59 protein-coding genes and 4 tRNA genes (1 of these 63 cut by a window edge) are annotated in these 56,209 nt (G+C 55.5%); 52 read left to right on the forward strand and 11 right to left on the reverse strand.

The window, feature by feature from the left end; genetic code table 11:
* Positions 1–215: 215 nt before the first annotated feature.
* The 49 genes from birA (at position 216) to bfr (ending at position 35,643) form a co-directional block, all read left to right on the forward strand.
* Positions 216–1,163, forward strand: coding sequence for a bifunctional biotin--[acetyl-CoA-carboxylase] ligase/biotin operon repressor BirA (gene birA / locus GHO03_RS06045; RefSeq protein WP_095019088.1), 948 nt, complete (start codon positions 216–218; stop codon positions 1,161–1,163).
* Positions 1,153–1,896, forward strand: a complete 744-nt coding sequence (locus tag GHO03_RS06050; protein ID WP_095019087.1) for a pantothenate kinase — start codon at positions 1,153–1,155, stop codon at positions 1,894–1,896. Before birA ends, GHO03_RS06050 begins: the two co-directional genes overlap by 11 nt.
* A gap of 7 nt (positions 1,897–1,903) precedes the next feature.
* Positions 1,904–2,380 carry a hypothetical protein gene (locus tag GHO03_RS06055; protein WP_095025008.1) on the forward strand — a complete coding sequence of 159 codons (477 nt, stop codon included), beginning with the start codon at positions 1,904–1,906 and terminating at the stop codon, positions 2,378–2,380.
* A 110-nt stretch (positions 2,381–2,490) separates the two neighbouring features.
* Positions 2,491–2,575 (forward strand) — tRNA-Tyr (locus GHO03_RS06060).
* A gap of 25 nt (positions 2,576–2,600) precedes the next feature.
* Positions 2,601–2,674 (forward strand) — tRNA-Gly (locus GHO03_RS06065).
* A gap of 26 nt (positions 2,675–2,700) precedes the next feature.
* Positions 2,701–2,776: transfer RNA gene (locus GHO03_RS06070), tRNA-Thr, on the forward strand.
* Positions 2,777–3,021: 245 nt separating this feature from the next.
* Positions 3,022–3,097: transfer RNA gene (locus GHO03_RS06075), tRNA-Trp, on the forward strand.
* Between the two features lie 45 nt (positions 3,098–3,142).
* On the forward strand, positions 3,143–3,511 hold the full coding sequence (gene secE / locus GHO03_RS06080; protein ID WP_016779165.1) for a preprotein translocase subunit SecE: 369 nt from the start codon (positions 3,143–3,145) through the stop codon (positions 3,509–3,511).
* 9 nt (positions 3,512–3,520) lie between these two features.
* Positions 3,521–4,054 (forward strand): transcription termination/antitermination protein NusG, encoded by a 534-nt coding sequence (gene nusG / locus GHO03_RS06085; protein ID WP_026014126.1) that lies wholly within the window; start codon positions 3,521–3,523, stop codon positions 4,052–4,054.
* 116 nt (positions 4,055–4,170) lie between these two features.
* Positions 4,171–4,602 carry a 50S ribosomal protein L11 gene (gene rplK, locus GHO03_RS06090; protein WP_008008888.1) on the forward strand — a complete coding sequence of 144 codons (432 nt, stop codon included), beginning with the start codon at positions 4,171–4,173 and terminating at the stop codon, positions 4,600–4,602.
* A complete protein-coding gene (gene rplA, locus GHO03_RS06095; RefSeq protein ID WP_016779167.1) occupies positions 4,602–5,297 on the forward strand; it encodes a 50S ribosomal protein L1 in 696 nt (231 codons plus the stop codon). The genes rplK and rplA overlap by 1 nt, the downstream gene beginning before the upstream one ends.
* Before the next feature lie 197 nt (positions 5,298–5,494).
* The gene (gene rplJ, locus GHO03_RS06100) at positions 5,495–5,995 is read left to right on the forward strand and encodes a 50S ribosomal protein L10 (RefSeq protein WP_016779168.1); all 501 of its coding nucleotides are present in this window, start codon (positions 5,495–5,497) and stop codon (positions 5,993–5,995) included.
* An 80-nt stretch (positions 5,996–6,075) separates the two neighbouring features.
* Entirely contained in the window at positions 6,076–6,441 is a 366-nt protein-coding gene (rplL, locus tag GHO03_RS06105) for a 50S ribosomal protein L7/L12 (RefSeq protein ID WP_016779169.1), read from the forward strand.
* 219 nt (positions 6,442–6,660) lie between these two features.
* Positions 6,661–10,734, forward strand: a complete 4,074-nt coding sequence (gene rpoB, locus GHO03_RS06110; RefSeq protein ID WP_016779170.1) for a DNA-directed RNA polymerase subunit beta — start codon at positions 6,661–6,663, stop codon at positions 10,732–10,734.
* Positions 10,735–10,798: 64 nt separating this feature from the next.
* Entirely contained in the window at positions 10,799–14,998 is a 4,200-nt protein-coding gene (gene rpoC / locus GHO03_RS06115) for a DNA-directed RNA polymerase subunit beta' (protein WP_094999501.1), read from the forward strand.
* Positions 14,999–15,214: 216 nt separating this feature from the next.
* Positions 15,215–15,586 carry a 30S ribosomal protein S12 gene (gene rpsL, locus GHO03_RS06120; RefSeq protein ID WP_002555494.1) on the forward strand — a complete coding sequence of 124 codons (372 nt, stop codon included), beginning with the start codon at positions 15,215–15,217 and terminating at the stop codon, positions 15,584–15,586.
* A 123-nt stretch (positions 15,587–15,709) separates the two neighbouring features.
* A complete protein-coding gene (gene rpsG / locus GHO03_RS06125) occupies positions 15,710–16,180 on the forward strand; it encodes a 30S ribosomal protein S7 (protein WP_016779172.1) in 471 nt (156 codons plus the stop codon).
* A gap of 30 nt (positions 16,181–16,210) precedes the next feature.
* Positions 16,211–18,316 carry an elongation factor G gene (gene fusA, locus GHO03_RS06130; protein WP_094999500.1) on the forward strand — a complete coding sequence of 702 codons (2,106 nt, stop codon included), beginning with the start codon at positions 16,211–16,213 and terminating at the stop codon, positions 18,314–18,316.
* A gap of 35 nt (positions 18,317–18,351) precedes the next feature.
* Positions 18,352–19,545 carry an elongation factor Tu gene (gene tuf, locus GHO03_RS06135; protein ID WP_016779174.1) on the forward strand — a complete coding sequence of 398 codons (1,194 nt, stop codon included), beginning with the start codon at positions 18,352–18,354 and terminating at the stop codon, positions 19,543–19,545.
* Positions 19,546–19,689: 144 nt separating this feature from the next.
* Positions 19,690–20,001 carry a 30S ribosomal protein S10 gene (gene rpsJ / locus GHO03_RS06140; RefSeq protein WP_003186070.1) on the forward strand — a complete coding sequence of 104 codons (312 nt, stop codon included), beginning with the start codon at positions 19,690–19,692 and terminating at the stop codon, positions 19,999–20,001.
* An 81-nt stretch (positions 20,002–20,082) separates the two neighbouring features.
* Positions 20,083–20,718 carry a 50S ribosomal protein L3 gene (gene rplC, locus GHO03_RS06145; protein WP_016779175.1) on the forward strand — a complete coding sequence of 212 codons (636 nt, stop codon included), beginning with the start codon at positions 20,083–20,085 and terminating at the stop codon, positions 20,716–20,718.
* A gap of 12 nt (positions 20,719–20,730) precedes the next feature.
* A complete protein-coding gene (gene rplD, locus GHO03_RS06150) occupies positions 20,731–21,333 on the forward strand; it encodes a 50S ribosomal protein L4 (protein ID WP_016779176.1) in 603 nt (200 codons plus the stop codon).
* Entirely contained in the window at positions 21,330–21,629 is a 300-nt protein-coding gene (gene rplW / locus GHO03_RS06155; RefSeq protein ID WP_003444375.1) for a 50S ribosomal protein L23, read from the forward strand. The genes rplD and rplW overlap by 4 nt, the downstream gene beginning before the upstream one ends.
* Before the next feature lie 14 nt (positions 21,630–21,643).
* Positions 21,644–22,468, forward strand: a complete 825-nt coding sequence (gene rplB, locus GHO03_RS06160; RefSeq protein WP_016779177.1) for a 50S ribosomal protein L2 — start codon at positions 21,644–21,646, stop codon at positions 22,466–22,468.
* Between the two features lie 16 nt (positions 22,469–22,484).
* Complete coding sequence (rpsS, locus tag GHO03_RS06165) at positions 22,485–22,760, forward strand: 30S ribosomal protein S19 (protein WP_003232420.1); 276 nt, start codon at positions 22,485–22,487, stop codon at positions 22,758–22,760.
* Positions 22,761–22,773: 13 nt separating this feature from the next.
* Complete coding sequence (gene rplV, locus GHO03_RS06170) at positions 22,774–23,106, forward strand: 50S ribosomal protein L22 (RefSeq protein WP_003444373.1); 333 nt, start codon at positions 22,774–22,776, stop codon at positions 23,104–23,106.
* A gap of 13 nt (positions 23,107–23,119) precedes the next feature.
* A complete protein-coding gene (rpsC, locus tag GHO03_RS06175) occupies positions 23,120–23,806 on the forward strand; it encodes a 30S ribosomal protein S3 (RefSeq protein WP_003176422.1) in 687 nt (228 codons plus the stop codon).
* Between the two features lie 12 nt (positions 23,807–23,818).
* Positions 23,819–24,232 (forward strand): 50S ribosomal protein L16, encoded by a 414-nt coding sequence (gene rplP / locus GHO03_RS06180; protein ID WP_016779178.1) that lies wholly within the window; start codon positions 23,819–23,821, stop codon positions 24,230–24,232.
* Complete coding sequence (gene rpmC / locus GHO03_RS06185) at positions 24,232–24,423, forward strand: 50S ribosomal protein L29 (RefSeq protein WP_003444371.1); 192 nt, start codon at positions 24,232–24,234, stop codon at positions 24,421–24,423. The genes rplP and rpmC overlap by 1 nt, the downstream gene beginning before the upstream one ends.
* A 2-nt stretch (positions 24,424–24,425) precedes the next feature.
* Positions 24,426–24,692, forward strand: coding sequence for a 30S ribosomal protein S17 (gene rpsQ, locus GHO03_RS06190; protein ID WP_003194644.1), 267 nt, complete (start codon positions 24,426–24,428; stop codon positions 24,690–24,692).
* Between the two features lie 23 nt (positions 24,693–24,715).
* Positions 24,716–25,084: a 50S ribosomal protein L14 gene (rplN, locus tag GHO03_RS06195; protein WP_002555479.1), complete on the forward strand. Its 369-nt coding sequence runs from the start codon at positions 24,716–24,718 to the stop codon at positions 25,082–25,084.
* Positions 25,085–25,095: 11 nt separating this feature from the next.
* Positions 25,096–25,410, forward strand: a complete 315-nt coding sequence (rplX, locus tag GHO03_RS06200) for a 50S ribosomal protein L24 (protein ID WP_016779179.1) — start codon at positions 25,096–25,098, stop codon at positions 25,408–25,410.
* A gap of 22 nt (positions 25,411–25,432) precedes the next feature.
* Positions 25,433–25,972, forward strand: coding sequence for a 50S ribosomal protein L5 (gene rplE, locus GHO03_RS06205; RefSeq protein WP_003444368.1), 540 nt, complete (start codon positions 25,433–25,435; stop codon positions 25,970–25,972).
* 13 nt (positions 25,973–25,985) lie between these two features.
* The gene (gene rpsN / locus GHO03_RS06210; protein ID WP_003444367.1) at positions 25,986–26,291 is read left to right on the forward strand and encodes a 30S ribosomal protein S14; all 306 of its coding nucleotides are present in this window, start codon (positions 25,986–25,988) and stop codon (positions 26,289–26,291) included.
* A 211-nt stretch (positions 26,292–26,502) separates the two neighbouring features.
* Positions 26,503–26,895, forward strand: coding sequence for a 30S ribosomal protein S8 (gene rpsH / locus GHO03_RS06215; RefSeq protein WP_003444366.1), 393 nt, complete (start codon positions 26,503–26,505; stop codon positions 26,893–26,895).
* Positions 26,896–26,907: 12 nt separating this feature from the next.
* Entirely contained in the window at positions 26,908–27,441 is a 534-nt protein-coding gene (gene rplF / locus GHO03_RS06220) for a 50S ribosomal protein L6 (RefSeq protein ID WP_016779180.1), read from the forward strand.
* A 10-nt stretch (positions 27,442–27,451) separates the two neighbouring features.
* The gene (gene rplR / locus GHO03_RS06225) at positions 27,452–27,802 is read left to right on the forward strand and encodes a 50S ribosomal protein L18 (RefSeq protein WP_016779181.1); all 351 of its coding nucleotides are present in this window, start codon (positions 27,452–27,454) and stop codon (positions 27,800–27,802) included.
* A 3-nt stretch (positions 27,803–27,805) separates the two neighbouring features.
* Positions 27,806–28,306 (forward strand): 30S ribosomal protein S5, encoded by a 501-nt coding sequence (gene rpsE, locus GHO03_RS06230; protein WP_003186035.1) that lies wholly within the window; start codon positions 27,806–27,808, stop codon positions 28,304–28,306.
* 2 nt (positions 28,307–28,308) lie between these two features.
* Positions 28,309–28,485, forward strand: a complete 177-nt coding sequence (gene rpmD / locus GHO03_RS06235) for a 50S ribosomal protein L30 (protein WP_003186033.1) — start codon at positions 28,309–28,311, stop codon at positions 28,483–28,485.
* Between the two features lie 3 nt (positions 28,486–28,488).
* Entirely contained in the window at positions 28,489–28,926 is a 438-nt protein-coding gene (rplO, locus tag GHO03_RS06240) for a 50S ribosomal protein L15 (RefSeq protein ID WP_016779182.1), read from the forward strand.
* Entirely contained in the window at positions 28,927–30,255 is a 1,329-nt protein-coding gene (gene secY, locus GHO03_RS06245; protein WP_003444361.1) for a preprotein translocase subunit SecY, read from the forward strand.
* A gap of 32 nt (positions 30,256–30,287) precedes the next feature.
* A complete protein-coding gene (gene rpmJ / locus GHO03_RS06250) occupies positions 30,288–30,404 on the forward strand; it encodes a 50S ribosomal protein L36 (RefSeq protein WP_002555468.1) in 117 nt (38 codons plus the stop codon).
* 129 nt (positions 30,405–30,533) lie between these two features.
* Entirely contained in the window at positions 30,534–30,890 is a 357-nt protein-coding gene (gene rpsM, locus GHO03_RS06255; protein WP_016779184.1) for a 30S ribosomal protein S13, read from the forward strand.
* Between the two features lie 30 nt (positions 30,891–30,920).
* Complete coding sequence (rpsK, locus tag GHO03_RS06260) at positions 30,921–31,310, forward strand: 30S ribosomal protein S11 (RefSeq protein WP_007924177.1); 390 nt, start codon at positions 30,921–30,923, stop codon at positions 31,308–31,310.
* A 17-nt stretch (positions 31,311–31,327) separates the two neighbouring features.
* Positions 31,328–31,948: a 30S ribosomal protein S4 gene (gene rpsD / locus GHO03_RS06265; protein WP_003444359.1), complete on the forward strand. Its 621-nt coding sequence runs from the start codon at positions 31,328–31,330 to the stop codon at positions 31,946–31,948.
* Positions 31,949–31,970: 22 nt separating this feature from the next.
* On the forward strand, positions 31,971–32,972 hold the full coding sequence (rpoA, locus tag GHO03_RS06270) for a DNA-directed RNA polymerase subunit alpha (protein WP_003176403.1): 1,002 nt from the start codon (positions 31,971–31,973) through the stop codon (positions 32,970–32,972).
* Between the two features lie 42 nt (positions 32,973–33,014).
* On the forward strand, positions 33,015–33,401 hold the full coding sequence (gene rplQ, locus GHO03_RS06275) for a 50S ribosomal protein L17 (protein WP_016779185.1): 387 nt from the start codon (positions 33,015–33,017) through the stop codon (positions 33,399–33,401).
* A 173-nt stretch (positions 33,402–33,574) separates the two neighbouring features.
* Positions 33,575–35,023: a catalase gene (locus GHO03_RS06280; RefSeq protein WP_095025007.1), complete on the forward strand. Its 1,449-nt coding sequence runs from the start codon at positions 33,575–33,577 to the stop codon at positions 35,021–35,023.
* Between the two features lie 155 nt (positions 35,024–35,178).
* Positions 35,179–35,643, forward strand: coding sequence for a bacterioferritin (bfr, locus tag GHO03_RS06285; protein ID WP_016779187.1), 465 nt, complete (start codon positions 35,179–35,181; stop codon positions 35,641–35,643).
* A 181-nt stretch (positions 35,644–35,824) separates the two neighbouring features.
* On the opposite strand, the gene uvrA is transcribed toward bfr, so the two are convergent.
* Positions 35,825–38,659 (reverse strand): excinuclease ABC subunit UvrA, encoded by a 2,835-nt coding sequence (gene uvrA / locus GHO03_RS06290; protein ID WP_094999498.1) that lies wholly within the window; start codon positions 38,657–38,659, stop codon positions 35,825–35,827.
* Between the two features lie 198 nt (positions 38,660–38,857).
* On the opposite strand from uvrA, the gene GHO03_RS06295 reads away from it, so the two are divergent.
* Positions 38,858–40,249, forward strand: coding sequence for an MFS transporter (locus GHO03_RS06295; RefSeq protein WP_153399390.1), 1,392 nt, complete (start codon positions 38,858–38,860; stop codon positions 40,247–40,249).
* 9 nt (positions 40,250–40,258) lie between these two features.
* Positions 40,259–40,783: a single-stranded DNA-binding protein gene (locus GHO03_RS06300; RefSeq protein ID WP_016779190.1), complete on the forward strand. Its 525-nt coding sequence runs from the start codon at positions 40,259–40,261 to the stop codon at positions 40,781–40,783.
* 132 nt (positions 40,784–40,915) lie between these two features.
* Here GHO03_RS06300 and GHO03_RS06305 read toward each other — a convergent pair whose 3' ends face one another.
* Positions 40,916–43,354, reverse strand: coding sequence for a membrane-bound PQQ-dependent dehydrogenase, glucose/quinate/shikimate family (locus tag GHO03_RS06305; RefSeq protein ID WP_095026860.1), 2,439 nt, complete (start codon positions 43,352–43,354; stop codon positions 40,916–40,918).
* Between the two features lie 684 nt (positions 43,355–44,038).
* Here GHO03_RS06305 and GHO03_RS06310 point away from each other — a divergent pair.
* Positions 44,039–45,331 (forward strand): carbohydrate porin, encoded by a 1,293-nt coding sequence (locus tag GHO03_RS06310; RefSeq protein WP_094999496.1) that lies wholly within the window; start codon positions 44,039–44,041, stop codon positions 45,329–45,331.
* A 65-nt stretch (positions 45,332–45,396) separates the two neighbouring features.
* Here GHO03_RS06310 and GHO03_RS06315 read toward each other — a convergent pair whose 3' ends face one another.
* The 9 genes from GHO03_RS06315 to GHO03_RS06360 form a co-directional block, all read right to left on the reverse strand.
* Positions 45,397–46,974, reverse strand: a complete 1,578-nt coding sequence (locus GHO03_RS06315) for an aldehyde dehydrogenase (NADP(+)) (protein WP_133143872.1) — start codon at positions 46,972–46,974, stop codon at positions 45,397–45,399.
* A 70-nt stretch (positions 46,975–47,044) separates the two neighbouring features.
* Positions 47,045–48,484, reverse strand: coding sequence for an FAD-binding oxidoreductase (locus GHO03_RS06320; RefSeq protein WP_153399392.1), 1,440 nt, complete (start codon positions 48,482–48,484; stop codon positions 47,045–47,047).
* Positions 48,481–49,023, reverse strand: coding sequence for a permease (locus GHO03_RS06325; protein ID WP_095019081.1), 543 nt, complete (start codon positions 49,021–49,023; stop codon positions 48,481–48,483). Before GHO03_RS06325 ends, GHO03_RS06320 begins: the two co-directional genes overlap by 4 nt.
* Before the next feature lie 47 nt (positions 49,024–49,070).
* Positions 49,071–50,162, reverse strand: a complete 1,092-nt coding sequence (locus GHO03_RS06330; protein WP_133143862.1) for an ABC transporter permease — start codon at positions 50,160–50,162, stop codon at positions 49,071–49,073.
* Positions 50,155–51,159: an ATP-binding cassette domain-containing protein gene (locus GHO03_RS06335; protein ID WP_095025002.1), complete on the reverse strand. Its 1,005-nt coding sequence runs from the start codon at positions 51,157–51,159 to the stop codon at positions 50,155–50,157. The genes GHO03_RS06330 and GHO03_RS06335 overlap by 8 nt, the downstream gene beginning before the upstream one ends.
* 2 nt (positions 51,160–51,161) lie before the next feature.
* On the reverse strand, positions 51,162–52,136 hold the full coding sequence (locus GHO03_RS06340) for a TauD/TfdA family dioxygenase (protein WP_165484548.1): 975 nt from the start codon (positions 52,134–52,136) through the stop codon (positions 51,162–51,164).
* A gap of 112 nt (positions 52,137–52,248) precedes the next feature.
* Positions 52,249–52,911, reverse strand: coding sequence for a class I SAM-dependent methyltransferase (locus tag GHO03_RS06345; protein WP_133143860.1), 663 nt, complete (start codon positions 52,909–52,911; stop codon positions 52,249–52,251).
* Positions 52,912–52,989: 78 nt separating this feature from the next.
* Positions 52,990–55,992 carry a citrate/2-methylcitrate synthase gene (locus GHO03_RS25340; RefSeq protein ID WP_205125761.1) on the reverse strand — a complete coding sequence of 1,001 codons (3,003 nt, stop codon included), beginning with the start codon at positions 55,990–55,992 and terminating at the stop codon, positions 52,990–52,992.
* Positions 55,993–56,028: 36 nt separating this feature from the next.
* Positions 56,029–56,209, reverse strand: partial view of a hypothetical protein gene (locus GHO03_RS06360; protein ID WP_095019078.1) — the end only. The gene runs 815 nt beyond the window's last position; only the last 181 of its 996 coding nucleotides appear in the window; the start codon falls outside the window, past its right edge; its stop codon occupies positions 56,029–56,031.

The raw sequence follows: 56,209 nt of genomic DNA on the forward strand, positions 1-56,209 counted from the left end.
ATGTGAGAGTAGGTCATCGTCAAGATTAAATTCCAAACCCCCTGTCTGCTCACGCAGACAGGGGGTTTGTTTTTGTGCGCGAAAAAGCGGTCGCAAGCTTCAAGCCGTGTGCTCTCGGCTTGCCCCAAGCAGTTAGCTTGCTGTGTGCGCGGGGTTTCTATGCAATGGCGCCGCTCATGGCTATCATGCGTGCCTCATTGTGAGGCGATACATGCATGCTGACGTTGTTGAAACTCCTCAAAGATGGTCGATTCCACTCAGGGCAAGCGCTTGGTGCTGCACTTGGCGTTAGCCGCAGTGCAGTCTGGAAGCAGCTCCAGCTTTTGGAATCAAACCTGAACCTGTCGATTCATAAAGTTCGTGGTCGTGGCTATCAGTTAGCTGCACCGCTTGAGCTCCTTGAGCAGGATCAGTTGACTGCCAGCCCATGGCCTGTCTCTATTCATGATTCATTAGACTCCACCAATGCCGAGGCCTTGCGCGCGATCGACAGTGGCACTGCGGCGCCGTTTGTTGTTACGGCTGAGCGGCAAACTGCTGGTCGTGGACGAAGAGGCCGCAAATGGGTCAGTCCTTTCGCAGAAAATATCTACTACAGCCTTGTTCTTCGCATGGATGGCGGGATGCGCCAGCTTGAAGGGCTTAGCCTTGTGGTTGGTCTGGCAGTACTGAGTGCGCTTCGCGGGGTGGGGATATCTGACGCCGGCCTCAAATGGCCAAATGATGTGCTCGTAGGCAACAAGAAAATTGCCGGCATTTTGCTTGAGTTGGTCGGCGATCCGGCTGATGTGTGTCATGTGGTTCTGGGGATCGGCATTAACGTCAATATGCGGGTGGCCAGCGAGGTAGATCAGGCCTGGACCTCGGTATTTCTCGAGTCAGGTCATTCGGTAAACCGCAATGCGCTGATTTCGAAACTCAACGATAGCCTGCTGGTGTATCTGAATCGCCATGCTACCGAGGGCTTTTCGGCATTGCAGGCGCAGTGGGAGCAAAACCACTTGTGGCAGGGTCGTGAAGTCTCTCTGATAGCTGGAGTGCATCAGGTGGATGGCACTGTCATGGGTATTGATCAGCAGGGCGCGCTGCGCATGAGTGTCAATGGCGAAGAGAAAGTGTACAGCGGCGGTGAGCTTAGCTTGAGGTTGCGCCATGATTCTTGAGATGGACTGTGGCAACAGTTTTATAAAGTGGCGTGCCCTTGACGCCGGGGTGGCGGTGGGTGGGGGCGTAGTTGACTCTGATGCTGCGCTGCTGGCCGCGGTGTTGGCCGTTCCGGGGTTGAACATCACCCACTGCCGGTTGGTCAGTGTGCGCAGTGATGATGAGACATCGAGCCTGGTGGCCTCCATCGTGACGACCTTTGGTGTGGCTGCACAGTGCGCGCAGCCTGCAAGGAGTGCCGCAGGTGTCAGTAACGGTTATGAGGAGTTTGCCCGTTTGGGGCTCGATCGCTGGCTTGCCGTGGTTGGTGCTTTTGAGTTGGCGAAGAGCGCGTGCCTGGTACTGGATTTCGGCACGGCGGTAACGGCGGACTTCGTGGCTGCTGACGGTCAGCACCTGGGCGGGTTTATTTGTCCCGGGATGCCCTTGATGCGCGATCAGTTGCGTACTCATACACGCCGTATCCGGTATGACGACCTCTCTGCGGAGCAGGCCTTGCTCCAGCGTACGCCCGGGCGTACGACGGTTGAGGCTGTTGAGCGTGGGTGTTTGTTGATGCTGCGGGGCTTTGTGATGACCCAGCTGGAATTGGCGCGCGAGTACTGGGGAGAAGACTTTGAAGTTTTTCTTACCGGCGGTGACGCAAGCCTGGTAAAGGATATGGTTCCAGAAGCGCGCTTGGTGCAAGACCTGGTATTTGTCGGTTTGGCGGTGGTTTGTCCCCTTCCTTGAGGTTTCTATGCGTTGGCTGTTTCTGCTGCTGGTTGTACTGAATGTCTTTTATTACATATGGCACCAGCAAGAGGCTCCGTTGAGGGCCAAAGAAGTTGTTTCCTTGTCTTTGTACAAGGGCAGTCATCAGGGCATACGCCTGCTTGGCGAGGTGCCGCCGGCAGGTGGGGGAGGTGCAGTCGCCATTGACCAGGCGCTGAGTGCGCAATGCATGTTTTTAGGCAATTTACCTGTGCAAGAACAGCTGCACGGCCTGCAGCGCAGGTTGTCTGAGATGGGGATAGCATCTACCCAAGTCGAAGGTGAGCAGGCTGAAATGCCTGGCTATGCCCTCAAGATCAGCCCGCAAGGCACTGCTGCGGCCAGTGAAATGGTTTTGCAGAACCTTGTTAATGAATTCAATGGGTTAAAATACAAAAAAATGCGCTGTGAGGGCTTGCAGGTACCCGATAGTTTGCATAGAATGGCGCCCGCTCCACAGTGAACGCCAAACAGGCTACTAGGTGTGAAGCGAGTCAAGTTGCTAACTTCCTGATTTAATTGAAGAAAGTGGTTGACATAAGGTTGGAATGATGTAGAATTCTAAACAGCTCAGGAGGGGTTCCCGAGCGGCCAAAGGGATCAGACTGTAAATCTGACGTCTACGACTTCGAAGGTTCGAATCCTTCCCCCTCCACCATATTTAAGCTAGAGCAGCAAGATTTGCGGGTGTAGTTTAGTGGTAGAACCTTAGCCTTCCAAGCTAATGATGCGGGTTCGATTCCCGCCACCCGCTCCAGTCTAGCTGTTTTCGCGACATGTTTTGCTCTTGTAGCTCAGTTGGTAGAGCACACCCTTGGTAAGGGTGAGGTCAGCGGTTCAAGTCCGCTCAAGAGCTCCATATAACAAGGCAGATATGAAAATATCTGCCTTTGTTTTAACAGGTGCATAGCCTGTCTGGGGTGTTTGCTGGTGGCGCTGTTTTTAGGTGTCACTGCCCTGGTTGGTTGTTACGGTTGTGAGTAGCTCGCATTCTGCTATTCGCTGGCAATTCTCTGCTTGGATAGGGTTGATTGCAAAAGTAATTGCGCTTGTTGTTGAAAAGTCTCTCTCGTGTCGGCATAATCCGCGGCTCGATAATGTTTTAGGTCAGTAGCTCAATTGGCAGAGCGACGGTCTCCAAAACCGTAGGTTGGGGGTTCGATTCCCTCCTGACCTGCCAGATTCGCTCATTGCGTCTGGCTTTCTTTTCACAGGATCCTCTTTGATGACTCCCAAGGCTGAAGTTCAAGGCTCTCGCTTCGATCTCCTCAAGTGGCTTGTAGTGGTAGCTCTTGTGGTGGTTGGCGTTGTTGGGAATCAGTATTATTCTGGTTCGCCGATCCTGTATCGCGTCATTGCACTTCTTGTGATTGCTGCTGTTGCTGCCTATGTGGGCTTGCAGACGGCAAAAGGCAAGTCGTTCGCTGTCCTGGTAAAGGAAGCTCGTACTGAGATTCGTAAAGTCGTATGGCCAACTCGCCAAGAAACTACGCAGACCACGTTGATCGTGGTGGCTGTTGTTCTTGTTATGGCGTTGCTGTTGTGGGGTTTGGATTCCCTGCTCGGCTGGCTCGTTTCCTTGATTGTTGGCTAAGGGTGTCCCGTGGCTAAGCGTTGGTACGTAGTGCATGCTTATTCGGGTTACGAAAAGCATGTTATGCGCTCTCTGATAGAGCGTATTAAGCTGGCAGGCATGGAAGATGGCTTCGGCGAAATTCTGGTTCCCACTGAAGAAGTGGTTGAAATGCGTAATGGCCAGAAGCGCAAAAGCGAACGCAAGTTCTTCCCTGGTTATGTGCTGGTTCAGATGGACATGAGCGAAGGGACTTGGCACTTGGTCAAGGACACTCCGCGTGTCATGGGCTTCATTGGTGGTACTGCTGATAAACCGGCACCTATCACTGATAAAGAAGCAGAAGCAATTCTGCGTCGCGTAGCTGATGGCAGCGACAAGCCCAAGCCGAAAACACTGTTCGAGCCGGGCGAAGTTGTCCGTGTTACCGACGGTCCGTTTGCCGATTTCAATGGCACGGTCGAAGAAGTTAACTACGAAAAGAGCCGCATTCAAGTGGCGGTGCTCATTTTCGGTCGCTCTACTCCGGTAGAGCTAGAGTTTAGCCAGGTCGAAAAGGTCTAGTTAAACACGAATCCCAACCCCATGGCCTAGGCTGTGGGGTTTTGTCGTCACTGGGATAAACGCGCAAGTAACCGGGGAGCCTCTTTAGGCGATTGAACCCGTAATTGGAGTGCCTCATGGCTAAGAAGATTACCGCTTACATCAAGCTGCAAGTGAAGGCCGCTCAGGCTAACCCAAGCCCACCTGTTGGTCCGGCTCTGGGGCAGCACGGCGTGAACATCATGGAATTCTGCAAGGCTTTCAACGCCCGTACTCAGGGTATTGAGCCAGGCCTGCCGACTCCAGTGATCATCACTGTATACAGCGACCGTAGCTTCACGTTCGAAACCAAGTCGACCCCTGCTTCGGTTCTGCTGAAGAAGGCTGCCGGTCTGACTAGCGGTTCCGCTCGTCCAAACACCGTTAAGGTTGGCACTGTAACTCGTGCTCAGCTGGAAGAAATCGCGAAAACCAAAAACGCGGATCTGACTGCAGCTGATATGGAAGCAGCCGTGCGTACTATCGCCGGTTCTGCTCGTAGCATGGGCCTTAACGTGGAGGGTGTGTAATGGCTAAGCTGACCAAGCGTCAAAAGGCAATCGCCGGTAAAATCGAAGCTGGCAAGTCTTACAATTTTGTAGACGCTGCTGCTTTGCTGGCTGAGCTGTCGACTGTAAAATTCAGCGAGTCTTTCGACATCGCCGTTAACCTGGGCGTAGACCCACGTAAATCTGACCAGGTTGTTCGTAGCGCTACTGTGCTGCCACACGGCACTGGCAAGACTGTACGTGTTGCTGTGTTCACTCAGGGTCCAGCTGCTGAAGCTGCTCTGGCTGCCGGCGCTGATCGCGTTGGTATGGACGACCTGGCTGCCGAAATGAAAGGCGGCGACCTGAACTACGACGTAGTTATTGCATCCCCGGACGCAATGCGTGTTGTTGGACAGTTGGGTCAGATCCTGGGCCCACGTGGTCTGATGCCTAACCCTAAGGTTGGTACTGTAACTCCAGACGTAGCCACCGCTGTTAAGAACGCGAAGGCTGGTCAGGTTCGTTATCGCACCGACAAAAACGGTATCATTCACACTTCCGTTGGCAAGATCGGCTTCGACGCCGTTCAGCTGAAGGAAAACGTTGAAGCCCTGATCGCTGATCTGAAGCGTATCAAACCAGCTTCCTCGAAAGGTATTTATGTTAAGCGCGTAACCCTGAGCACCACTATGGGCCCGGGCCTGGTCATCGACCAGGGTTCCCTGGACGCGTAAGACAAAATTGGCGCAGTCAAATGCGCCAATTGAAAGATTGGGGTCCCTGCCTGGCGGGGGCTATCCAAGACCGTAGGCGGCGAAAGCCTTAAACCTCAAGCCTACGCAGATGGTGCTCCCGGTTCCTTACCGAATCAGACACCAAAACGACATCAGGCCTCGGCCAGATGAAACGGTAACAAGCAGGAGTTAAACCCGTGGCAATTAAACTCGAAGACAAGAAGGCCATCGTCGCTGAAGTCAACGAGGCTGCCAAAGTTGCCCTGTCCGCTGTTGTGGCTGATGCCCGCGGTGTGACAGTAGGCGCTATGACCGGACTCCGTAAAGAGGCTCGTGAAGCTGGCGTTTACGTACGTGTTGTACGTAACACCCTGCTCAAGCGCGCTGTTGCTGACACTGAATACAGTGTTCTCAACGACGTGTTCACTGGCCCGACCTTGATTGCATTCTCGCAAGAACATCCGGGCGCTGCTGCTCGTATCTTCAAAGAGTTCGCAAAAGGTCAGGATAAGTTCGAGATCAAGGCAGCTGCGTTCGAGGGCAAGTTCCTCGCAGCTAATCAGATCGACGTACTGGCAAGTCTGCCGACCCGTGACGAAGCAATTTCTCAGCTGATGAGCGTGATTCAAGGCGCTACCAGCAAATTGGCTCGTACTCTGGCGGCCCTTCGCGACCAGAAAGAAGCTGCTGCAGCCTAAGGCTGAGCGACTCCTTTCAGCGTTTATTGTTTATTTCGATGGCCGCGTAGGCTGTCACCCCAATACAGGAATTTATAGTCATGTCTCTGACTAACGACCAAATCATCGAAGCAATCGGCGAAAAATCCGTTCTGGAAATCGTTGAACTGATCAAAGCAATGGAAGAGAAGTTCGGCGTTTCCGCTGCTGCTGCTTCTGCTGGTCCTGCTGCTGCCGCTGCTGTTGTTGAAGAGCAAACTGAATTCAACGTTATGCTGCTGGAAGCTGGCGAGAAGAAAGTTAACGTGATCAAGGCTGTTCGTGAGCTGACTGGTCTGGGCTTGAAAGAAGCCAAGGCAGTAGTTGACGGCGCTCCAGCTATGGTACTGGAAGCTGTTGCTAAAGAAGCAGCTGACAAAGCCAAGGCTACCTTGGAAGAAGCAGGCGCTAAAGTCGAGCTGAAGTAAGCATCGACCTTGCGTTTCCAGCCCAGGCGTTAAGCTGAGGCTGATGGCTGGTGGCTCTTGCCACCGGCCTTTTTCCGTTATTGGCAGCCGACTAGGTTGGTGCCTTTAACGTGCTGTAACCACCCTGTGCGGTGGAGCAAACCAAGGGGTTTGCACGATTTTCTGGCTGCTCCCGTCGGGAGAGGCCAAACAAGCAGGTGACCAAGCTGGGGAACGCTGATGGCTTACTCATATACTGAGAAAAAACGTATCCGCAAGGACTTTAGCAAGTTGCCGGACGTCATGGATGTGCCGTATCTCTTGGCAATCCAGCTGGATTCGTATCGTGAATTCTTGCAGGCGGGAGCGACTAAAGATCAGTTCCGCGACGTGGGCCTGCATGCGGCCTTCAAATCCGTTTTCCCGATCATCAGCTACTCCGGCAATGCTGCGCTGGAGTACGTCGGTTATCGCTTGGGCGAACCGGCATTTGATGTCAAAGAATGCGTGTTGCGTGGCGTAACGTACGCCGTACCTTTGCGGGTAAAAGTTCGTTTGATCATTTTCGACAAAGAATCGTCGAACAAAGCGATCAAGGACATCAAAGAGCAAGAAGTCTACATGGGTGAAATCCCCCTGATGACTGAAAACGGTACCTTCGTAATCAACGGTACCGAGCGTGTAATTGTTTCCCAGCTGCACCGTTCCCCGGGCGTGTTCTTTGACCACGACCGCGGCAAGACGCACAGCTCCGGTAAGCTGCTTTATTCCGCGCGTATCATTCCTTACCGTGGTTCGTGGCTCGACTTCGAGTTCGACCCGAAAGACTGCGTGTTCGTGCGTATTGACCGTCGTCGCAAGCTGCCTGCATCGGTATTGCTGCGCGCGCTGGGTTATACCACTGAGCAAGTGCTGGACGCGTTCTACACCACCAACGTGTTCCACGTTCAGGGTGAGAGCATCAGCCTGGAGCTGGTTCCACAGCGTCTGCGCGGTGAAATCGCGGCCATCGATATTACCGATGACAAAGGCAAGGTGATTGTTGAGCAGGGTCGTCGTATCACTGCCCGTCATATCAACCAGCTGGAAAAAGCCGGTGTCAAAGAGCTCGTTATGCCTCTGGACTATGTCCTGGGTCGCACAACGGCCAAGGCTATCGTGCATCCGGCTACTGGCGAAATCATTGCTGAGTGCAACACCGAGCTGACCACTGAAATCCTGGCAAAAGTTGCCAAGGGCCAGGTTGTTCGCATCGAAACGTTGTACACCAACGATATCGACTGCGGTCCGTTCGTCTCCGACACGCTGAAGATCGACTCCACCAGCAACCAACTGGAAGCGCTGGTCGAAATCTATCGTATGATGCGTCCAGGCGAGCCGCCAACCAAAGACGCTGCCGAGACTCTGTTCAACAACCTGTTCTTCAGCCCTGAGCGCTATGACCTGTCTGCGGTCGGCCGGATGAAGTTCAACCGTCGTATCGGTCGTACCGAGATCGAAGGTTCGGGCGTGTTGTGCAAAGAAGACATCGTTGCCGTGCTGAAGACCCTGGTCGACATCCGTAACGGTAAAGGCATCGTCGATGACATCGACCACCTGGGTAACCGTCGTGTTCGCTGTGTAGGCGAAATGGCCGAGAACCAGTTCCGCGTTGGCCTGGTACGTGTTGAGCGTGCGGTCAAAGAGCGTCTGTCGATGGCTGAAAGCGAAGGCCTGATGCCGCAAGACCTGATCAACGCCAAGCCTGTGGCTGCGGCGGTGAAAGAGTTCTTCGGTTCCAGCCAGCTGTCCCAGTTCATGGACCAGAACAACCCTCTGTCCGAGATCACCCACAAGCGCCGTGTTTCTGCACTGGGCCCGGGCGGTCTGACGCGTGAGCGTGCGGGCTTTGAAGTTCGTGACGTACACCCGACTCACTACGGCCGTGTTTGCCCTATTGAGACGCCGGAAGGTCCGAACATCGGTCTGATCAACTCCCTGGCTGCCTATGCGCGCACCAACCAGTACGGCTTCCTCGAGAGCCCGTACCGTGTAGTGAAAGACGCACTGGTAACCGACGAGATCGTTTTCCTGTCCGCCATCGAAGAAGCTGATCACGTGATCGCTCAGGCCTCGGCCACGATGAACGACAAGAAAGTGCTGATCGACGAGCTGGTTGCTGTTCGTCACTTGAACGAATTCACCGTCAAGGCGCCGGAAGACGTCACCTTGATGGACGTTTCGCCGAAGCAGGTTGTTTCGGTTGCAGCGTCGCTGATCCCGTTCCTGGAACACGATGACGCCAACCGTGCGTTGATGGGTTCCAACATGCAGCGTCAAGCTGTACCAACCCTGCGCGCTGACAAGCCGCTGGTAGGAACCGGCATGGAGCGTAACGTAGCTCGTGACTCCGGCGTTTGCGTCGTGGCTCGTCGTGGCGGCGTGATCGACTCTGTTGATGCCAGCCGTATCGTGGTTCGTGTTGCTGATGACGAAGTTGAAACTGGCGAAGCCGGTGTCGACATCTACAACCTGACCAAATACACCCGTTCCAACCAGAACACTTGCATCAACCAGCGTCCGCTGGTGCGCAAGGGTGACCGTGTACAGCGTAGCGACATCATGGCTGACGGCCCGTCCACCGATATGGGTGAACTGGCGCTGGGTCAAAACATGCGCATCGCGTTCATGGCCTGGAACGGTTACAACTTCGAAGACTCCATCTGCTTGTCGGAACGAGTTGTTCAAGAAGACCGCTTTACCACGATCCACATTCAGGAACTGACCTGTGTGGCACGTGACACCAAGCTTGGGCCTGAAGAGATCACTGCAGACATCCCTAACGTGGGTGAAGCTGCACTGAACAAACTGGACGAAGCCGGTATCGTTTACGTAGGTGCTGAAGTTGGCGCCGGCGACATTCTGGTAGGTAAGGTCACTCCGAAAGGCGAGACCCAGCTGACTCCGGAAGAGAAGCTGTTGCGTGCCATCTTCGGTGAAAAAGCCAGCGACGTTAAAGACACCTCCCTGCGCGTACCTACCGGTACCAAAGGTACTGTTATCGACGTGCAGGTCTTCACCCGTGACGGCGTTGAGCGTGATGCTCGTGCACTGTCGATCGAGAAGACCCAGCTGGACGAGATCCGCAAGGATCTGAACGAAGAGTTCCGTATCGTTGAAGGCGCTACCTTCGAACGTCTGCGCTCTGCTCTGGTTGGCCGCATTGCCGAAGGTGGTGCCGGTCTGAAGAAAGGTCAGGAAATCACCAATGAAATCCTGGACGGTCTTGAGCATGGTCAGTGGTTCAAACTGCGCATGGCTGAAGATGCTCTGAACGAGCAGCTTGAAAAGGCTCAGGCTTACATCATCGATCGCCGTCGTCTGCTGGACGACAAGTTCGAAGACAAGAAGCGCAAACTGCAGCAGGGCGATGACCTGGCTCCAGGCGTGCTGAAAATCGTCAAGGTTTACCTGGCAATCCGCCGTCGCATCCAGCCGGGTGACAAGATGGCCGGTCGTCACGGTAACAAGGGTGTGGTCTCCGTGATCATGCCGGTTGAAGACATGCCGTACGATGCCAATGGCACCCCGGTTGATGTGGTCCTCAACCCGTTGGGCGTACCTTCGCGTATGAACGTTGGTCAGATTCTCGAAACTCACCTGGGCCTCGCGGCCAAAGGTCTGGGCGAGAAGATCAACCTCATGATTGAAGAACAACGCAAGGTCGCTGACCTGCGTAAGTTCCTGCATGAGATCTACAACGAAATTGGCGGTCGTCAAGAAAGCCTGGATGACTTCTCCGATCAGGAAATCCTGGATCTGGCGAAGAACCTTCGCGGCGGTGTGCCAATGGCTACCCCGGTGTTCGACGGTGCCAAGGAAAGCGAAATCAAGGCAATGCTTCGTTTGGCAGACCTGCCAGACAGCGGCCAGATGGTGCTGACTGATGGTCGTACCGGCAACAAGTTCGAGCGTCCGGTTACCGTTGGCTACATGTACATGCTGAAGCTGAACCACTTGGTAGACGACAAGATGCACGCTCGTTCTACCGGTTCTTACAGCCTGGTTACCCAGCAGCCGCTGGGTGGTAAGGCACAGTTCGGTGGTCAGCGTTTCGGGGAGATGGAGGTCTGGGCGCTGGAAGCCTACGGCGCGGCATACACTCTGCAAGAAATGCTCACAGTGAAGTCGGACGATGTGAACGGCCGTACCAAGATGTACAAAAACATCGTGGACGGCGATCACCGTATGGAGCCGGGCATGCCCGAGTCCTTCAACGTGTTGATCAAAGAAATTCGTTCCCTCGGCATCGATATCGATCTGGAAACCGAATAACACGTGACGCGAATCGAGAGCGGGGCTGTATGGCCCGCTCTCTGCTCCGCCAGGAGGAAAGGCCTTGAAAGACCTACTGAATTTGCTGAAAAACCAGGGTCAAGTCGAAGAGTTCGACGCCATCCGTATTGGATTGGCATCGCCTGAGATGATCCGTTCGTGGTCGTTCGGTGAAGTTAAAAAGCCGGAAACCATCAACTACCGTACGTTCAAGCCTGAGCGTGACGGCCTGTTCTGCGCCAAGATCTTTGGCCCGGTAAAGGATTACGAGTGCCTGTGCGGTAAGTACAAGCGCTTGAAGCACCGCGGTGTGATCTGTGAGAAGTGTGGCGTTGAAGTCGCACTGGCCAAGGTCCGTCGCGAGCGCATGGCTCACATCGAACTGGCTTCGCCGGTTGCTCACATCTGGTTCCTGAAATCGCTGCCGTCCCGTATCGGCTTGCTGATGGACATGACCCTGCGTGATATCGAACGCGTTCTCTACTTCGAGAGCTATGTCGTTATCGATCCGGGCATGACCACTCTGGAAAAAGGTCAGCTGCTGAACGATGAGCAGTACTTCGAAGCGCTGGAAGAGTTCGGCGACGACTTTGATGCCCGCATGGGTGCTGAAGCTGTCCGTGAACTGCTGCACGCTATCGACCTGGAGCACGAGATTGGCCGTCTGCGTGAAGAAATTCCGCAAACCAACTCTGAAACCAAAATCAAGAAGCTGTCCAAGCGCCTGAAGTTGATGGAAGCCTTCCTGGGCTCCGGCAACCTTCCGGAGTGGATGGTTCTGACCGTTCTGCCGGTTCTACCGCCAGATCTGCGTCCTCTGGTACCGTTGGATGGCGGTCGTTTCGCGACTTCCGACCTCAACGACCTGTACCGTCGAGTGATCAACCGTAACAACCGCTTGAAGCGCCTGCTTGATCTGTCCGCTCCGGACATCATCGTGCGCAACGAAAAGCGTATGTTGCAAGAAGCGGTCGACGCACTGCTCGACAACGGCCGTCGTGGTCGCGCTATCACCGGTTCGAACAAGCGTCCTCTGAAATCCCTGGCTGACATGATCAAGGGTAAGCAAGGTCGTTTCCGTCAGAACTTGCTCGGTAAGCGTGTTGACTACTCGGGTCGTTCGGTAATTACCGTAGGTCCGACCCTGCGTCTGCACCAGTGCGGTCTGCCGAAGAAAATGGCTCTCGAGCTGTTCAAGCCGTTCATTTTCGGCAAGCTGGAAATGCGTGGTCTTGCTACCACCATCAAAGCCGCCAAGAAGATGGTTGAGCGCGAGTTGCCGGAAGTGTGGGACGTTCTCGCTGAAGTTATCCGCGAACACCCGGTTCTTCTCAACCGTGCACCGACCCTTCACCGTCTGGGTATCCAGGCGTTTGAACCGGTACTGATCGAAGGTAAAGCTATCCAGCTGCACCCTCTGGTCTGTGCTGCGTACAACGCCGACTTCGACGGCGACCAAATGGCCGTGCACGTACCGCTGACACTGGAAGCCCAGTTGGAAGCGCGCGCGTTGATGATGTCGACCAACAACATTCTGTCGCCAGCCAACGGTGAGCCAATCATCGTTCCGTCGCAGGACGTTGTATTGGGTCTGTACTACATGACGCGTGAAGCGATCAACGCCAAAGGCGAAGGTCGTGTATTCGCTGACTTGCAGGAAGTTGACCGTGTATTCCGTGCCGGCGAAGCCGCACTGCACGCCAAGGTCAAGGTTCGTATCAACGAAACCGTCAACGACCGTGATGGCGGCAGCGTGACCAACACCCGTATCGTCGACACCACTGTCGGCCGTGCGCTGTTGTTCCAGGTTGTGCCAAAAGGTTTGTCGTACGACGTCGTCAACCTGCCGATGAAGAAAAAAGCGATCTCCAAGCTGATCAACCAGTGCTACCGCGTGGTTGGTTTGAAAGAGACCGTGATCTTCGCTGACCAGTTGATGTACACCGGTTTTGCTTACTCGACCATCTCCGGCGTTTCCATCGGTGTTAACGACTTCGTTATCCCGGATGAAAAAGCTCGCATCATCGCTGCTGCAACCGATGAAGTGAAAGAGATCGAAAGTCAGTACGCCTCCGGCCTGGTAACCCAGGGCGAGAAGTACAACAAGGTAATCGACCTTTGGTCGAAAGCTAACGATGAAGTTTCCAAGGCGATGATGTCCAACCTCTCGAAAGAGAAGGTAATCGACCGCCACGGCAACGAAGTCGAGCAAGAATCGTTCAACTCGATGTACATGATGGCCGACTCCGGCGCACGGGGTTCTGCTGCGCAGATCCGTCAGCTGGCCGGTATGCGTGGTCTGATGGCCAAGCCGGACGGTTCCATCATCGAAACGCCGATTACTGCGAACTTCCGTGAAGGTTTGAGCGTACTTCAGTACTTCATCTCGACTCACGGTGCTCGTAAGGGTCTGGCGGATACCGCCTTGAAAACAGCTAACTCCGGTTACCTGACACGTCGTCTGGTAGACGTTGCACAAGATCTGGTTGTGACTGAAGTTGACTGCGGTACCGAACACGGTCTGCTGATGACTCCGCACATCGAAGGCGGCGACGTTGTTGAGCCATTGGGTGAGCGCGTACTGGGTCGAGTAATCGCCCGTGACGTATTCAAGCCGGGCACCGAGGAAGTTATCGTTCCTGCAGGCACCCTGGTTGACGAGAAGTGGGTTGAATTCATCGAGCTGAACAGCATCGACGAAGTGATCGTGCGCTCGCCAATCAGCTGCGAAACCCGTTTCGGTATCTGCGCCAAGTGCTACGGCCGTGATCTGGCTCGTGGTCACCAGGTGAACATCGGTGAAGCTGTCGGCGTTATCGCTGCCCAGTCGATCGGTGAGCCGGGTACACAGCTGACCATGCGTACGTTCCACATCGGTGGTGCGGCAAGCCGGACCTCCGCTGCTGACAGCGTTCAGGTGAAGAATGGCGGTACTGTCCGTCTGCACAACCTGAAGCACGTTGAGCGTGTAGATGGCTGCCTGGTTGCAGTATCCCGTTCCGGTGAGCTGGCCATTGCTGATGACTTCGGTCGTGAGCGTGAGCGTTACAAGCTGCCGTACGGCGCCGTGATTTCGGTTAAAGAAGGTGACAAGGTTGACGCTGGCTCTATCGTAGCCAAGTGGGATCCTCACACTCACCCAATCGTTACCGAAATGAAAGGTACCGTGACCTACGTGGGCATGGAAGAAGGCATCACGATCAAGCGTCAGACTGACGAATTGACCGGTATGACCAACATTGAAGTGCTTGATGCCAAAGACCGTCCAGCTGCCGGCAAGGACATTCGTCCAGCCGTCAAGATGGTGGGTGTTGATGGCAAGGATCTGCTGTTGCCAGGTACCGACGTACCGGCTCAGTACTTCCTGCCAGCGAACGCCTTGGTCGGTGTAGCGGATGGTGCGGAAATCGCGATCGGTGACGTTATCGCTCGTATTCCGCAAGAAACTTCGAAAACTCGAGACATCACCGGTGGTCTGCCACGGGTTGCTGACTTGTTCGAAGCCCGTCGTCCGAAAGAAGCCTCGATTCTGGCTGAAGTCAGCGGCACCATCGCGTTCGGTAAAGAAACCAAAGGCAAGCGCCGTCTGGTTATTACCCCGAACGACGGTACTGATCCGTACGAAGAGCTGATTCCAAAGTGGCGCCACCTGAACGTCTTCGAAGGCGAACAAGTGAACCGCGGCGAAGTTATCTCCGACGGTCCAAGCGATCCACACGACATCCTGCGTCTGCTGGGTGTGAGTGCGCTGGCCAAGTACATCGTTAACGAGATCCAGGACGTTTACCGTCTGCAAGGCGTAAAAATCAACGATAAGCACATCGAGACCATTCTGCGTCAGATGCTGCGTAAAGTTGAGATTGCCGAGTCTGGCGATTCCACCTTCATCAAGGGCGACCAGATGGAGTTGACGCAGGTATTGACCGAGAACGAGCGTCTGGGCAACGAAGACAAGTTCGTGTCCAAGTTCACTCGCGTCCTGCTGGGTATCACCAAGGCGTCGTTGTCGACTGAATCGTTCATCTCGGCGGCCTCTTTCCAGGAGACCACTCGAGTACTGACCGAAGCGGCGGTAACCGGCAAGCGCGATTACCTGCGCGGCCTGAAAGAAAACGTTGTCGTGGGTCGTCTGATCCCGGCAGGTACCGGTTTGGCATACCACAGCGAGCGTAAGCGCCGCCGTGAGGCTGACAAGCCGTTGCGCGTAAGCGCCAGTGAAGTGGAAGCTGCACTGACCGAAGCGCTGAACTCGAGCGGTAACTGAGTTCTGCGGTAAATGATGGGCGGGCCCCGGCAGTTCCGTTCATCGAATCGAGACAATTTGTCTGGGTTTGATGAGTGGAAGTGTCGGGGCCTTGCCTTGACTGGGGGCAAGATCCTCTTTAGACTCTTGTACCCCTAAATTTGGCGGGAATTCGTTCCTGCCATTTTGCTTTTCTTGCAAGACAATAGCGTCGCAAGACAACAGTGGAGCTAGTAGATGGCAACTATCAACCAGCTGGTACGTCAGCCGCGTAAGCGTATCGTCGAGAAATCCGACGTACCTGCGCTGCAAAACTGCCCGCAACGTCGTGGCGTATGCACCCGTGTGTATACAACTACGCCGAAAAAACCTAACTCGGCACTGCGTAAAGTATGCCGTGTGCGCCTGACCAACGGTTTCGAGGTTTCCTCGTACATCGGTGGTGAAGGTCACAACCTGCAAGAACACAGCGTGGTACTGATTCGTGGCGGTCGTGTAAAAGACTTGCCAGGTGTTCGTTACCACACCGTTCGCGGCTCTTTGGATACTTCCGGCGTTAAAGGTCGTAACCAAGGTCGTTCGAAGTACGGTACCAAGAAGCCGAAGTAGTCTTCGGTTTCCGGTAAATAATGCAGATTTCTTTTTTTCTGAGTCGATAAGAGTAAGGTCGGACCTGCATCCCTGGGGTGTAATGGTTCCGAGCTAACCTGAAGACCGTTTGAGGGCTTATCCATGCCAAGAAGACGCGTAGCAGCCAAGCGCGAAGTGCTTGACGATCCAAAATACGGAAGCCAAATTCTGGCCAAGTTCATGAACCACGTGATGGAAAGCGGCAAAAAAGCCGTAGCCGAGCGTATCGTTTATGGCGCGCTGGAAAAGGTTAAAGAACGCAAGAACAGCGATCCCCTGGAACTCTTCGAGAAAGCTCTCGACGCCATCGCTCCGCTGGTCGAAGTGAAGTCGCGCCGTGTAGGCGGTGCTACTTACCAGGTTCCGGTCGAAGTTCGCCCGTCCCGTCGTAACGCCCTGGCAATGCGCTGGTTGGTAGACTTCGCCCGCAAGCGCGGCGAGAAGTCTATGGCTCTGCGTTTGGCTGGCGAACTGTTGGACGCTGCCGAAGGTAAAGGTGCTGCTGTTAAGAAGCGTGAAGACGTGCACCGTATGGCCGAAGCTAACAAAGCTTTCTCGCACTACCGCTTCTAATTTCAGCTTCACTAATTTTGCGAGGGCTTTATGGCTCGTACTACTCCGATTAGTCGCTACCGTAACATCGGTATCGTCGCTCACGTGGATGCTGGTAAAACCACCACCACCGAGCGCGTACTGTTTTACACTGGCAAAAGTCACAAAATGGGCGAGGTGCATGATGGCGCCGCGACCACAGACTGGATGGTTCAGGAGCAGGAGCGTGGTATTACCATTACTTCTGCTGCCATTACCGCCTTCTGGAAAGGTTCTGCCAAGCAGTACAAGGACGAGCACCGCTTCAACGTAATCGATACCCCGGGCCACGTTGACTTCACTATTGAAGTTGAGCGTTCCCTGCGTGTACTCGACGGCGCTGTCGTTGTGTTCTGTGGTACCTCGGGCGTTGAGCCTCAGTCGGAAACCGTATGGCGTCAAGCCAACAAATACGGCGTTCCACGTCTTGTTTACGTAAACAAGATGGACCGTGCTGGTGCCAACTTCCTGCGCGTTATCGAGCAGATCAAGAAGCGTCTGGGCCACACTCCAGTTCCAATCCAGTTGGCTATCGGTTCCGAAGACAACTTCCAGGGTCAGATCGATCTGATCAACATGGAAGCTGTGTACTGGAACGATGCTGACAAAGGTATGGTTCCTGTTCGCAAAGAAATTCCAGCTGAGCTGAAAGATCTTGCTGACGAGTGGCGCGACAACATGGTTCAGGCTGCGGCCGAAGCCAATGAAGAGCTGATGAACAAGTACCTCGAAGGTGAAGAATTCACCATCGCGGAAATCAAGGCGGCTCTGCGTCAGCGTACTATCGCTGGTGAGATCGTCCTGGCTGTTTGCGGTTCTTCCTTCAAGAACAAGGGTGTTCCCCTGGTTCTCGACGCCGTTATCGACTTCCTGCCTGCTCCGACTGATATTCCTGCCATCAAGGGTACTGACCCGGATGACGAGACTATCGAACTGGAGCGTCATGCAGACGACAACGAGCCGTTCTCGGCTCTGGCGTTCAAGATCGCTACCGACCCATTCGTGGGTACCTTGACCTTCGTCCGTGTTTACTCGGGCGTGTTGAACTCCGGCGACGGCGTAATCAACTCGGTTAAGGGCAAGAAAGAGCGCGTGGGTCGTATGGTGCAAATGCACGCAAACGCCCGTGAAGAAATCAAGGAAGTACGCGCTGGTGACATCGCGGCCTTGATCGGCATGAAGGACGTCACCACTGGTGAGACTTTGTGCAACGCTGACAAGCCAATCATTCTGGTTCGTATGGACTTCCCGGAGCCGGTTATTTCGGTTGCCGTAGAGCCTAAGACCAAGGATGACCAGGAAAAAATGGGTGTTGCACTGGGCAAGCTTGCTCAGGAAGATCCATCTTTCCGCGTTAAAACTGATGAAGAGACTGGTCAAACGATCATCTCTGGCATGGGCGAGCTGCACCTGGACATCCTGGTTGACCGGATGCGCCGTGAGTTCAACGTCGAAGCCAACATCGGTAAGCCTCAGGTTTCCTATCGTGAGCGCATCACGAAGAACTGTGAGATCGAAGGCAAGTTCGTTCGTCAGTCCGGCGGTCGTGGCCAGTTTGGTCACTGCTGGATTCGTTTTGCACCTGCTGACGAAGGTCAGGAAGGTCTGCAGTTCGTGAACGAAGTGGTAGGTGGTGTGGTTCCTAAGGAATACATCCCGGCTATCCAGAAGGGTATCGAAGAGCAGATGAAGAACGGTGTTGTTGCCGGCTATCCGCTGATCGGCCTGAAGGCTACCGTGTTTGATGGTTCTTACCACGACGTCGACTCCAACGAGATGGCGTTTAAGGTGGCTGCTTCCATGGCGACCAAGCAACTGGCTACCAAAGGTGGCGGTGAGCTGCTTGAGCCGATCATGGCGGTAGAGGTTGTTACACCTGAAGACTATATGGGTGACGTGATGGGCGACTTGAACCGTCGTCGCGGCATGATCCAGGGTATGGAAGATACGGTCTCCGGCAAAGTAATTCGTGCTGAAGTACCGTTGGGTGAAATGTTCGGTTATGCGACCGACGTTCGTTCCATGTCCCAGGGTCGCGCAAGCTACTCTATGGAATTCAAAAAATACGATACAGCTCCGGCGCACATCGTCGAAACTGTTACTAAAAAACAAGGCTGATTTAGTTCAGTCCTTTAGGCAAGGAGTTAATTGTCGTGGCTAAAGAAAAATTTGATCGTTCCCTACCGCACGTCAACGTTGGCACTATCGGTCACGTTGACCATGGTAAAACCACGCTGACTGCAGCTCTGACCCGTGTTTGCTCCGAAGTTTTCGGTTCGGCAATCGTTGACTTCGATAAAATCGACAGCGCGCCAGAAGAAAAAGCTCGTGGTATCACGATCAACACTGCGCACGTTGAATACAACTCGCACATTCGTCACTACGCTCACGTTGACTGCCCAGGTCACGCTGACTATGTGAAGAACATGATCACCGGTGCTGCTCAGATGGACGGCGCTATCCTGGTTTGTTCGGCCGCTGATGGTCCGATGCCACAAACCCGTGAGCACATCCTGCTGTCCCGTCAGGTTGGCGTTCCGTACATCGTGGTTTTCCTGAACAAGGCTGACCTGGTAGACGACGCTGAGCTGCTGGAACTGGTTGAGATGGAAGTTCGTGACCTGCTGTCGACTTACGACTTCCCAGGCGACGACACTCCGATCATCATCGGTTCGGCTCGTATGGCGCTGGAAGGCAAAGACGACAACGAAATGGGCACCACTGCCGTTCGTAAACTGGTTGAAACTCTGGATACCTACATTCCAGATCCAGTACGTGTTATCGACAAGCCGTTCCTGATGCCAATCGAAGACGTATTCTCGATCTCCGGTCGCGGTACTGTTGTAACTGGTCGTATCGAGCGCGGTATCGTTCGCGTTCAAGATCCGCTGGAAATCGTTGGTCTGCGTGACACTACTGTTACCACCTGCACCGGCGTTGAAATGTTCCGTAAGCTGCTCGACGAAGGTCGTGCGGGCGAGAACTGCGGCGTGCTGCTGCGCGGCACCAAGCGTGACGACGTTGAGCGTGGCCAGGTTCTGGTTAAGCCAGGCTCGGTTAAGCCACACACTACCTTCGAAGCTGAAGTGTACGTGTTGAGTAAAGAAGAAGGCGGCCGTCACACTCCGTTCTTCAAAGGCTACCGTCCTCAGTTCTACTTCCGTACAACTGACGTAACTGGTAACTGCGAACTGCCGGAAGGCGTTGAGATGGTAATGCCGGGCGACAACATCAAAATGGTTGTTACCCTGATCAAAACCATCGCAATGGAAGACGGTCTGCGTTTCGCAATCCGTGAAGGCGGTCGTACCGTTGGCGCTGGCGTTGTAGCCAAAATCATCGCGTAAGTGATGATTGCCTGAAAAAAGCCCCCGCTCAGCGGGGGCTTTTTTTATTGAGTTGACACCTACTGGGGTCGTCTATAGAATTGCGCCTCCTTTTAACGGGCGTATTGCGCTCGGTGGGAACAGCAATCTGGAGTCTGAAATCCAATGCAAAATCAGCAAATCCGTATCAGGTTGAAGGCTTTTGACCATCGCCTGATCGACCAATCAACCCAGGAAATCGTGGAAACCGCGAAACGTACTGGTGCTCAAGTGCGTGGTCCAATTCCACTGCCTACCCGTAAAGAGCGGTTCACCGTTCTGGTCTCCCCGCACGTCAACAAAGACGCGCGTGACCAGTACGAGATCCGTACTCATAAGCGCGTACTGGACATCGTCCAGCCAACGGATAAAACCGTTGATGCACTTATGAAGCTTGATCTTGCGGCCGGTGTGGAAGTGCAGATCAGCCTCGGCTAAGACTTGGGTCTTAGTCGTGTAACGCTCTGAAATGGGCGGCCATAGCGGGTGAAAGCCCCGTACACTCATGAGGTTTACAACATGACTATTGGTGTAGTCGGTCGTAAATGCGGTATGACCCGTATTTTCACCGAAGAAGGTGTCTCCATTCCGGTCACGGTCATTGAGATCGAGCCGAATCGCGTCACCCAGTTCAAAACTGAAGAAACCGATGGCTATCGTGCAGTGCAAGTCACTGTCGGCGAGCGTCGCGCTTCGCGTGTAACAGCTGCTCAAGCGGGTCACTTCGCTAAAGCAAACGTTGCCGCCGGTCGTACCGTAATGGAATTCCGTCTTGAAGAAGGCGAGTACCAGGCTGGCGATCTGATCAACACTGAAATCTTCACCGCTGGCCAACTGGTTGATGTAACCGGTCAGTCCAAGGGTAAAGGCTTCCAGGGTACGATCAAGCGTTGGAATTTCCGTGGCCAAGACAACACTCACGGTAACTCCGTTTCCCACCGCGTCCCGGGCTCTATTGGCCAGTGCCAGACTCCTGGTCGTGTATTCAAGGGCAAAAAAATGTCCGGTCATATGGGCGCTGAGCGCGTGACCGTGCAGTCCCTGGAAGTAGTGCGCGTCGACGCTGAACGCAATCTGTTGTTGGTCAAGGGTGCTGTTCCTGGCGCTACTGGCGGCAACCTGGTTGTACGTCCAGCGGCCAAGGCTCGCGGTTAAGGGGAAGCTGACATGCAATTAAATGTAAATGACGCTCAAGCGATCGAAGTTTCCGAACTGACTTTCGGCGGCGAATTCAACGAGACGCTGGTTCACCAAGCAGTCGTGGCCTACATGGCCGGCGGCCGTCAAGGTAGCAAGCAGCAAAAGACCCGTTCCGACGTTCGTGGTGGCGGTAAGCGCCCTTGGCGTCAGAAAGGTACTGGCCGTGCTCGTGCCGGTACTATCCGTAGCCCAATCTGGCGTGGCGGCGGTACCACTTTCGCAGCTCGTCCACAGGATCACTCCCAGAAGCTGAACAAGAAGATGTATCGCGCAGCAATGCGTTCCATCCTTGCTGAGCTGGTGCGTACTGATCGTCTGGTCGTGGTTCAGGACTTCGCTGTTGAAGCGCCGAAAACCAAAGATCTGCTCAACAAGCTGAATGGCATGGGTCTGACTGATGTCCTGATCGTGTCTGAAGGTGTTGATCAGAACCTGTACCTGGCTGCTCGTAACCTGCCACACGTTGATGTACGTGACGTGCAAGGTTCCGATCCAGTTAGTCTGATCGCATACGACAAGGTGTTGATCACCGTGTCGGCCGTGAAGAAATTCGAGGAGCTGCTGGGATGAACCAGGAACGCGTATTTAAAGTTCTGCTTGGCCCGCACGTTTCCGAGAAGGCTACGGTTCTGGCAGACAAGAAAGGCCAGTTCGTTTTCAAGGTTGCTACCGATGCAACCAAGCTGGAAATCAAGAAGGCCGTCGAAAGCCTGTTCAGCGTGAAAGTTGAGCGTGTTACTACCCTGAACGTTCTGGGTAAGAGCAAGCGCACCGCTCGCGGCGTGGGCAAGCGTAATGACTGGAAGAAGGCAGTAATCTCCCTTCAGCCAGGCCAAGATCTCGATTTCAGCAGCAGTGCTGAGTAAGGAAGGGGTGCATCATGGCAATCGTTAAATGCAAACCGACTTCCCCTGGCCGCCGTCATGTGGTCAAGGTGGTCAACCAGGAGCTGCATAAAGGCGCTCCTCACGCACCGCTGCTCGAGAAGAAATCGAAGTCTGGTGGTCGTAACAACAATGGCCGTATTACCACTCGTCACATCGGTGGTGGTCATAAGCAGCATTACCGTATGGTCGACTTCCGTCGCAACGACAAAGATGGCATTCCAGCCACTGTTGAGCGTATCGAATACGATCCAAACCGTACTGCTCACATCGCTCTGATGCTGTACGCAGACGGCGAGCGCCGCTACATCATCGCCCCTAAAGGCGTGAGTGCTGGCGACCAGCTGATTTCGGGTGCTTTGGCCCCAATCAAGCCGGGTAACTCGTTGCAACTGCGCAGCATTCCAGTTGGTAGCACCGTACACGGCATCGAATTGAAGCCGGGTAAAGGCGCGCAAATCGCACGTTCCGCTGGTGCTTCGGCTCAGCTGGTCGCTCGTGATGGTGTCTATGTGACCCTGCGTCTGCGCTCTGGTGAAATGCGTAAAGTACTGGCTGAATGCCGTGCGACCCTGGGTGAAGTCTCGAACTCCGAGCACAGTCTGCGTTCGCTGGGTAAAGCTGGTGCCAAACGCTGGCGTGGCGTTCGCCCAACCGTTCGTGGTGTTGCCATGAACCCGGTTGACCACCCACATGGTGGTGGTGAAGGTCGTACCTCTGGTGGTCGTCATCCGGTATCGCCATGGGGCTTCCCGACTAAGGGCGCGAAGACTCGTGGTAATAAGCGTACCGACAAAATGATCGTCCGTCGTCGCAAGTAAATAGAGGGATACGACAGTGCCACGTTCTCTGAAAAAAGGTCCTTTTATTGATCTTCACCTACTGAAGAAGATCGAAGTGGCGGCGGAAAAGAACGATCGCAAACCGGTGAAAACCTGGTCGCGTCGTTCGATGATCCTGCCACAAATGGTCGGTCTGACCATCGCTGTGCATAACGGTCGTCTTCATGTCCCAGTTCTCGTGAACGAAGACATGGTTGGCCATAAACTAGGCGAGTTTGCCGGTACCCGCACTTATCGTGGGCACGTGGCAGACAAGAAAGCCAAGCGTTAAGGGGTAAGGAACGATGGAAGTAGCCGCTAAGTTGTCGGGCGCTCGAATCTCCGCCCAGAAAGCCCGCTTGGTCGCCGACCAGATCCGCGGGAAGAAGGTGGGCGAAGCGCTCAACCTGTTGGCTTTCAGCAACAAGAAAGCCGCCGAGATCATCAAGAAAGTGCTGGAGTCGGCCGTAGCCAACGCCGAGCATAACGAAGGCGCAGACGTTGACGACTTGAAAGTCGCCACCGTTTTCGTCAACGAAGGGCGTTCGCTGAAGCGCATCATGCCGCGTGCCAAAGGCCGCGCTGATCGCATCGTCAAGCGGTCTTGCCATATCACTGTCAAGGTTGCTGACAAGTAACGGAGTCGAAGAGATGGGTCAGAAAGTACATCCCATTGGCATTCGCCTGGGAATCGTCAAGGAGCACACCTCCGTCTGGTACGCAGACGGCCGGACTTATGCGGACTACTTGTTCGCTGATCTGAAGGTGCGTGAATACCTCCAAGACAAACTAAAAAGCGCGTCCGTAAGCCGTATCGATATCCATCGTCCGGCCCAAACTGCACGTATCACCATCCACACCGCTCGTCCAGGTATCGTTATCGGGAAGAAAGGTGAAGATGTTGAGAAACTGCGTCAGGACCTGACCAAGCAAATGGGTGTGCCTGTGCACATCAATATCGAAGAGATCCGCAAGCCGGAACTCGACGGTATGCTGGTTGCGCAGAGCGTAGCTCAGCAGCTGGAGCGTCGTGTAATGTTCCGTCGCGCGATGAAACGCGCTGTACAGAACGCTATGCGCATTGGTGCCAAAGGCATCAAAATCCAAGTGAGCGGTCGTCTCGGCGGTGCTGAAATCGCACGTACTGAATGGTATCGCGAAGGTCGTGTGCCATTGCACACCCTGCGTGCCGACATCGACTATGCCAACTACGAAGCTCACACCACTTACGGTGTGATCGGTGTAAAGGTTTGGATCTTCAAAGGCGAAGTAATTGGTGGTCGCCAAGAAGAACTGAAGCCACAAGCACCAGCGCCTCGTAAAAAAGCTGCTAAGTAAGGGGTACGCCAAATGTTACAACCTAAGCGTACGAAGTTCCGCAAGCAAATGACTGGCCACAACCGTGGCTTGGCATTGCGCGGTAGCAAAGTCAGCTTCGGCGAATACGCGCTGAAGTCTGTTGCTCGTGGTCGTCTCACCGCTCGTCAGATCGAATCAGCGCGTCGTGCACTGACCCGTCACGTTAAGCGTGGCGGCAAGATCTGGATCCGTGTATTCCCGGACAAGCCTATTTCCAAAAAGCCCCTAGAAGTTCGTATGGGTAAAGGTAAGGGTAACGTGGAATATTGGGTTGCCCAGATTCAGCCAGGCAAAGTCCTGTATGAAATCGAGGGTGTTACTGAAGAGCTGGCGCGTGAGGCTTTCGCCCTGGCTGCTGCAAAGCTGCCGCTCGCCACCTCCTTTGTTAAACGGACGGTGATGTGATGAAAGCGAATGAACTTCGTGAAAAATCCGCACAGCAGCTGAACGAGCAACTGCTCGGCTTGCTGCGCGACCAGTTCAATCTGCGTATGCAGAAAGCAACTGGCCAGTTGGGGCAGTCGCATCTGCTCTCGCAAGTTAAGCGTGACATCGCTCGCGTGAAGACTGTGCTCAAACAGCAGGCAGGTAAGTAATCATGGCTGAAGCCGAAAAGACTGTCCGTACGCTGACTGGCCGTGTTGTCAGCGACAAGATGGACAAAACCATCACCGTTCTGATCGAGCGTCGCGTTAAGCACCCGATCTACGGTAAATACGTTAAGCGTTCGACTAAGCTGCACGCGCACGACGAAACCAATCAGTGCCACATCGGCGACAAAGTCACTATTCGTGAAACTCGTCCGATGGCCAAGACCAAGTCTTGGGCACTGGTTGATGTTCTCGAACGCGCTGTGGAAGTCTAAGGACTAGGGGTCGGAGAAATTATATGATTCAGACTCAATCCATGCTCGATGTGGCCGATAACAGCGGCGCACGCCGCGTTATGTGCATCAAGGTGCTGGGTGGCTCCCATCGTCGTTACGCTGGTATCGGTGACATCATCAAAGTTACCGTGAAGGAAGCAATTCCTCGCGGTAAAGTGAAAAAAGGCCAAGTGATGACTGCTGTTGTAGTCCGCACTCGTCACGGCGTACGTCGTGCTGATGGCTCCATTATCCGCTTTGATGGCAACGCTGCTGTTCTTCTGAACAACAAGCAAGAGCCGATCGGCACCCGTATCTTTGGGCCAGTGACCCGTGAACTTCGTACTGAGAAGTTCATGAAGATCGTCTCGCTCGCCCCAGAAGTGCTGTAAGGAGATCCGACATGCAAAAGATTCGTCGTGACGACGAGATCATCGTGATCGCCGGCAAAGACAAAGGTAAGCGCGGTAAGGTGCTTAAGGTTCTCGCTAACAACCGTTTGGTTATTGGCGGTCTGAACCTGGTTAAGCGTCATACCAAGCCTAACCCGATGTCGGGCGTACAAGGCGGTATCGTCGAGAAAGAAGCTCCACTGGACGCTTCTAACGTGGCCATCTTCAACAGCGAAACCAGCAAAGCAGATCGCGTTGGTTTCAAAGTAGAAGAAGGCAAAAAAATTCGTGTCTTCAAGTCGACCCAAAAAGCGGTTGATGCTTGAACACTGCTAGGTAGATGAGACCATGGCACGACTAAAAGAGATTTACCGGAAGGAAATCGCTCCGAAACTTAAGGAAGAACTTAAGCTTTCGAACGTGATGGAAGTTCCGCGCGTTACCAAAATCACCCTGAACATGGGTTTGGGCGAAGCGATCGGTGATAAGAAAATCATCGAGCACGCTGTAGCTGATTTGGAAAAAATCACGGGTCAAAAATGTGTAGTGACCTACGCTCGCAAGTCCATCGCAGGCTTCAAAGTTCGCGAAGGCTGGCCGATCGGCGTTAAGGTTACTCTGCGCCGTGAGCGTATGTACGAATTCCTGGATCGTCTGCTGTCGATCTCCCTGCCTCGGGTACGCGACTTCCGCGGCCTGAATGCCAAGTCCTTCGATGGTCGTGGTAACTACAGCATGGGCGTAAAAGAGCAGATCATCTTCCCGGAAATCGACTACGACAAAATCGATGCTCTCCGCGGTCTGGACATTACCCTGACCACCACTGCTCGGACAGATGATGAAGGTCGCGCCTTGCTGCGTGCTTTCAAATTCCCGTTCCGCAACTGATTGGAGTAGGACCATGGCTAAGATGAGCATGAAAAACCGCGAGCTGAAACGTCAGCTCACGGTTGCCAAGTTCGCCAAGAAGCGTGCAGCACTGAAAGCTATCATCGTGGATCTGAACGCAAGTCCAGAAGCACGTTGGGAAGCTCAAGTTGCTCTGCAGAAGCAGCCACGTGACGCAAGCGCTGCGCGCATGCGTAACCGCTGCCGCCTGACTGGCCGTCCGCATGGTGTTTACCGCAAGTTCGGCCTTGGCCGTAACAAATTGCGTGAAGCAGCAATGCGTGGCGACGTACCAGGTCTGGTTAAAGCCAGCTGGTAAGGCGCACAGGCAAAGTTACCCCTGTCAGGGTTGCAAGATCCTGACAGCCGGTGACCTTGAATATGAATCAAGCCCCTATTGGGGCTTGATTCATTTCTGGCGTGTGTCTAGAATGACCGGCTCGCCTGAGCCCGTGCTTTTTAAGCATTGAGTACTCGGCGACAGTTGTAGCCGCAAGGCTAATTCTTTTTGTATCAGGAGCGTCTAGCCCATGAGTATGCAGGACCCGTTAGCGGACATGCTAACTCGAATCCGTAATGCCCAGATGGCTGAAAAGTCCGTCGTAAGCATGCCATCTTCCACGTTGAAGGTAGCTGTAGCCAAAGTTCTCAAAGACGAAGGTTACATCGCGGATTATCAGATCAGCAGCGAAATCAAGCCACTGCTGTCTATCGAGCTGAAGTACTTCGAAGGCCGTTCGGTTATCGAAGAAGTTAAGCGCGTTAGCCGTCCAGGCCTGCGTCAGTACAAGTCCTCCGAAGATCTGCCGAAAGTTCGTGGCGGTCTGGGTGTGTCTATCGTCTCCACCAGCAAAGGTGTGATGACGGATCGTGCTGCGCGCGCTGCCGGTGTCGGCGGCGAAGTTCTTTGCACTGTGTTCTAAGGGGGGATAAGCATGTCACGCGTCGCTAAGAACCCCGTTAAGCTGCCAGCTGGTGTCGAAGTAAAATTCGCCGGCCAACAGCTTTCGGTGAAGGGTGCCAAGGGTACTCTAGAACTGAACATCCATTCGTCCGTTGAGATTGTTGAAGAAGCTGGTGAGCTGCGTTTCGCTGCTCGCAATGGCGATCAACAAACTCGCGCAATGGCTGGTACCACTCGTGCGTTGGTAAACAACATGGTCCAAGGCGTAAGCCAAGGCTTCGAGCGCAAGCTCCAGCTGGTCGGTGTTGGTTACAAAGCGCAAGCAAAAGGCACAGTGCTGAACCTGGCTCTTGGCTTCTCGCACCCAGTGGATTACGAGTTGCCGGAAGGCATCACCGCTGAGACTCCTAGCCAAACCGATATCCTGATCAAGGGTATTGATAAGCAGCTGGTAGGTCAGGTGGCCGCTGAGATCCGCGGTTTCCGTCCGCCAGAGCCTTATAAAGGCAAGGGTGTACGTTACGCGGACGAAGTCGTCCGTCGTAAAGAAGCCAAGAAGAAGTAGGGCATAGCAAATGACCGACAAAAAAGTTACTCGCCTGCGCCGCGCTCGCAAAGCACGTCTGAAAATGCACGAACTAGAAGTCGTGCGTCTCTGCGTGTTCCGCTCGGCACAGCATATATACGCCCAGGTCATCTCGGCCGACGGCAGCAAAGTCCTGGCAAGCGCCTCGACTTTGGACAAAGAACTGCGTGATGGTGCCACTGGCAACATCGACGCGGCCACAAAGGTTGGCCAGCTGGTCGCTACGCGTGCAAAAGCCGCTGGCGTCTCGCAGGTGGCTTTCGACCGCTCTGGCTTCAAGTACCACGGCCGCGTGAAAGCGCTGGCTGAGGCTGCTCGTGAAGCTGGGCTGGAGTTCTAAGTTATGTCAAATAACGACCAAAAGCGCGACGAAGGCTACATTGAGAAGCTGGTTCAAGTTAACCGCGTAGCCAAAACCGTTAAAGGCGGCCGTATCTTCACTTTCACCGCGTTGACCGTGGTTGGTGATGGTAAAGGGCGCGTTGGCTTCGGCCGTGGCAAGTCACGTGAAGTGCCTGCTGCGATCCAGAAGGCAATGGAAGCTGCTCGCCGCAACATGATTCAAGTGGACCTTAACGGCACCACTCTGCAGTACGCCATGAAATCCGCCCACGGCGCTTCCAAGGTTTACATGCAGCCTGCTTCTGAAGGTACCGGTATCATCGCTGGCGGCGCTATGCGTGCTGTCCTCGAAGTTGCTGGCGTTCAGAACGTACTGGCCAAGTGCTACGGCTCGACTAACCCGGTAAACGTGGTTCACGCCACTTTCAAAGGTTTGAAAGCTATGCAATCTCCTGAATCTATTGCCGCCAAGCGTGGCAAAAGCGTCAAGGAGATCTTCTGATCATGGCTACCGTTAAAGTAACGCTGATCAAAAGCATGACCGGCCGTATCCCTAACCACAAACTGTGCGTTAAGGGTCTGGGTCTGCGTCGCATCGGTCACACTGTAGAAGTACTTGATACTCCCGAGAATCGCGGGATGATCAACAAGGCTTACTACATGCTGCGTGTAGAGGGTTAATCGATGAAACTCAATGATCTGAGTCCAGCGCCGGGTTCCCGTCGCGAAAAGCATCGTCCGGGCCGTGGTATCGGTAGTGGTTTGGGTAAGACTGGTGGCCGTGGTCACAAAGGTCAGACCTCCCGCTCCGGTGGCACCATTGCTCCAGGCTTTGAAGGCGGTCAACAGCCGCTGCATCGCCGTCTGCCTAAGTTCGGTTTCGTATCCCTGAAAGCCATGGATCGCGCAGAAGTGCGTTTGTCCGAGCTGGCTAAAGTGGAAGGCGACATCGTAACTGTGCAGACCCTGAAAGATGCCAACGTGATCAACGTCAACGTACTGCGTGTGAAAATCATGCTGTCCGGTGAAGTGACTCGCGCTGTCACAATCGGCAAGGGAATCGGCGCCACCAAAGGTGCGCGTTCGGCTATCGAAGCAGCTGGCGGCAAGTTCGAGGAATAAATGGCTAAGCAAGGTGCTCTCTCAGCGCTCAGCAAAGGCGGGTTATCCGAGCTCTGGGCTCGACTGCGTTTTCTATTCCTGGCGATTATCGTCTACCGGATAGGCGCACACATCCCAGTTCCAGGTATCAACCCGGACCGGCTGGCGGACCTGTTTCGACAGAATGAGGGGACCATACTTAGCTTGTTCAACATGTTTTCCGGCGGCGCGCTGGAGCGGATGAGTATTTTTGCGCTGGGGATCATGCCGTACATTTCGGCATCGATCATCATGCAGCTTATGTCCGCTGTCAGCCCGCAACTGGAGCAGTTGAAGAAGGAAGGTGAAGCTGGCCGTCGCAAGATTAGCCAGTACACCCGCTACCTCACTGTCGCTCTTGCTCTTGTCCAGGCTATTGGCATGTCCATTGGTCTGGCAGGGCAAGGCGTAGCGTTCACTGGTGACCTGGGCTTCCATTTCGTTGCAGTAACCACGTTTGTGGCGGGTGCAATGTTCATGATGTGGCTGGGTGAGCAGATTACTGAGCGTGGTGTTGGCAACGGTATCTCGATGTTGATTTTTTCGGGTATCGTCGCCGGTCTTCCGAGAGCAATCGGGCAGTCTTTCGAGTCTGCACGTCAGGGCGATATCAATATTTTCGCTCTGGTTGCTATCGGTTTGCTGGCAGTAGCGATTATCGGTTTTGTGGTGTTCATTGAGCGTGGCCAGCGTCGTATTGCTGTTCACTACGCCAAGCGTCAGCAGGGCCGCAAGGTGTTTGCTGCGCAGACTAGCCACCTACCGCTGAAAGTGAATATGGCCGGTGTTATCCCGGCTATTTTTGCGAGCAGCATTTTGCTGTTCCCGGCTTCGCTGGGTGCCTGGTTCGGTCAGTCTGAAGGTATGGGCTGGTTGCAGGACATCTCGCAGTCGATCGCTCCTGGTCAGCCGTTGAATATTCTGCTGTTTAGTGCAGGGATTATTTTCTTCTGCTTCTTCTATACGGCGTTGATGTTCAATCCGAAAGACGTAGCGGAAAACCTGAAGAAGTCCGGTGCCTTTATTCCGGGTATCCGTCCAGGTGAGCAGTCGGCACGCTATATTGATGGCGTTTTGACTCGTTTGACTCTGTTCGGTGCTCTTTATATGACGGCCGTGTGCCTGTTGCCCCAGTTCCTGGTGGTTGCGGCAAACGTTCCGTTCTACCTTGGCGGGACCTCGTTGCTGATCGTTGTTGTGGTTGTTATGGACTTCATGTCCCAAGTACAATCGCACCTCGTTTCGCACCAGTACGAATCCCTGATGAAGAAAGCCAACCTGAAGGGCTACGGCAGCGGCATGCTCCGCTGAAGTACTACCCCGTAAGGTGAGAGGAGTTGGTGATGAAAGTTCGTGCATCGGTGAAAAAGCTGTGCCGTAACTGCAAGATTATTCGCCGCGAAGGTGTTGTTCGGGTAATTTGCAGCGCGGAACCACGTCACAAACAGCGCCAAGGCTGAGTGTGATCTGTTTGAAGCCCAGCAGCTAGTGCGCTGCTGGGTTGATTATTTGTTATTACAGCGATATTATCTCGCGCCCTATTTCTTGGCTTCCGGGGCGTAGGTAGCTGTCAATTGGAGTCCCACTGAATGGCCCGTATTGCAGGCGTTAACATTCCAGATAACAAGCACACTGTTATCTCGCTGACCTACATCTATGGTGTTGGTCGCACTACCTCACAGAAAATCTGTGCGGATGCTGGTGTAAACCCAGCCGCTAAGATCAAGGATCTGAGCGACGAGCAGATTGAGTTGCTGCGTGGCGAAGTGGCGAAGTTCACCACTGAAGGTGACCTGCGTCGTGAAGTCAACATGAAAATCAAACGCTTGATGGACCTGGGCTGCTACCGCGGTCTGCGCCATCGTCGTGGTCTTCCAGTGCGCGGTCAGCGTACCAAGACCAACGCGCGTACTCGCAAAGGTCCGCGTAAGCCGATCCGCAAGTAATCGCACCAGCGAATCGACAGGAATTTAGTCATGGCAAAACCTGCTGCTCGTCCTCGTAAAAAAATTAAAAAGACAGTGGTTGATGGCATCGCCCACATCCACGCGTCTTTCAACAACACCATCGTGACCATCACGGATCGTCAGGGTAACGCGCTTTCTTGGGCTACCTCTGGTGGTTCGGGTTTCCGCGGTTCACGCAAGTCCACCCCGTTCGCTGCTCAAGTAGCTGCTGAACGTGCTGGTCAAGCTGCGCTGGAATATGGCCTGAAAAACCTTGACGTTAACGTCAAGGGCCCAGGTCCAGGTCGTGAGTCCGCTGTCCGTGCTTTGAACGGCTGTGGCTATAAGATCGCCAGCATCACCGACGTGACGCCAATCCCGCACAACGGGTGCCGTCCGCCGAAGAAGCGCCGCGTGTAATCAGGAGACTGTAAAGAATGGCTCGTTACATTGGTCCAAAATGCAAACTGGCACGTCGTGAAGGCACTGATCTCTTCCTGAAGAGTGGTGTGCGCGCTATCGAATCGAAGTGCAATATTGAAGCTGCTCCAGGCATCCACGGCCAACGCCGCGGTCGCCAATCCGACTACGGTACCCAACTGCGTGAAAAGCAGAAGGTCCGTCGTATCTACGGCGTTCTCGAGCGTCAGTTCAGCGGCTACTACAAACAAGCTGCTGGCAAAAAAGGTGCAACCGGTGAAAACCTGCTGCAACTGCTCGAATGCCGCCTGGATAACGTCGTATACCGTATGGGTTTCGGTTCTACTCGTGCCGAATCTCGTCAGTTGGTATCGCACAAGTCGATCAGCGTTAACGGTCAGACCGTAAACGTTCCGTCCTACCAGGTTCGTGCTGGTGACGTGGTCGCTATCCGCGAGAAAGCAAAGAACCAGCTTCGCATTGTCCAAGCTCTCGATCTGTGTGCCCAACGTGGCCGCGTAGAATGGGTAGAAGTAGACACTGAGAAGAAGTCGGGCGTTTTCAAGAACGTTCCTGCTCGCAGTGATCTGTCCGCCGACATCAACGAAAGCCTGATTGTCGAGCTCTACTCCAAGTAAGGGCTAGAAAATAGGTGCATCCATGCAGATTTCGGTAAATGAGTTCCTGACACCTCGCCATATTGATGTGCAAGTTGTCAGTCCAACCCGCGCTAAAATCACTCTCGAGCCTCTCGAGCGTGGTTTTGGCCACACCCTGGGCAACGCGCTGCGCCGCATCCTGTTGTCCTCAATGCCAGGCTGTGCAGTAGTCGAGGCCGAGATTGACGGTGTGCTCCACGAGTACAGCGCCATCGAAGGTGTACAGGAAGACGTAATTGAAATCCTGTTGAACCTTAAAGGTCTGGCTATCAAGCTGCACGGCCGTGACGAAGTTACGCTGACCTTGTCGAAGAAGGGTTCGGGGGTGGTTACCGCTGCCGATATTCAGCTGGATCATGATGTCGAGATCGTTAATCCCGATCACGTAATCGCCAACCTGGCGTCTAACGGCGCCTTGAACATGAAGCTCACCGTAGCTCGTGGTCGTGGTTATGAACCAGCAGACTCGCGTCAGAGCGATGAAGACGAAAGCCGCAGCATTGGTCGCTTGCAGCTGGATTCTTCGTTCAGCCCGGTTCGCCGTATCGCATACGTGGTGGAAAACGCCCGTGTCGAGCAGCGCACCAACCTGGACAAGCTGGTTATTGATCTGGAAACCAACGGTACACTGGATCCTGAAGAGGCCATTCGTCGTGCTGCAACCATCCTGCAACAGCAGTTGGCTGCATTCGTCGACCTCAAAGGTGACAGCGAGCCAGTGGTAATCGAGCAGGAAGACGAGATCGATCCGATCCTGCTTCGTCCTGTTGACGATCTGGAACTGACCGTGCGTTCGGCCAACTGCCTTAAGGCGGAGAACATTTACTACATCGGTGACCTGATTCAGCGCACCGAAGTAGAACTGTTGAAGACTCCGAACCTGGGCAAGAAATCCTTGACTGAAATCAAGGACGTTCTGGCCTCCCGTGGTCTGTCCCTCGGCATGCGCCTCGACAACTGGCCGCCTGCAAGTCTTAAGAAGGACGACAAGGCGACTGCCTGATCGTCGTAATCACCGAACGTTGTGTTTGGTAAGGAATGAACCATGCGTCATCGTAAAAGTGGTCGTCACCTGAGCCGCACTAGCTCGCACCGCAAGGCTATGTTTCAAAACATGGCAGTGTCGTTGTTCGAGCACGAGCTGATCAAAACGACTCTGCCGAAAGCCAAAGAATTGCGTCGCGTTGCTGAGCCGCTGATTACTCTGGCCAAGATTGATTCTGTTGCTAACCGCCGTCTGGCCTTCGACCGTACTCGTTCGAAAGCCATGGTTGGTAAGCTGTTCAACGATCTGGGCAAGCGTTATGCAACTCGTGAGGGTGGCTACCTGCGCATCCTCAAGTGCGGTTTCCGCGCTGGCGACAACGCGCCTATGGCGTACGTCGAGTTGGTTGATCGTCCAGTTGGCGGTGAAGCTGTATCCGCTGAGTAAGACGTCAGTCTCTACAAAGAACCGGGCCTAGTGCCCGGTTTTTTGTGCGCGTTCGATTATGATTATCTATTGATTCTGATCATTTAATGCATTTGCCCATGTGTAATTCATGGTCAATACTCCTCGTCAGCCGATTAGCCGGCAGTACAAAGACTGACTGAGGAAGCAAACATATGAGCCAGACCAAAACGCTTACAACCGCCAGCGGCGCTCCAGTTGCGGATAACCAGAATTCTCGTTCTGCCGGTCCTCGTGGCCCATTGCTGCTTGACGATTTTCATCTGATCGAAAAGCTCGCGCACTTCAACCGTGAAAACATTCCTGAGCGTCGCGTACACGCCAAGGGTTCAGGCGCCCATGGCACTTTCACCCTGACCCGTGACATGGCTCAGTACAGCAGTGCCAAGCTGTTTGACACCATCGGCAAGCAAACCCCCACTTTTCTGCGCTTCTCAACGGTAGGTGGCGAGCGCGGCTCGGCTGATACCGAGCGTGATCCACGTGGCTTTGCCCTCAAGTTCTACACCGAGGAAGGTAACTGGGACATCGTCGGTAATAACACCCCGGTGTTTTTCATCCGTGACCCGCTTAAATTTCCCGACTTTATCCACACACAAAAACGCCTCCCGCAAAGCAACCTGAAAAGCGCACAGATGATGTGGGACTTCTGGTCGCACTCCCCTGAGTCGCTGCACCAGGTCACCATCCTGTTTTCCGATCGCGGCATTCCAGATGGTTACCGCCATATGCATGGCTTTGGCAGCCACACGTACAGCCTGATCAATGCTGCGGGTGAGCGTCACTGGGTCAAATGGCATTACAAAACCAAGCAGGGCATCAAGAACCTGCCGCCTGCAGAGGCTGCGCGCCTTGCCGGTACCGACCCGGATTACGCACAGCGTGACTTGTTTGCCGCCATCGAACGCGGTGACTTTCCGAAATGGCGCGTATGCATGCAGGTCATGACTGAAGCTCAGGCTGCAGCCCACTATGAGAACCCGTTTGACGTGACCAAGACCTGGTCGCAGAAAGAGTTCCCGCTGATTGAAATCGGTGAGCTGGAGCTGAACCGCAACCCGCTGAACTACTTTGCCGAAGTGGAGCAGGCTGCGTTCGGGCCAAGCAATATGATCCCGGGTGTGGGCCTGTCGCCTGACCGCATGCTGCAAGGCCGTGTGTTCGCGTATGCCGATGCCCATCGCTACCGTGTAGGCACTAACCACCAGCACCTGCCGATCAACTCACCACGGGTACCTGTGCATAACTATCAGCGTGATGGCTCTATGGCCTTCGGCAACAATGGTGGTGCTGCACCGAACTATGAGCCGAACAGCTATGGCGACGCGCCAAAACAAGCACCGCAATATGCTGAGCCGCCATTGGCCCTCAGTGGTGCAGCTGATCGTTACGATCATCGTGTAGACAGCGATTACTACAGCCACGCCGGTGCCCTGTTCCGACTGATGAACGACGAGCAGAAAGCCCTGCTGATCAACAATATTGCAGGGGCTATGGAGGGTGTGACGGGGGATGTCGTCGAGCGTCAGCTGCAGCATTTCTACAATGCTGATCAGGCTTATGGTGATGGTGTTGCCAAGGCGTTGGGTGTACAGCGTAACTAACTCTAAGTGAGAAGCAGAACCGCCCTCAATTGGGCGGTTTTTGCGTTATTTAACCCTGTTTTCTCTGAAAAACAGGGTTTTTATTGCGATTTAGCCGTGACCTCTCAGTCGGCTTGGTTCAAACTACAGCCTTTCAAGCAGGGAGATGTAAGGCAATGCAAGGCCACCCGGATGTAATCGATTATCTCAATACGTTGCTGACCGGCGAGTTGGCTGCGCGTGACCAATATTTCGTCCATTCCCGTATGTACGAGGATTGGGGTTTCACCAAGCTTTACGAGCGTATCAACCACGAGATGGAGGAAGAGGCACAACACGCTGATGCGTTGATGCGCCGGATTCTGATGCTCGAGGGTACGCCGCGCATGCGCCCTGACGACCTGGATGTGGGCACTACGGTGCCTGAGATGTTCGCTGCCGACCTGCGCCTGGAATATAAAGTCCGTGCCGCGCTGTGCAAAGGCATCGCCCTGTGCGAACTGCACAAGGACTACGTGAGCCGTGACATGTTGCGTGTTCAGCTGGCAGACACCGAAGAAGACCACACCTACTGGCTGGAAAAACAGCTGGGCCTGATCAAGTCGATCGGCTTGCAGAACTACCTGCAATCGCAGTTCTGATCCAGGGAAGCTGAGATGCTTTTGGTGGGAGCGTGGCTTGCCCGCGATGCAGGCAACACGGTCTGGCTTGTGTGTCGCGGCGTTACCATCGCGAGCAAGCCCGTTCCCACAAGAGCTTGATTTGCGCTCAGTAAAAAGCCCCTGCCATCTCACGATGGCAGGGGCTTTTTCGTACCGCGCTTTAAGCCTTGTCGCGAATCAACAGTGGCTTCAGGTAGAAGCCCGTGTGTGATTGCTTCATCTCGGCTACTTCTTCCGGTGTACCGGTAGCAATGATCTGCCCGCCCTTGGAACCCCCCTCAGGGCCGAGATCCACCAGCCAGTCAGCGGTCTTGATCACGTCCAGGTTGTGTTCGATCACTACCACGGTGTTGCCATGGTCGCGAAGACGATGCAGCACATCCAGCAACTGCTGGATGTCAGCAAAGTGCAAACCGGTAGTAGGCTCATCGAGGATATACAAGGTCTTGCCTGTATCGCGCTTGGACAGCTCACGGGACAACTTGACCCGTTGCGCCTCACCGCCTGACAGCGTGGTGGCGGATTGTCCTAGCTTGATATAGGACAAGCCTACATCCATCAGCGTTTGCAGCTTACGCGCCAGTGCAGGCACGGCATCGAAGAACACTCGCGCTTCTTCGATGGTCATTTCCAGCACTTCGTGGATGCTCTTGCCCTTGTATTTGATCTCAAGGGTTTCACGGTTGTAACGCTTGCTTTTGCACACATCGCAAGGCACATAGATGTCCGGCAGAAAGTGCATTTCTACCTTGATCAGGCCATCACCCTGACAGGCCTCGCAGCGTCCGCCCTTTACGTTGAAAGAGAAACGCCCCGGGCCGTAACCGCGCGAGCGCGACTCGGGCACACCCGAGAACAACTCGCGGATTGGCGTAAACAACCCGGTGTAGGTCGCAGGGTTGGAGCGCGGCGTACGGCCAATCGGGCTTTGGTCGATATCGACGACCTTGTCCAGATGCTCAAGCCCCTTGATGCTGTCGTGCGCCGCCGCTTCCAGCGTGGTCGCCCCATTCAGTGCCGTGGCGCTGAGCGGGTAGAGTGTGTTGTTGATCAGGGTCGACTTGCCCGAACCGGAAACTCCGGTCACACAGGTCAAAAGACCGATCGGTATCTCCAGGTCAACGTTGCGCAAGTTATTGCCGCGAGCACCCTTGAGCGACAGTGTCAGCTTCTTGTTGCGCGGTGTGCGCTTGGCGGGTACGGCAATCTTCACACGCCCCGACAGGTATTTGCCTGTCAGTGAATCAGGGTGAGCCATCACCTCGGCCGGTGTACCTTCAGCAACAATATGACCGCCATGCACGCCAGCACCAGGGCCGATATCCACCACATAGTCCGCCAGGCGTATGGCGTCTTCGTCGTGCTCCACCACAATCACGGTGTTACCGATATCACGCAGATGCTTGAGGGTGCCCAGCAGGCGATCGTTATCGCGCTGATGCAGGCCGATGGAGGGCTCGTCGAGGATATACAGCACGCCAACCAGGCCTGCACCAATCTGACTGGCCAGACGAATACGCTGGGCTTCACCGCCTGACAGGGTATCGGCACTACGGTCCAGCGACAGATAGTCCAGCCCCACATTCACCAGGAACTGCAGGCGCTCGCGAATTTCCTTAAGGATTTTGTCAGCGATTTCGCCACGGCGTCCGCTCAGGCTCAGCGTGCTGAAGTATTCGGTTGCATCACCGATAGGCATGCTGGTGACCGCGGGCAGGGTTTTTTCGCCGACCCATACATGACGGGCTTCGCGACGCAGTCGGGTACCCCGGCAATCCGGGCAGGACTGGGTGCTGAGGAACTTGGCCAGTTCTTCGCGCACGGTGGCCGACTCGGTTTCGCGATAACGGCGTTCCAGGTTTGGCACGATGCCTTCGAACGGGTGAGCACGCTTGACGATATCGCCACGATCATTCAGATAGCGGAAATCCACGTTTTGCGTGCCGCTGCCATAGAGGATCACCTTTTGCTTGTCGGCCGGCAGCTCGCTGAACGGCACTTCAAGGCTGAAGTCGTAATGCTTGGCCAACGCCCCGAGCATCTGGAAGTAATAAACGTTGCGCCTGTCCCAACCGCGGATCGCGCCTTCGGCCAGCGTCAGCTCGCCATTGACCAGGCGCTTGATATCGAAGAACTGCTTGACCCCCAGACCATCGCAGGTCGGGCATGCACCTGCCGGGTTGTTGAAGGAAAACAGCTTGGGTTCCAGCTCGCTGATCGCATGGCCGCAAATCGGGCAGGCGAAGCGCGCGGAAAAGATTATTTCTTCGCCCGGCTCATCGTCCATCGGCGCAACCAGGGCAATGCCATCAGCCAGTTTCAGCGCTGTCTCGAAAGACTCGGCCAGGCGCTGCTGCAGATCGGCACGCACTTTAAAGCGGTCAACCACCACATCAATGCTGTGCTTTTTCTGTTTGTCGAGCTTGGGCAGTTCGTCCAGCTCGCAAAGCTTGCCGTTGACCCGGGCGCGAACAAAACCCTGGGCGCGCAGTTCTTCAAATACTGAAAGGTGTTCGCCCTTACGCTCGCGGATCACCGGCGCCAGCAGCATCAGCTTGCTGCCTTCGGGCTGGGCCAGTACCAGGTCGACCATTTGGCTGACGGTCTGGGCTTCCAGAGGAATGTCGTGATCCGGGCAGCGCGGGATACCTACGCGGGCATACAGCAGGCGCAGGTAGTCGTAGATTTCGGTGATGGTGCCGACCGTGGAGCGCGGGTTGTGCGAGGTCGATTTTTGCTCGATGGAAATCGCCGGCGACAGACCCTCGATGGTATCGACGTCAGGCTTTTCCATCATCGACAGGAACTGCCGCGCATAGGCTGACAACGACTCGACATAACGGCGCTGGCCTTCGGCATACAGCGTGTCAAACGCGAGGGATGATTTGCCGGAGCCAGACAGTCCGGTGATAACGATCAGTTTGTCCCTTGGCAGGGTCAGGTCGATGTTCTTCAGGTTGTGGGTTCGTGCCCCACGTATCAGGATCTTGTCCACTGCGGCCTCGCTTGGCGGGCATAACGTAAACGAATGAGTATACGGATCTGTGCGAAAGCTGTGCAGGCCCTTGATGGCACACTGTCATTCAAGCAGCCTTTATAACTTTTGCGTGACAAAGCGTCGCGTCTCTCTCGTGTATGTGCTGTTAGACGATGGGACTGATAGAATCGCCGCCGGTTCACATGAGGTTTTTCCATGCACGATCCCCACAGCGAACTCATGAGTAGCGGCGAGACCCGGGCAGCAAGCGGTCTGGCCCTTGTGTTCGCCTTCCGTATGCTGGGCATGTTTATGGTGTTGCCGGTTCTGGCAACCTATGGAATGGACCTTGCCGGTGCAACGCCCGCCCTGATTGGTCTGGCGATTGGCGCTTATGGCCTGACCCAGGCCATTTTCCAGATCCCCTTTGGTGTTATTTCCGATCGCATTGGACGGCGCCCGGTCATTTACCTGGGCTTGATTGTCTTCGCGCTGGGCAGTGTGCTGGCGGCCAATTCCGATTCGATCTGGGGCGTCATTGCGGGACGCATCCTGCAAGGTGCGGGGGCGATTTCTGCAGCCGTCATGGCGCTGTTGTCAGACCTTACCCGTGAACAGCATCGCACCAAGGCCATGGCCATGATCGGCATGACCATCGGCTTGTCATTTGCCGTGGCCATGGTGGTGGGCCCGCTCCTAACTCGCGCTTTCGGGTTGTCCGGGCTGTTTCTGGCGACGGGGGCAATGGCGCTGTGCGGGATCGTGATTGTGATGTTTATGGTGCCGCGTTCCACCGGTACCTTGCAGCATCGTGAGTCCGGAGTGGCGAAGCAGGCCTTGCTGCCGACCTTGCGCCATCCCGACCTGTTGCGCCTGGACCTTGGCATTTTTGTGCTGCACGCCATGTTGATGTCGAGCTTTATCGCACTGCCGCTGGCGCTGGTCGAGAAGGCCGGCCTGCCCAAGGAACAACATTGGTGGGTGTATCTGACGGCCTTGCTGATTTCATTCTTCGCCATGATCCCGTTCATCATCTACGGCGAAAAGAAACGCAAAATGAAACGAGTTTTGCTCGGCGCCGTCGTGACGTTGATGCTCACTGAGCTATTCTTCTGGAAGTTCGGCGACAGTTTACGAACGCTGGTGATTGGCACTGTGGTGTTTTTCACTGCGTTTAACCTGTTGGAGGCTTCATTGCCTTCGCTGATCAGCAAAGTTTCACCCGCAGGCGGCAAGGGCACGGCGATGGGGGTTTACTCCACCAGCCAGTTCCTCGGATCGGCACTGGGCGGCATACTCGGCGGCTGGCTGTTTCAGCATGGCGGTCTGTCGGTTGTGTTCCTGGGAGGCGCAGGTCTGGCTGCACTCTGGTTGGCCTTTGCTGTTACCATGCGTGAACCACCGTATGTAACAAGCCTGCGCCTGCCGTTATCGCCCGAGGCGTTGCGCGAAGCAGGTCTGGCTGAGCGTCTAAAGGCAGTCAATGGCGTTACAGATGCAGTGATCGTGGCTGAAGAGGCTGCGATTTATATCAAATTGGACACCGAACTATTGGATCGCGCGACACTCGAGCAGTTGGTTAACCCAGCGCCGACGTGCGAAGCCTAGGAGAACGTTATGGCCCGTGGGGTTAACAAAGTTATATTGGTCGGCACATGCGGCCAGGATCCCGAAGTTCGCTACTTGCCTAACGGTAATGCCGTGACCAACCTGAGTCTGGCAACCAGCGAACAATGGACTGACAAGCAAACCGGTCAGAAAGTCGAGAAGACTGAATGGCACCGTGTATCGATGTTCGGCAAAGTGGCCGAAATCGCTGGCGAATACCTGCGCAAGGGTTCGCAGGTGTACATCGAAGGCAAGCTGCAAACCCGTGAGTGGGAAAAAGACGGTATCAAGCGTTACACCACCGAAATCGTGGTCGACATGCAAGGCACCATGCAACTGCTGGGTGGCCGTCCACAGGGCGACCAGCAAAACCAGGGTGGTGGCAACAACTACCAGCAACAACAGTCGGCTCCGCGTCAGCAGGCTCAACGCCCTGCACCGCAGCAACAGCAACAGTCGCGCCCTGCGCCGCAACAGCAGGCCCCGCAGCCAGCTCCGGATTTCGACAGCTTTGATGACGATATTCCGTTCTAGGTCTTGCCTTGGGCTTAACAGCTTCAGCGTTACCTAAAAAGCCCCGAGAGTTCTGCTCTCGGGGCTTTTTGTTTGCCTCAAAAATAATCCCCGTAAACGGGGATTATTTTTTACATAAACGCAACCAGCCGTTTATTTTTCAGCGCTGTCCGGTAATGCATACGCAATGATGTAATCACCTACGTCAGGGGAGTGGCTCATGCCCCCTGCAGAGATCACCACGTATTGTTTTCCGGTAACCGGTGATTTGTAGATCAGCGGTGCGGCCACTGCGCCGACAGGCAAGCGTGCTTTCCACACTTCTTTACCGGTTGCCGAGTCGAGCGCACGCAGGTAGTAGTCTTGAGTCCCGGCAAAGAACACCAGGCCCGAGGCTGTTGAGGTTGGACCACCCAGTGTTGGCATGCCCAGCGGTATCGGCATGTGGGTTTTAATTCCCATAGGGCCGGTATCCTGGACGGTGCCCATAGGCACTTGCCACACCAGTTTCTGAGTATTGAGATCAATCGCACTCATGCTGCCGAACGGGGGTGTATTGCACGGCACGCCCAGTGGCGATTGCAGAATGTCGATTCTCACGCCGCCATAGATACCGGCGACTTGTGGGCGAATGGTTCCCATGAAACCGGGTACTTCGTCAGTCGATACTTTGAACTTGCTGGTGTCTTCCTTCGTCACCAGCGACATCCGCAGGGGCACACGCATGTCGTTAACAAACATCATGCCTGTATTTTCGTCGATGGAGATGCCCCCCCAGTTCATACCGCCCAACAAGCCTGGCCATTCGATGTACGGTTTCTCGGACGGAGGTGTAAACGGGCCCACGTAAACGGAGTCCTTGAACATGATCCGGCAGTACAGTTGATCGAAAGTCGTCACGCCCCACATGGACTTCTCAGTCAGTGGCTCAACACCAATAGTTGGCATTCCGACCGAAAACGGTTGAGTCGGTGACAGGTGCTCGCCTTCAGCAGCAGGTGAGGTTGGAACCGGACGTTCTTCAACTTCGGTAACAGGTTTGCCTGTACGACGGTCCAGAACAAAAATATTGCCTGTTTTGCTGGTCTGGATCAAAACCGGCGTTTTCTCGCCGTCAGCGCTCTTCCAGTCATACATGACTGGCTGAGAAGGCAGGTCGTAATCCCACACATCGTGGTGAACGATCTGGTAAACCCACTTGGCTTTACCGGTCGATGCATCCACAGCTACAACCGCCGAGCCATATTTTTCCTTGGCCGCGTTGCGATCACCGCCCCAGTAGTCCGGTGGGCCATTGCCTGTTGGCAGGTAGACCAGGTTCAACTCTTTATCGTAAGTAGGAATAGTCCATACGTTAGGCGTTTCCAGCGTGAACTGGTGATCGTCGGCAGTAGCGTCCTTACCCTCAGGTGCGCCTATGTCCCATGCCCAGACCAAATCACCGGTCAGCACGTCAAATGCACGCACGGCCCCTGAAGGCTCGCCCGCTACAATGTCACGCACCCAGCCGCCGACTACGGTCAGATGACCCATCACAACCGGCAGAGAGGTTGGGTGATAGCGTTTGCTCTTCTCGGTCGGGCCCATGCCTTTCTTGAGATCGACGTAACCGTTCTCACCAAAGCTCGAACACAGGGCGCCGGTGCGCGCGTCAAGCGCAAACAGACGGGCATCTACCGACGACACCAGAATGCGCTGACGGCATTGTTGGTCGTTGTCGTGCGAAGCCTTGACCTCAGCACTCAGGCTGTCGTCTTTATCGATGTCGTAATAACCCACGCCGCGGCAGGTGACGTGTTCTTCAGTTTTGGCTTTAGGGTCGAACTTCCAGAGAGGAGCCCCAGTATCACCATCCAGTGCGGTGATCAGATTCTCTGGTGTGCATGAATACAGCACGTTGCCAATCTGCAACGGCGTGTTTTCGTCTACGCCTGCACCAGCCCCGGTCGTTCTGCGCCCTGTTCTGTATGTCCAGGCGACCTGTAGGTCCTTGACGTTTTCTGGGGTGATCTGCGTGTAAGGCGCAAACCGGGTACCCGATGCGCTGCGACCATAGTATTCCCAATTTTCAGGCGTATCGGCAGTAGGTTCCTTCGGCTCGGATGCCTTCGACGCGACCACAGGATTTGAGATCGCACCGTGAGGGTAAAACGCAGCAATAAAGGTGGCGATCAACGCGGCAAACACCGCAAAGCCCAACCGGTTAGCCACGCGCCGAGTCGTCAGGGATGTACCCGGGAACGTCGCGCCCACCCACAAACTAAGTGTCAGGATAATGGCTGGAACGACAAGGCGTGGCAGCAGTTCCCAATAACTGAACTGACCTACCTCATAAAATGCCCAGACGCATGTAGCAAGGAAAATAAGTGCCGAAAATATAATGCTGAAACGTTTACGCCATAACAATAACGGGGCGAGTAGCAAATAAGCCAACCCGGCTATTAGATAATAACTTGATCCGTCCAGGGCCAATAACATGACCCCGCCGTATATCAATGTCACTGCAACAGCAAAAACGAAGAGGGAAAATATTATTCTCGCGAGCGAGCTGATTGCCCGTCTTTTAGTGGGTGATTGATGGTCATCCGTCATTTTCATGAATGCTCTATGGGTGAATACAAAACTGTTCGTCGTCGGTGCGAACAGCCCGGCCGAATGATCGATTCGGACGTAATTGGTTGGGCGTAAATCCTCTGGCACCTCGTCAATCAAGCGTTAAAGCGCTGAAAAACCAGGTCGTTACCCGGTGAGTCGGATGCTGAACGCGCAGTTGCACACAAAGGACTGAAGGTTCTACGAAACCTGGAGCGGAGCATCAGTGCTCTACAGGGTTGGATTTTGTGACTTTGTTTGCGCTAGCAGGCTAATTTTAATCGGATGATGTCTCGGATAAATCCAGCGCATTGGAAAACAATATTGATGAAACAGTAACAATCAAGTAGTCGTGAGCGACTCAATAGGTGCAGAACGTCATCGGCGCTGGGTGGCCAACGAGCAATGAGTCATAGGCACGATGAGCAGATCTGTTGAGTCATCGCTTCAGGTTCGTGCCTGTTAGTTCAAGAGCTGGCATTCAGGCGAATTGTTACGAACGCACCAACAATGTTTCTTGCAGAGTTGGATGTATTCCAAAAAAGCTAATGCTTACACTTAAGCGTTGCTACTAACGTCAAGCGGCGTTATCCAATCCAGTCCTTACACCCTGACGCAAGCAGCATAAGGCGACTTGCTAAACAGCCTTGATCATCTGCGTTTTTTCAACGGAGCACCTTTCGAATGTTTTTTTCTTTCCGCGCGCTGCTGAGTACCAGCCTGTGCAGCGGTTTGTCGTTCTGTATGTTGGCCCCTGCTTCAGCGTTGGCGGATTCTACGGACTTGATGAGTCGCTCAACACTCACCGGCGATTGGGGAGGGGAGCGACAGAAGCTGGTCGACAAGGGGATTAAGCTGACGGGTGAATACAGCTCCGAGACGATTTCGAACCTGCACGGCGGGATAAAACGCGGCACTCGCTATGCGCAACAAATACGCATTGGCGCGCAGTTTGATCTGAGCAAGTTACTCGACACTCCGGATGCTGGGGTGGTGCAGATCATTATCAATGACCGTCGTGGCCACAGCGCCACGGAAGATTTGCTCGGTAACCGCTTATCAGCTCAGGAAAACTATGGGGGTGAATACACCCGGCTGACCGAGTTCAGCTATCAACGCAATCTGTTTTCCAAAGACCTGTCGGCCAAGGTCGGATATATGGTCATGGGCACCGAATTTGGGGGGATGCCCATCCTGACCAACTTTGTAAGCGCCGGTTTTTGTGCACACCCGTTAACCATGTCCAGCGGCAGTGGATGGGGTAACTATCCGACGGCACACTGGGGGGGAGAACTGCGTTACGACGTTAACCCGTCTCTAACGCTGCAAACCGCTGTGTTCCAAGTCAACCCGGAGCACAACGCACGCCCTTCTGAAGCGTTTTCCATGCCCAGCAACGGTACCACCGGGGCTATTTTGCCACTGGAGGCGATTTTCAATAATCATGCCTTTCTGGATGGTCAGTACAAAGTCGGTTGGTATTACGACACGTCCAATTACCAGAAAATTGGCAGCACAGAAAAGAGCAGTAACCGTACCGGGGCTTACGTGTTGTTTGATCAGGCCATCTGGAAGGACGAGCAAGACCCTGAAAGCGTATTGCGCCTTTTCGGGCAAGCGGCCACCAGTAACGCTGCGACTTCACCGATGCGTCGTTGGTATTCGGTGGGTCTGGTCAAGCAGAAGCCCTTTGCAAACCGCCCCAAAGATACTATCGCCTTTGGTTATGGCCGCGCCGTGATCAATTCGCGCACGCGCGATGAGCAAGAAGCGGCTGCAATCAATTTTGGGGAGTCAGACATGATCGCCAGCCTCGACAACGGCGAACAGATGCTTGAACTCAACTATGGCGCGCAAGTCACGCCCTGGCTGCTGGTGCGACCGGACATGCAGTACTACATCGAACCGGGCGCGTTCTTCGGTAAAAAAAGAGGAAACGCATTGGCTGTAGGACTACAGATCAAAGCGACTTTTTAACAGACGGGCTGGCGCTTTGTGCGTTACGAACCTGAAAGCGCAGGCTATTAAGCGATCTCCGCGGCTCAGGCAAGCACACATTGCCCATTGACCATGCGCCACAGTTCGAGCGGATTGCCCTCCTGTAGCGCTTCAGGCATCAAGGCCGCAGGCAGGTCCTGATAACACACCGGCCGCAAGAACCTGTCGATGGCGCTGGCGCCGACGGCGCTACTTCGACTGTCCGAACTGGCCGGGAACGGGCCGCCATGCACCATCGCGTGAGAGACCTCGACGTTGTTCGGATAACCGTTCACCAGGATGCGGCCCGCCTTGCGCTCAAGGATGGGCAGCAGCTTTCGGGCCAGCCCATGATCAGCGTCATCCAATTGCATTGTCGCCGTCAGCTGTCCTGACAGGTGCTCGGCCACCGCCAGCATTTCATCTTCGTTCTTGCAGGCGACGATCAGCGAGCTGGGGCCGAATGTTTCGTCGCCAAGCCGTTCTGTTGTGAGAAAGGTGGCTGCATCGGTTACGAACACTGTGGCCTGCGCGGCACTTGGCTTTTCTGCAGGGCACCCTTGGCCCAGCGTTGTAATACCGCTGATGTTGCCTGTCTCCTCGATCCCAGCGAGGTAGGCATGATGAATCCCCGGCGTCAGCATGGTTGCTGCCGCCTTTTTGTGCAGGGCGTCCAGGGCCGTGCTGCAAAACTGGGTCAGTGGCTGACCTTCCAGGGCAATCACCAAGCCTGGATTTGTACACAATTGGCCGGCACTCATCGTCAGAGCCTCAACGAATCCACGGCCGATTTCGCTGGCGCGCATCGACAGCGCATGCGGCAACAGGAACACGGGATTGATGCAGCTCATTTCGGCGTACACCGGAATCGGTTCGCTGCGTTGCGCCGCGGTACGCATCAGCGCCAGACCGCCTTGTCGCGAACCCGTGAAGGCGACTGCCTTGATCGCAGGATGGCTGACCAGGGACTGGCCGAACGGATGACTGTCGCCAATGAGCAGGGAAAACACGCCCTCTGGCAAGTTGTGGGCAGCGGCTGCCTGTTGAATCACCTGGCCTACCAGTTCAGACGTACCCAGGTGAGCCTCGTGTGCCTTGACCACTATCGGGCAGCCAGCGGCCAGGGCAGCGGCGCTGTCGCCGCCGGCAACCGAAAACGCCAGGGGAAAATTGCTTGCACCAAATACAGCCACCGGGCCGAGCGCGATCTTGTGCAGCCTCAGGTCGGGGCGAGAAGGGAGGCGCGACGGCAACGCGCAGTCCAGGGTGGCGCCGAGGTAGTGGCCATCGCGCACCACCTGCGCAAATAGCCGCAACTGGCTCACGGTGCGTCCCCGTTCGATGATCAGGCGCGCTGCCGGCAATCCGGTTTCGAGAGACGCGCGCCCGATCAGCGTGACCCCTAACGCCAGGATGCCCGTGGCGATCGCTTCCAGAAATTGAGCACGCTGCTCTGCCGTGGTCGCGCGGTAGCGATCGCAGGCCTGTTGCGCCAGCGTGCAAGCCTGGTCAATGTCAGCGATACCGCCGACGCCGAAGTCAGGCCCCAGCTTTTCATGGGTGGCAGGGTTGATTGCAGACAGCAATCCTTTGTCGCCAAGCACTGCCGACTGGCCGATGAGCATTTTGCCGGTAATCATCATGTGTCCTATAGCTTGCTGTGCCATCGTCAGGCCCGATTTTTCTGAAATTGAAGTGCGCAGGCGGTTTGTTCTATGTGTAGCGGTAGCGGCCCAACACAGCTTGGGGATCCATTAAATGCTGCATAGCCCTGCTGATTTCCTGCACCTCTGGGGGCGTGTACCTGCTGTAATAAGCTGCATTCACAGGCCCGACGCCATGCTCTGCACTGAAGCAGCCGCCGTTTTCGGTCACCAGCTTATAGATGCCGCTACGCACAGCGACGACCTTGGCGATGCCGTACTGGCTGATGTGGGCGTGCGGCACCAGCACAATCAAATGGCAGCCGCCGTCGGCAAAATGGCCGAAATCGTAAAGTTGCAGCAGCGGATGTTCGTGCTCTAGCCACTGTGCAGCTTGATCGCGGAAAGCGACCAAGCGTGAGCGCGAAAACGCCACGTCGAACGACAGTGGGATACCTTCCTTGGCGATGGCCAGCGGCAGGTTGTCTCGCAGTGGCCAAAAGCTGCTGGTATTTCCAAAAGCGGCGTCGAGAATTCGGCCGCTTTCATACAGCGCTTCCAACACCTGTTCGGTTCGTTGCGCAAAAAGGCTGTGCAAGCCAGGCATGCTGCTGGCGATCTCAATCAGGGCGTAGCAGCTTGCCGACGATTGGCCGAACGGGTGGCGCAGCGTGGGGAAGTTGCGCAACGTAATGGCGAGCGCCGCCTCGGAGATCACTTCGAACGCGCACAGCAGATCGCCAAATTGAAGTTCGAAAGCCTGCAACACCTCAAGCGCTGTCCCATGGTCAGGCAAGGCCACAAACACGCTTTGCGTCGACTGGTCGATGCGTTTGAGCTCAAGCGTCGCCGCCGTAATGATGCCGAAGGCGCCACCGGTGCCGACAAACAACTGCTTGAGGTCAAGCCCGGTATTGTTCTTGCGCAGCGGTGCGAGAAGTTGCACCACGGTGCCGTCGCCATCGGCCAGCACCACTTCGATACCGAGCAGGTTATGGCGCACGTCGCCATGCTTGAGCAAGCGGCTGCCGCCGGCATTGGCGCCAATTAATCCGCCTATGGCCGGGTCGCTGCCGATATCAATAGGGAAATACAGCGAATGGGTTTCCAGTGTGCGATTCAGTGCTGACAAGAGCGTGCCGGCTTCGACAATCACCGTGCGGTTCAAGGGATCAATCTCGCGCACTTGGCGCATGCGCGAAAGTGAGACGATCACTTGCTTGCCGGAGTTGTCGGTGACGGCACCGCCCACCAATCCGCTGCGGTTGCCTTGGGCGACCAGCCGTATGCGATGGCGCACCGCGATGCGCATAAGCGCGCTGACAGCGTGGGTATCGCACGGGATGACGACCGCCGCCGCTTTGCCGCGGCAATGAGCAACGTCGATTTCATAGGGGGCACAGTCCGCCCCGGTCAGCAGCGACGCCTGCCCCAGAACTTCGGCGACTTCGGCCAGAAACGCGTCGAGTCCCGAGGCTTGTCGGTCCACGGTATGTTCCAGGTCGCTCATTGCGCCGCCACCATGCGTTTGAGCAACTGGCTGCGTACCAGCACCAATGCGACGACCGGCAATACGCCTCCCAGCAGCGTGTTATGGCGAAAAGCCAGTGACACCGCGACGGCGATGGCAGCGCCAATCAGCAACATCACAGAGAGTTTTCGGACCAAAGCCTGGTCGCTGCTGGTTTCGCCGATAAAGCCGAGTGGAGAAAACCGGGTGGCACCCATGCCAATCACCAATACGCACGCCAGCACGGGAGCAGCACCCAGCTCCTGCCCCCACACTTGCAACGCAGCGGTAGAGACCGTGGCCAACAGGGCGCCAATCATCAGGTACAGGTCGACGCCCATTGCGATCCAATGGCCAGGGCGGTAATTGAACAGCCAGAACAGGTGCGCAATGCTGAGAATACCGCTGAGCACATACGCGGTATCCCAGCGTACGCCTGCCTCACCCGGGCCGAAACGGCCATACAACAGGAACACGATGACCGGAATGAATGCGCTGGCATTCGACAAATAGGCACGGCCTAGCTTGCTGATAGACATGCGGGTTTCCTTGGATAGAGATGCAATGAAATGCCTGAGTCCCGGGCTTAACTCTTGTGCCAGCGGAACATTAAGGTGGCTGCGGTGAGAAACAACGTGGTCCAGCCTGCCATGGCCAACAAGGGCAGCCACAGCGAAGGCAAGGGCGCTCCTTCGAGCAGCACTTGGCGCAGTACCGAGACAAACTGGTTGATCGGAATCACCGAGAGAATGCTTTTGATCCAGGCTGGCGCATCGTTCAACGGGATGGTCAGGTTGCCGAAGAACAGGGCCGGGTAATGGATCAGATGGCACAGCAATTCGGTTTCCTTGACCGAGGAGGTGCGACTGGCCAGCAGGGTGCCGAGGCTCAGCAACATGGCGCCGCCCAGCAGAATGATCGGCAACGCACGCATGGACTGCACGCTCCACAGCGAGATATCAATGCCGTACCCGTACCGCGCCACCAGCAGCAAGGTGCCGACAGAAATCAGCATCATGAGCACCTGCGACACGAGAATAGAGGCCAGAAAGACCAGCTTCGGCACTGGAAAGCAGGCGTAGATCTTGAGTGCATTGTGTTCACGCAAGCTAGCAATCGATAAGGCGGTGGACATGATGCCGAGTGACATCAAACAGATGACCAGAATGCCGGTTGTAAAAAACTGGCCGTAGTCGAAGGGCTTGGCACCGGAGGCCGTATCCTCGAAACGCACCAGGTCTGTCGAGACGATGCCGCGTCTGGCCGCTGAACACCTGACCGCGGCGATCTCGATCACGCGCGCTGCGGCGCGTACCGCCAGCTGACCCTTGAAGTCATAGTGCACCTGCAACGGTTCGTCGCCGGCCGCAAAGACGATGCGTACCGTGTCTGCTGCGATGGGGGCAGTGCTGCTGACGGTTGAAAAATTGGCCTTTACCGGATCTCCGCCAGCAAATGCCTGCTGGATTGCTAGCTGGCAACTGGTGTCCGAACTGGCCTGGGCGTCAGCCTCCAGAAACTGGATATTTACCGTACCGAGTGAGCCAGGATGACCGAACGCCATCAGCATCACGGTCAGCAGCAGTATGGGAAAGGCCAGCGCCCAGAACAGCGCCGACTTGCTGCGAAAAAACCCCAGCAGCTCGTTGCGCGTCAATATCGCCAGTATGCTAAACATCCTGTTCTCCCTGGGCGCAGAGGTGCAACATGTCGCGGTAATGGGTGGGGCCGAACTCAAAGTGCTGGAACGCAACATTGCCGATCAGGCGGCGTATCGACTGATCCAGTTCCTGCGTGCCATAGACGCTGATTTCAGTGTTTGATGGCCTCGACAACCGCAACGTGGCGCTTTCGCGTTCCAGCTGGTGATAGATGGCGTTGATATGATCACTGTCGTCCAGCTGCAGATAGGCATGGAAGGCGCCGACCAGGCGGTTCTTCAATGCTTCTTTATCGCCTCGATACTTAACGCCGCCGTTGCACACCCACACCACATCGCTTGCGGCATCCAGCTCTTCTTCCGAGTGGCAAATCATGATGATGGTCAGGTCGGCCAGGTCGTAGCGCAGCAGGTGTGCGACGCGCTCGATATACGCTCGGTCGAGCCCGGTAAACGGTTCGTCAAGGATTGCGATTTCCGGGTGGTGTGCCAGCGCCACGAACAAATCGAGCCGCTGTTTCTGGCCGCGTGACAGTGCCCGATAGGGCAGTTTGCGCAGCGCTTCGATATCCAGTGCCTGCGCCACCTGCGGGTCTTGCTTGCCGTACAGGGCCTGATGCAAATCGAGGATTTCCCTGACATTCGACGAGTCTTCATATTCGACCCGCTGCAATTGCACCCCCAACCGCTTGCGGTGCCGGGTGCTTTGCAGAAAACGCGACGCCGCAACCCCCAGAATCTGCGCTTCTTCCAGATGCGCCTGACGGAAGCCGAGCAAGGCTTCGATCAGGGTGGTTTTGCCAGCACCATTGGGGCCAATGATGGCGGTATGCCGACCGCGCCGGAACTGCAGATCGCGGACCTCGAAGTGGAAACTGCCAGCGCTGACCCGGATCAGTTTGGCCGCCGCCGCATAGGGTTCATCAGTGCGCGTGGGTGCCAACTGCACCTCACGGTGCAGGGCAGGTTCGGACAGCCCGTGTGTTTCGTCCGTCAGCAGGATTTGACTGTTCATGTTCAATCGAACAACGCGACTTGGACATCGCGTTTGCCTTTGTAGGGATTGCGGCCATGGGCGACGGCAATGTTATCGATCAACAACATGTCACCGCTGTGCCAGGGAAACGCAATCTCCTGCGCCTCCAAGGCGTCGTATATCGGCGCGATTTCATCCTCCGAGATCGGCGAGCCGTCGCCCAGCCGCACATCGTAAGGGCGTGCCGGTTTGTCCTGATAGGCGTGCTGAATGTAGGCGTAGCCCGGCTTGCCGAGGGAGCGGGCGTTGTTGTGTTGGGTCGACAGTTGATTGAACCAGATCGCTTCGCCGGTCAGCGGATGTTTCAACATGGCATCACCGGTATGCGAGACCGTGATGCTGCCATCGTCGAGCCACTGGTAATCGAGGTGGGTATCGCGGCACAGCTGTTCCACCTGCTGCGGATCATCGGTCAGGAACGCTTCATCCCAGGGGCGGTGGTATTCGCGCATATGGGTGTTACGCGGTTCATTCTCGGGTGTGCTGGGGGCACGGAAGTTGCGCAAGTACTGGATGCGCGCGGTGCTGAGGCGTTCGATCAATGACGGTGACAGGCGACGGGTGACGGCTCGCATATCACACAGTATGGTTTCGCCGCCTTGGTCAGAGGGCTGTTTGCAAAAGAAAGCCAGTTTCTGTGGATAGTGCGCCATGTAGGCCTTTTCCTGATGCAGACCGATTTTCAGGGTGGCCGGGATGCGTGTCGATTCGTAGACTCTGCCTTCGATGTTCTTGCGTGGCGTGGCGCCGCCGATATAACCGAACGCATGCTCAGGATAGTGTTGCGCAATGGCCTGGAAGTCCGCGTTTTCGCGCAATGGAAAACCACGGAACAACAGGCAACCGAACTCCAGCAGCATGCTGTCAAAGATTGCCTGGTGCTGGCGATACCAGGTCGTAAAAGCCTCGCGGTCATCGCTTAGCGTACTGTCGACAGGCGTTATGACGAGCGGCATGTGCTCCGGCGACAGAAAGCCACACTGTACCCGTGATCCGCCCAGCATTTCGTTAAAGTGCTCAACCCTATCTAAACGATGATCCATAGCCTTTTCCCCGACGAGTTGCGTATCAAGCCAGCAAAGGCTTTTTGATAAGGATTTCGAAACCCAGTGCGCCCATGCCGGAACTTGGGCTGGTCACTACCGTGCAATGGTCCAGACCCGCTTCGATGACCAGTGCGCGTGCTTCTTCCAGGGTGACTTTTTCTTCAACATGGGTCGGTGGATAACCCACTGAAGCGCGCATTTGAGTGAACTTCTCCAGCAAGTCGGGGGCGACGTCGCGGCGCATGTCGTGCACCAGGCCAACCCCGCCCGGCTGCAGTACGCGATACATCTCCGTCAGGCTTTTCAGCTTGTCCGGCAAGTGATGCAAGGTGGCACGGCTGACCGCCATGGTCAGGCTGTTGTCCGCGAAGGGCAGGTCCAGGGCGTCGCCGACCTTGAGTTCGATGGTATCGCTCAGGCCTAGCGCTTCGATGCGTGGTCGGCCTCCTTCGAGCATGGTTTCGTCCAGATCCAGGCCGATGAAATACCAGCCTTTCAAAACCGGGTCGGCCGCCAGACGCACCGGGACCACGACGGTGGCGGTGCCGATATCGACCAGGGCGCCCGGCGGCAAGTCGCGGGCAATCTGGCGGATGCGGGTGACGAACAACACATCCCAGGGTTCCAGTGCTTGCGAGGCAAAGCGGTCGTACTCGTCAGCAGGGCGTAGATTTTTCAATAACATGGATACGTTCTCGTCTTGGTTAGCGTTAGAAGAAGATTCAGCGTTGAACTAGCCAGTGCGTGTGGCTCATTTCTTGTCTTACAGCCACCCCACTGGAACGGTGGCCAACAACTTGCGCGCGGCTTTGCTGTTGACACCGAAAGCAGGGCGATCGCGCCGCTCGATGGCATGCGCGACCATGGCCGCCACCCGGCCACAGAGCCCCAGGCCGACACCCCAACGGGCTTGGGTCACGCCGAGATCGAGCAGGGCTGCGGCGGTGATGAAGTCAATATTCGGACGTAGGCCTTTGCGCTCCAGAACGTGGGCACAAACAACGTCGTAAATCTCCAGATAGCGCCCCCCGAAACCCCACTGGGAAAACAGGGCCCTGATGTGCGGCGGTCGTGGGTCCTGCACAAACAGCGGATGGCCAAAGCCAAACAACAGGTTGCCCGGCTGATCCAGCGCGTGGTCGACCGCTTGCCGTATGTCAGCAGGGCTGGCTTGCGCACTGATGGTCTTGAGCCAGGTCATCGCTTCTTCTGCTGCGCCGACATGGTTCGGTCCGCTGGCCATGAAACCGGCCGCCACGGCCTGGGCAAGGGTGACACCGGTGCCGATGGCGGTACGGGGTACCAGCACCGTCGGCGTGATGTAGCCGAAACCGGCGTGCCAGGCCACCAGCAGGGCGTCAACGACACGAATGGCTAATGGATCGATATCGGTCGCGCCCATTGCCGTCAATACGACCTCGGCGTGATGCGTCGATGCTGCGCCGGGGGCGCTATAACCGAGCGCCGTTTGCAGAAAGTGCGGCGTTGAAGCAACGCTGACCAGGCCCTCGATAAAATCCTGATGCGTAGGCAAGTCGCGAACGGTGGCTTCGATCAGGACAATATGTTCCAGCGCTGCCAGATCACCGAGAAGGCCGCAGGCGGCGGCCTGAACGATGCCGGCACCGCTGTCGGCCACGGCTTCGATGCCACGTCGATAGGCAGGCTCCGCCGACAGGTGGCTGGCAATGCGTACCAGAAGGGCGTCAACGGCCTGGCTCTCAGCAGGGGTCGGCAGGCTGCCAAACCACGCCAGCCATAGCGCTGTGGGGAAGTCGACAATGCCGATCAGGTCATTGAGGTTGCGACCCCTGACCCACAGCCCTTCATTAGGCTCAATCGTGGCGCCGTCGATATTGGTACCGCGATACAGGGTGCGTGGTCCGCCAAACAGGCTCTGCGGCGGTGTGGGTATCAGCGTGTCGGCCTGTGCCAACTCATCAAGCGCAATGCCGCAGTGGGCGACCAGCAGGTTTTCTATTGTGTGTGCGTGTTGCGTGACCGTCGGCAGGATATTGGCGAAAAAATAATGGGCGGTTTTGACCTTGCCACGGTAAAAAGCGGCTTCTTCGGCACTCAGTGGCTCGCGCAACTGACGCTCGGCCAGGCAGGCCGATTCAAGCAAGACCCAGGCGCTGGCGGTGAGACCGAGCATTTCCAGGAAGCGGGTATAGAACTGGCTGGTTTCGTGTGTGCGGCCTTCACGCACGTGCTCATTGATACGTGTCAGTGCCTGCTCCACGGCAACCATGGCGTTTTCCAGCGCCGGGAATTGGTCGTGCAGCTCAGAACCGACACCCGTTGTGTTGTTCAAGAAGGCATCCAGCTCTTCGCGCAGAAACTTGATCAGGCGTGAGTTCCTGCCAAAACCGAGCTTGTCGCGCACCAGATCCTGGGACTGGATGTAGTTGGTCCCTTCCCAGATCGACAGGATTTTCACGTCGCGCGCATTTTGCTCGACAGGGTAAGCATCGGTGTAGCCGATACCGCCATGCACTTGTATCGCCAGTTCGCAGATTTTCCAGGCCTGGTCCGAGACGAATGCCTTGCACACCGGCGTGAACAGCAGCACCAGCTTGCGGTATTTTTCGACCTGGGCTTCGTCCAGTACCGGCTCGGCTTCCAGGGCAAATGCCTGGGTCGATGCGCCGGTCAACTTACCGAGCAGGCCACGGCAACCTTCTACCCGGGCCTTCATTTCCAGCAGCATACGCTGCACGTCTGCGTGTTCGATGATGGCCACAGGCGGGGCGCTGGCATCGGAGGTGCGACTGATTGCACGGCCCTGGAACCGTTTGCCGGCGAAATCGACTGAATGCAGATAAGCGCTGGAAGCCAGGCCCAAGCCGATAATTGCCGTGCTCATACGGGCCTGGTTCATCAAGGGCACCAGTTGCAGCAATCCGGCATTCTTGCGGTCGCCCAGCAGTACGGCGCGGGTGGTGCCGGTTCGACCAAACACCAGTTGGGTATTGGCGCAGCCCTTCAATCCCATCTTGCGCAGCAATGAAGTGCACTCGACATGGTTGTCTTCCAGCTCGCCCGTTTCGGGATTAGGCCAGAAGCGCGGCACCAGCAGGCAGGACAGCGAGTAGGAGGTCGAGGTCGTGGTATTGATGCGGCCCAGGACAAAGTAAACGGTGTTTTCGGTCAGCGTATGCATGCCCGCCGAGATGTAGACCTTTTCGCCGCTGACGGCGTATTCGCCGTTTTCAAGGGGTTTTGCGACAGTGGTGACCGCTGTCAGGTCGCTGCCGGCCTGCTGCTCGGTGGCGCAGAAACACGCGTCCCAGTCGTAGCGCTGAAGCTTGCGCAGGTACGTTGCCTTTTGCGCTGCGGTAGCGTGCAGCTTCAACAGCTTGATGGCCGGAAAATTGAAGCCGCCGTAGGTCATGAACGCCGGATTGGCGCCCATGAACATTTCCTGGATGGTTTGCCGGATCAGGGGTGGCAAGGCCGGTTGCTGGGATTCGCTGTCGATGCCCAGCACCTGAATCCACTCTTCCTTATAGCGCTGCCAAAGTCCGTGGAACTCTTTGGGGATTTCGACCTTGCCGTTTTCCAGCAAGTGGCATTCCTGTCGGTCGGAGGCTTGATAGGCCTTGCCTAACTCATAAGCGAACGCCCTGGCGCGCTCCAGCAAGGCATCGTAGTAGGTACGATTTTTGTCGTTGAACGGCGCCCGTGTGAGAAAATTCTGGTCGGTTTTATGCAGTTCCCACAAAAAAAAGCGAAGCTCACGCAGGCTGACTTTATAAGCAGACATAGGTTTTCCTGATTAATAAGCGGTGTGTATCTGGGTTCAGGCGCCAGCCTGGATCTCGGCCACAATGGCGCCAGCGGTGCCGCACAACGCCGCATCCCAAAGCAGGGCGGTGGCTGTTTTACCCTGAGGCAGGGTGGCGCGCAGGCGCATAAGCGACAGCAAGGGGGCCGCGCTCGAGTGGTGCGCGCGGGCACCGAGTTCGAAATGTCGCTCTTGT

This window comes from Pseudomonas sp. FSL R10-1339 (genome assembly GCF_009600545.1).
In the GTDB taxonomy this organism is placed as follows: domain Bacteria; phylum Pseudomonadota; class Gammaproteobacteria; order Pseudomonadales; family Pseudomonadaceae; genus Aquipseudomonas; species Aquipseudomonas bubulae.

Excerpts from the sequence above, each read along its gene's own strand:
- secY (WP_003444361.1), top strand. The coding sequence starts at position 28,927 with ATGGCTAAGCAAGGTGCTCTCTCAGCGCTCAGCAAAGGCGGGTTATCC.
- rpoB (WP_016779170.1), top strand. The coding sequence starts at position 6,661 with ATGGCTTACTCATATACTGAGAAAAAACGTATCCGCAAGGACTTTAGC.
- rpsL (WP_002555494.1), top strand. The coding sequence starts at position 15,215 with ATGGCAACTATCAACCAGCTGGTACGTCAGCCGCGTAAGCGTATCGTC.
- bfr (WP_016779187.1), top strand. The coding sequence starts at position 35,179 with ATGCAAGGCCACCCGGATGTAATCGATTATCTCAATACGTTGCTGACC.
- rpsE (WP_003186035.1), top strand. The coding sequence starts at position 27,806 with ATGTCAAATAACGACCAAAAGCGCGACGAAGGCTACATTGAGAAGCTG.
- rplW (WP_003444375.1), top strand. The coding sequence starts at position 21,330 with ATGAACCAGGAACGCGTATTTAAAGTTCTGCTTGGCCCGCACGTTTCC.
- GHO03_RS06345 (WP_133143860.1), bottom strand. The coding sequence starts at position 52,911 with ATGTTATTGAAAAATCTACGCCCTGCTGACGAGTACGACCGCTTTGCC.
- rplE (WP_003444368.1), top strand. The coding sequence starts at position 25,433 with ATGGCACGACTAAAAGAGATTTACCGGAAGGAAATCGCTCCGAAACTT.
- GHO03_RS06055 (WP_095025008.1), top strand. The coding sequence starts at position 1,904 with ATGCGTTGGCTGTTTCTGCTGCTGGTTGTACTGAATGTCTTTTATTAC.
- rplK (WP_008008888.1), top strand. The coding sequence starts at position 4,171 with ATGGCTAAGAAGATTACCGCTTACATCAAGCTGCAAGTGAAGGCCGCT.
- GHO03_RS06335 (WP_095025002.1), bottom strand. The coding sequence starts at position 51,159 with ATGAACAGTCAAATCCTGCTGACGGACGAAACACACGGGCTGTCCGAA.
- birA (WP_095019088.1), top strand. The coding sequence starts at position 216 with ATGCTGACGTTGTTGAAACTCCTCAAAGATGGTCGATTCCACTCAGGG.
- rplQ (WP_016779185.1), top strand. The coding sequence starts at position 33,015 with ATGCGTCATCGTAAAAGTGGTCGTCACCTGAGCCGCACTAGCTCGCAC.
- rpsH (WP_003444366.1), top strand. The coding sequence starts at position 26,503 with ATGAGTATGCAGGACCCGTTAGCGGACATGCTAACTCGAATCCGTAAT.
- secE (WP_016779165.1), top strand. The coding sequence starts at position 3,143 with ATGACTCCCAAGGCTGAAGTTCAAGGCTCTCGCTTCGATCTCCTCAAG.
- rplL (WP_016779169.1), top strand. The coding sequence starts at position 6,076 with ATGTCTCTGACTAACGACCAAATCATCGAAGCAATCGGCGAAAAATCC.
- rpsM (WP_016779184.1), top strand. The coding sequence starts at position 30,534 with ATGGCCCGTATTGCAGGCGTTAACATTCCAGATAACAAGCACACTGTT.
- rpmJ (WP_002555468.1), top strand. The coding sequence starts at position 30,288 with ATGAAAGTTCGTGCATCGGTGAAAAAGCTGTGCCGTAACTGCAAGATT.
- rplF (WP_016779180.1), top strand. The coding sequence starts at position 26,908 with ATGTCACGCGTCGCTAAGAACCCCGTTAAGCTGCCAGCTGGTGTCGAA.
- GHO03_RS06305 (WP_095026860.1), bottom strand. The coding sequence starts at position 43,354 with ATGACGGATGACCATCAATCACCCACTAAAAGACGGGCAATCAGCTCG.
- GHO03_RS06280 (WP_095025007.1), top strand. The coding sequence starts at position 33,575 with ATGAGCCAGACCAAAACGCTTACAACCGCCAGCGGCGCTCCAGTTGCG.
- rplC (WP_016779175.1), top strand. The coding sequence starts at position 20,083 with ATGACTATTGGTGTAGTCGGTCGTAAATGCGGTATGACCCGTATTTTC.
- rplB (WP_016779177.1), top strand. The coding sequence starts at position 21,644 with ATGGCAATCGTTAAATGCAAACCGACTTCCCCTGGCCGCCGTCATGTG.
- GHO03_RS06340 (WP_165484548.1), bottom strand. The coding sequence starts at position 52,136 with ATGCCGCTCGTCATAACGCCTGTCGACAGTACGCTAAGCGATGACCGC.
- rpsD (WP_003444359.1), top strand. The coding sequence starts at position 31,328 with ATGGCTCGTTACATTGGTCCAAAATGCAAACTGGCACGTCGTGAAGGC.
- rpsJ (WP_003186070.1), top strand. The coding sequence starts at position 19,690 with ATGCAAAATCAGCAAATCCGTATCAGGTTGAAGGCTTTTGACCATCGC.
- GHO03_RS06050 (WP_095019087.1), top strand. The coding sequence starts at position 1,153 with ATGATTCTTGAGATGGACTGTGGCAACAGTTTTATAAAGTGGCGTGCC.
- rpsK (WP_007924177.1), top strand. The coding sequence starts at position 30,921 with ATGGCAAAACCTGCTGCTCGTCCTCGTAAAAAAATTAAAAAGACAGTG.
- rpsG (WP_016779172.1), top strand. The coding sequence starts at position 15,710 with ATGCCAAGAAGACGCGTAGCAGCCAAGCGCGAAGTGCTTGACGATCCA.
- GHO03_RS06315 (WP_133143872.1), bottom strand. The coding sequence starts at position 46,974 with ATGATGATTACCGGCAAAATGCTCATCGGCCAGTCGGCAGTGCTTGGC.
- GHO03_RS06295 (WP_153399390.1), top strand. The coding sequence starts at position 38,858 with ATGCACGATCCCCACAGCGAACTCATGAGTAGCGGCGAGACCCGGGCA.
- GHO03_RS06330 (WP_133143862.1), bottom strand. The coding sequence starts at position 50,162 with ATGTTTAGCATACTGGCGATATTGACGCGCAACGAGCTGCTGGGGTTT.
- rplD (WP_016779176.1), top strand. The coding sequence starts at position 20,731 with ATGCAATTAAATGTAAATGACGCTCAAGCGATCGAAGTTTCCGAACTG.
- rplV (WP_003444373.1), top strand. The coding sequence starts at position 22,774 with ATGGAAGTAGCCGCTAAGTTGTCGGGCGCTCGAATCTCCGCCCAGAAA.
- GHO03_RS06300 (WP_016779190.1), top strand. The coding sequence starts at position 40,259 with ATGGCCCGTGGGGTTAACAAAGTTATATTGGTCGGCACATGCGGCCAG.
- GHO03_RS06325 (WP_095019081.1), bottom strand. The coding sequence starts at position 49,023 with ATGTCTATCAGCAAGCTAGGCCGTGCCTATTTGTCGAATGCCAGCGCA.
- fusA (WP_094999500.1), top strand. The coding sequence starts at position 16,211 with ATGGCTCGTACTACTCCGATTAGTCGCTACCGTAACATCGGTATCGTC.
- rplX (WP_016779179.1), top strand. The coding sequence starts at position 25,096 with ATGCAAAAGATTCGTCGTGACGACGAGATCATCGTGATCGCCGGCAAA.
- rpsC (WP_003176422.1), top strand. The coding sequence starts at position 23,120 with ATGGGTCAGAAAGTACATCCCATTGGCATTCGCCTGGGAATCGTCAAG.
- GHO03_RS06320 (WP_153399392.1), bottom strand. The coding sequence starts at position 48,484 with ATGAGCGACCTGGAACATACCGTGGACCGACAAGCCTCGGGACTCGAC.
- rpmD (WP_003186033.1), top strand. The coding sequence starts at position 28,309 with ATGGCTACCGTTAAAGTAACGCTGATCAAAAGCATGACCGGCCGTATC.
- rplO (WP_016779182.1), top strand. The coding sequence starts at position 28,489 with ATGAAACTCAATGATCTGAGTCCAGCGCCGGGTTCCCGTCGCGAAAAG.
- rpsN (WP_003444367.1), top strand. The coding sequence starts at position 25,986 with ATGGCTAAGATGAGCATGAAAAACCGCGAGCTGAAACGTCAGCTCACG.
- rplP (WP_016779178.1), top strand. The coding sequence starts at position 23,819 with ATGTTACAACCTAAGCGTACGAAGTTCCGCAAGCAAATGACTGGCCAC.
- GHO03_RS25340 (WP_205125761.1), bottom strand. The coding sequence starts at position 55,992 with ATGTCTGCTTATAAAGTCAGCCTGCGTGAGCTTCGCTTTTTTTTGTGG.
- rplR (WP_016779181.1), top strand. The coding sequence starts at position 27,452 with ATGACCGACAAAAAAGTTACTCGCCTGCGCCGCGCTCGCAAAGCACGT.
- rpsQ (WP_003194644.1), top strand. The coding sequence starts at position 24,426 with ATGGCTGAAGCCGAAAAGACTGTCCGTACGCTGACTGGCCGTGTTGTC.
- rpoA (WP_003176403.1), top strand. The coding sequence starts at position 31,971 with ATGCAGATTTCGGTAAATGAGTTCCTGACACCTCGCCATATTGATGTG.
- rplA (WP_016779167.1), top strand. The coding sequence starts at position 4,602 with ATGGCTAAGCTGACCAAGCGTCAAAAGGCAATCGCCGGTAAAATCGAA.
- rplN (WP_002555479.1), top strand. The coding sequence starts at position 24,716 with ATGATTCAGACTCAATCCATGCTCGATGTGGCCGATAACAGCGGCGCA.
- rpmC (WP_003444371.1), top strand. The coding sequence starts at position 24,232 with ATGAAAGCGAATGAACTTCGTGAAAAATCCGCACAGCAGCTGAACGAG.
- GHO03_RS06310 (WP_094999496.1), top strand. The coding sequence starts at position 44,039 with ATGTTTTTTTCTTTCCGCGCGCTGCTGAGTACCAGCCTGTGCAGCGGT.